This is a genomic window from Acinetobacter sp. SK-43, assembly GCF_015351505.1.
Classification (GTDB): Bacteria; Pseudomonadota; Gammaproteobacteria; order Pseudomonadales; family Moraxellaceae; genus Acinetobacter; species Acinetobacter junii.
On record NZ_JADKPY010000063.1, the window covers coordinates 1 to 47,845 of the forward strand.

The following is a 47,845-nucleotide window of genomic DNA, read 5'->3' on the forward strand; positions in this document are numbered from 1 at the left end:
CCTTGCGGCGCTTTTTTTAGATATACAAATTAGTTTGCATATACTGGGAATTTTGCACAAACAGCTTCTACTTTAGCTTTCACTTCAGCGATAACTTTTTCATCACCTTTACTGTCGATGATGTCAGCAATCCAACCTGCAAGTTCACGAACTTCAGATTCACCAAAACCACGAGTTGTAACAGCTGGAGTACCGATACGGATACCAGAAGTAACGAATGGAGAACGTGGATCATTTGGAACTGCATTTTTGTTTACAGTAATGTGTGCTGCACCTAACCATGCATCAGCATCTTTACCCGTTACGTCTTGTTTGATTAAAGACAATAAGAATAAATGATTTTCTGTACCACCTGAAACAACATCATAACCACGTGAAATTAATACTTCAGCCATAGCTTGAGCATTTTTCACGACTTGCTGTTGGTAAGTTTTGAACTCATCAGACATCGCTTCTTTGAAGCAAATTGCTTTAGCAGCAATTGCGTGCATCAAAGGACCACCTTGGTTACCAGGGAATACAGCAGATTGAAGTTTCTTTTCGATTTCTTCATTTGCTTTTGCAAGGATTAAACCAGAACGTGGACCGCGAAGCGTTTTATGAGTTGTAGTCGTTGTTACATCAGCAATTTGAACTGGGTTCGGGTAAACACCAGCAGCAACTAAACCTGCAACGTGAGCCATATCAACAAAAAGATAAGCACCAACTTTATCAGCGATTTCACGGAAACGCTGCCAATCAACAACTTGGCTATAAGCAGAGAAACCAGCAACGATCATACGCGGCTTGTGTTCCAAAGCTAAACGTTCAACTTCTTCATAATCGATCTCACCCGTTTCAGGGTTTAAACCGTATTGAACAGCGTTGTATGTTTTACCAGAAAAACTTACTTTAGCACCGTGAGTCAAGTGACCACCGTGAGCTAAGCTCATACCAAGTACTGTATCACCTGGGTTGAGAAGCGCTAAATACACAGCAGAGTTTGCTTGTGAACCTGCGTGTGGTTGAACGTTTGCATAATCAGCACCGAACAATGCTTTCGCACGGTCAATTGCAAGTTGTTCAATTACGTCAACATATTCACAACCGCCATAATAGCGTTTGCCAGGATAACCTTCTGCATATTTGTTCGTAAGTTTTGATCCTTGAGCTTCCATAACTGCTGGAGAGCAATAGTTTTCTGATGCAATTAACTCAATGTGAGCTTCTTGGCGTTCGCCTTCAGAAGCAATCGCTTGAGCTAATTCTGGATCAAATTGAGCAATAGAAATATTGGCAAACATTAGCGGGGGTCCTATAAATTAGGGCTTTTAAGCCGTGCTAAAGATTGGTGCGTATTGTAGCATGAAGTTTGCCTTTTCACAGATTGATATTTATTTAATTATTCGTGAATTTTATTCATTCTGAATGTTCCGATATCAATGAAAATGATGAAGAATCTAACAAGTTTTTAAATAACTAAAATTTGGTATAAAAAATGGACTTCGAAAATACTCTGAACAATCATGAATTCCAACTTCCAGAAAACTGGAATTACTATATGTGTCAAATTGATGAGATGCCTGCAAGCTATTTTGTTAATTTAGCCTTGGCTGAAATCGCACCTATATCACAAAGATTACAATTAGTTTGGCTAGAAATTAAAATGAATCAACCGCGAGAAGATGGCTTATCTTCAAGTGAAGAATTTGACCATTTAATGGTTTTTGAGGATGAAATCATACCTAGCCTAACAGATGGAAGTCAGAGCATATATGTAGGGAGATTGACACATAATAAAATCAGAGAATTCTATTTTTATTGTAAGGATGCGACTGTCTTAGAACATAAAATTCAACTTATCATGCAAAAATTCTCTCAATATTCCTATCAAACTGGTCACCGCGATGAACCAGATTGGTCTTCATATTTTAAATGCATGTACCCTACTCCAGAAATATTACAGACTATATCTAATCGAGCTGTTGTTGAGAATCTTCTTCATTATGGTGATCGTCTACAGATAGCTCGACCTGTATATCATTGGCTTTTCTTCCAAAATGAAACAGACTTAGCTGAATGTGTACACAAGACTCAAGCTTTAGGTTTTGAAGTTGTACAAATCGATCAACTTGATGATGAACATATGAAGTTTTCTCTACAAATTTCTCGGATAGATCACGTTGATCAATATTCAATAGATCGTTGTACTTTAGAATTATTCGAGTTATGCAAGCTTTACAATGCTGAATATGACGGTTGGGAAACGGAAGTAGTTATTGATTAACAACAAGCCCAGTATTTCATTTAGCTGAAATACTGGGCGAATAAACGCGATTTTTAAATTAATTGCTCGCAGGCATCAATGTTTTCACATCGTTAACAATATTTGAGATATTTAGCACATAAGCAGTGCCATGATCCCATTCTGCATTAGTAAAATATTGAATTTGCGATCCTTTACTTCGTGCTAACAAGACAAGACCATCCGTTGCTTCACGAGGAACTGTTGTATCTTTACCACCCTGATAAATCAGTGCAGGTTGGCTCAGTTTAACTTGTGCAGGCTGTGAATCATTCTCCAAGAAAGTCTTAACCAATGGAATTGCCATAAAATTAGTTTGAGTTCGTGGATAGTTAGCTAGGCTACCATTTGTGAATGCATACGTTTGCATTGCCGCACCGAACTTCTGACCAACCTGATCGTAACAATCTAATTCTGCTCGACTTGCAATCTCATCCGTTGGTGATTTAAAGACGTTAATATAATTAAAAGTAGGTTGCAGATTTCTTATCCCTGCTGTGATTAATGCAGTAAAAGTATCAAGTTGAGCATACATTTGGATTTGCTGAGCGATAGGTGCATTTTCAACAGATTGCTCACCTTTAACTAGAATTGCTCCTAAGTTCGATGCTGGAGCTACTGCAACCGTGCCTTTATATTCCAATTTAGCGCGACTCGCATATTGCGCTGCACCTAGTGCTGCCTGCCCACCTTGGGAATGCCCTACAGTCACCCATTGACGTGAAAGCACTTTCCCCTGACTCGCCAAATAAGATCTTGCTGCAACAACAGCATCTGTTATTGAGTATGCTTCACTCTTAACATTTAAAAATGGATGTAATTCTCTCCCACTTGGTTCACCTAAACCTTCGTAATCTGGAGCTACAACAACATAGCCAGCTGCAAGAAACTTATTAATCATGTCTTGTATATAGATATTCGTTGCATTTCGACTAGGCGCACATTGATCAGCAACTCCCGTTGTTCCATGTGCCCAAACGACAACTTTCCAACCACCTGATGGCATCGTTCCCTTTGGAACGAATATCAAACTAGTCGCTAATGTTTCTTTGCCATTTTGTCCCAACATTTTATATGTCATGACAGAGCTTTCAGAAGCAAATGCCGAGAAATCAGTTTTTGTGTAAGCAACGGGCATTCCAACTACTGGATTTTTAAAGTTGTTTTCAGGAATACTTGGTTTCGATGTATAGCTTGAATCGTCACTTCCACCACAAGCCGTTAGAACAAGGCTCGAACTCAGCATAACAACCGTTAATAATTTCATTTTCATATATAGTTTTTCCTTAACTATTTTATTTTTGATGCATCTTTAGATCTTTTCTAAAGCATTTCACTGTCAACAATTACGCTTATTCGAAATGCGTTTCAAGTCTTTTCATCAGCAAAATAAGATTTATTTTTAATCAAAAAATCGAATTACCAGAGGAATATAGCGATTGCGAATCGAACACATCTTGGTTGAGGCATAATTTCGAGTAAGATATCAAATCCACTCTACTTCACTTAGGTCATAACCCAATGCAAGCTATCATTTTAGATACTGAAACCCATACATTGAATGGCTTACCGATAGAAATTGCATATGCACCAATCGAGATAGAGAGTGGTAAATTAAGTTTAGATAAAACCAAAATTTTTGATCAACTCTATCAAGTCGGTCAACCGATCTCATACGCCGCTATGGCAGTTCATCATATTCTTGAATCGGATTTGATCGATCAACCTTTTTATAATGAATTCGAATTACCAGAACAAACTGCGTATATCATTGGTCACAATGTTGATTACGATATTTCAGCAATTGCGAAATGTGGTGTTGATGTTTCCAAATTAAAGCCTATTTGTACGCTAGCGCTTGCTCGTCGTGTATGGGAAAATGCAGAAGCGCATAATATTTCTGCATTAATTTATTTAATTTCGAAAGGAAGTGATAAAGCACGTGAAATGCTGAAAGGCGCACATAGAGCTGATGCAGATATTATTTTAACAGCCAATATTTTGATGCATATCATCCATCATTTAAATATCCAAACAATTGAACAACTCTATGTAGCTTCAGAAGAAGCACGCATTCCAAAATCAATTAGCTTCGGTAAACACAAAGGCACTTCGATCTCTGATTTACCAACAGATTATGTGCAATGGTTAATGCGACAAGATGATCTCGATCCGTACTTAAGAAAGGCACTAGAAAATTATATCGTCTAAAAAAGCACGTTAATTTTCAATAAGTTCAATTATTTTCTATTTACTTTATGCAAATAGATGATATTTAATAATTTGTTAACATTTCTGTCACTTTTCAACTATATCTTAATCTCCATCTAGATCTTGACTGGGGGAGATTAAGAGATGTCACATTTTTTTAAAACGGAACTTGGACAAAATGCATTGCAACAACGCAATATCGCTTTGACTGCAAAACAACGACGACTTCTATTACTTATTGATCATGAAGACTTTCAAGAACTAGACCATAACTACAAAGAAAAAATTGCACCATCTGAGCTTGTTCAACAACTGATTGACATGGGTTTACTTGCTCAACAGGCAGAGCCAACAAATATAAAAGAAACACCTTTGGAACAAACTGCTCCTATCATTCCATCAGCAATTACAGAACCGCTTGAAAATAATCATTCAACAACACCAAGCCCTGATGAAGAAACATTTGAAAATATTGAACTTGAAAAATTACCTTTTGTAGAGATTCAACAAGTGATGATCCAAACACTAACCACCTATTGCGGTTTGATGGCTCGTCCTTTAATCCAAAAGATTCAAACAATAAAAACCGTGCAACAATTAAAAGCATGTCAAATGCAGTGGATTACCTCCTTACAAGAAAGCCGCATTCCACCGACTCAACTGAATCAAACACTTAAGCTAATTAATTATTCAGTTCAACATTTATAAATTTGACCTTATAAATAAGATCATAATTTGAATAATTGCTCTTTTAATAAGCAAGAAATCACTTGGTGGTCATGTTTATATTTACCTATATGATTTTTTTGCCTATCATGTGGCTCGCATGCGCTCATAGCTCAACAGGATAGAGTACAGGTCTCCGAAGCCTGTGGCGTGGGTTCGAGTCCCGCTGAGCGCACCAAAAATAAGTTTCATGTAGTATCAAATAGCTCCTAAAACCTTACAAAATAAGACTTTTAAGCATTTCCCTTGTATCACGTTGTATCATTAAATATCTATTTGTACCGTAAAAATAGCGGTATATTTAACGGTACATTGAAATCATAAAATCTAATATACCGTTATTATGGCTAAAATCGTTACCCCACTTACTGATAGTAAGATAAGAACTGTTATTTCTAATCAAAAAAAAGAAGATCAAAAGAAAGCTTTTAAGTTAGCTGACGGCAAAGGCTTGTATCTATTGATAGATAAGCATGGCGGTACATACTGGCGATTCGACTATACACGCCCTATCGTTAAGACTCGTAATACTATTGCAATTGGTGTCTACCCAGAAATTACATTAGCTCAAGCACGGCAGTATCGAGAAAAATTCAGATCAGAGCTAGCTAACAACCAAGATCCAGCAACTGAAAAGAAACATGAAGAACATCGTCAGATATTTGCTTTAAAAAATACTTTTGAAGCGATAGCTAAAGACTTCATGGAAACCGAAGTACTAGCGGAATCTACATCTCAAAGAAATCAGTTTGTTTATAAATACCTTTTTCAAGCTATTGGTCATCGCCCTATCAACGAGATCACAGCAATTGAGTTATTAGACATTTGCAAGATTTATGAAAAACAAGGAAAAGTAGAAACTGCAAGACGTATGCGGTCAAAAGCTTCTCAAGTGTTTAAATATGCTATTGCGTTAGGCATTTGTGATCGAAATGTTGCTCATGATATTCAAGGAATCATTAAACCAAGAAAATCTGAACACAATGCTGCAATAACAGATCCAAAGTTACTTGGTAAATTAGTATATTTAGCTGAGCAATATAATGGTCGTGGATCTATATCCGTCGCATATGCAATAAAGATACTGCCTCATGTTTTTACGAGACCAGGAGACTTACGACAAGCAAAATGGGCCGACATAGATTTTGATAATAAACAGTGGAAATTCACACCCAAGAAAACAGCAAACTCACTTTCTATAGATCTTATTGTTCCCTTGTCTGATCAGGTTTTTCAGTATTTTAAAGAACTATATACAATAAATGGAAATCAGGAGTTTTGCTTTGCTAGTAACTCCACTGCTGGTGTTATAAGTGAATCAAGCATCAATAAAGCACTTAAGAATTTAGGTTTTATTAATGGTGAGACAACTGGACATGGCTTTCGTGCAACTGCAAGAACTCTCTTGGATGAAGTTTTGAGATTTCCAATTGAACGAATTGAACAGCAACTTGGCCATCAGGTTAGAGATGTGAATGGTCGTGCATACAATAGAACTAAGTATCTTGAAGAGCGTGTTGTGATGATGCAAGCTTGGTCAGACTACCTTGATTCATTAAAGAGCAAGTATGAGAAATCTAAACTACTGCATGAATAATTGAGAATAAAAATGAAAGACTGGATCTACTTCTACATTGAACACACTATCAAGTATGGCGAGCCTTTTTATAAAGAGGCTGGGTGGTCAATTGGTTTAAAGAATAGTTACGACATTATGACTAAATTACCAAGCTAGTCGCATAGGAATTTTTTTAAATTGAGATCTTGAAATGGAAAGTAATAAGAACATATTAATTAGAAACTTAGCTGAAAGTGTTCTTAGATGCCTCGAGAATGAATTAAGCGGATTTGTTAATAGTTGCTACGAACGATTCCCTCATGGCTGTTGCGATATTGCCTCTGGTCTATTATATAGAGCATTATGTAATGAAGGTTATGAGGATATTTTTATAATTAGAGGTGCAAATAAAGATAATTTATATCATGTTTGGGTTGAAGTTGATGAATTAGTTATCGATTTAACTTCACATCAATTCGAACTCTTCGAAAAACCAATGATATTAATTAGAAAAAATGAATTTCCTTTAAATAAAATACCATTTTATTCTGATACTGAATTAACTGATATAAATGATTGGGACTATTTTAATTGCCTAGCTATTGAGTTTTTTGAGATTTTTTACAGTCAATATTATACTCGGCAATAATTTAAAAATGTAAAACTGAGGTACTACATGTGTGCCAACTATCAACCGATTTCAAAAAGTCGCGCTCAATTTCTAAATTTGTTTGAGCCTACATTTGACTATAAAACTGACGTATACCCTAACTATGAAGGTCCAATCTTGTTCTCAAAACGCGGGAATATTGAATGGCGTTTAGCTCGATTTGGTCTAGTTGCACCATGGTTAGATGATATTAAGAAAGCAAAGAATACATATAACGCTAGAACAGAGACTGTGGCGACAAAACCAAGTTTCCGTAATGCATGGAAGAAAAACCAATTTTGTCTTATTCCTGTTGAAACTATTTTTGAACCGAAATATATCGATGGCAAGTCTCATTGGTATGGGATTTATCGCAGAGATGAAATGCCTTTTACTGTTGCTGGCATCTACGAATATGCGGTTATAAATGGCTTTGAATACAGATCCATGTCTATGTTAACGATCAACTCTGATTCACATCCCTTCATGAATCAATTCCATGCTCCTGAAGATGAAAAACGTTCAATAATTGTTATTCCTCAAGAGCGCAGAAATGATTGGTTGAATTGCTCACATGATCAAGCTCAAGATTTCTTCTTCGAGATGCCTGTAGATGAGTTCACAGCAGCACCAAAATCAGAAATGCATAAATTCCGACCAAATACGCATTAGTCCGCGACAAGCTATGACTTCTAGTTGTTTATCCACAGATAAATAAATTTGAATTTTAAAACTAAAAATCTTTAACATATAAAAACAGATTCACTTCAAACACGCCTCGTAGCGTAGGAGTATCAAAATGTCTAAGAAGTTGCCTATCTACTTCTCGGATGGTGCATGGTCGAGTTTACAAACTCTCATGGGACCAGAAGGGAAACCTAGTACTACCATCAATTCCTTGCTTGAACAGATCTCGATACAAACAGATCTGATCGATAAGCTTGGTCTCACACCGATCCTTCCAAAGTCTAAATCCTCTATACCTATGGCTTTAGAGCGTATCCCTGCAGGTCCAGCTTTTGCGACCAAAGATGATCTAGAAACTACGGTGGATCTGAATGAATATCTCATTCACAACCCTATATCATCGTTTATAGCACGTGTAGACAGTGAGTCGATGTTGGGCGCTGGTCTTGAGATTAATGATCCCATCATCATCGATCGAAGCATTGAAGCAGCTCATCAAGATATTGTAGTTGCTCTAATCGATAATAAAGACTCTACGATCAAGCGACTTATGATTACAGCCAAAATGTCTAAGTCGGAAATCAAAGAGATCTTTGGTGATGAGGACTACCCTTTACCTAAGGTTTGGCTAAAAGCTGAGAATCCTGCTTTTCAACACATCATTCCTAAAGACAATCAAACTGTTATTGTCTGGGGTGTTGTGACGTTCAACTTAAAGCGTATGTGTAATCGCTCATAATAAGAAGAATAGTCATGAAAAGTAATACCAGGATATTCGCGCTAGTGGATGTCAATAACATGTACGCTTCATGCGAACGTGTTTTTAATCCATCCCTTAATGATCGCCCAGTAATTGTGCTTAGCAATAATGATGGCTGTGCCGTGGCTAGAAGCCAAGAGGCTAAAGATCTCGGAATAAAAATGGGTGTTCCACTATTCCAGATTGAAGACATTGTTAAGAAGTACGATGTGCAAGTTCTCTCAAGTAACTACGCTCTTTATGCAGAAATGTCACGCAGATTCATGAATCTGCTTAGCCAATATGTTGCGCCAGGAGAGCAAGAGATTTATAGCATTGATGAGTGCTTTCTTGAATTAACAGCATTCGAGAAAAACTATGATCTAACTGAATACGCTCAGGAAATGAGATTGAAGGCTCAACAATGGCTAGGATTGCCCTGTTGCATTGGGATTGGCCGCAGTAAGACTGAGGCTAAAATCGCAAATCACATTGCAAAGAAAAATAAATATTTTGATGGGGTTTGTAATTTAGTAGAGATGGACCCGTGTTCATCTGAGCAATTACTCGCGCAGATAGATGTTGGCGAGGTTTGGGGCGTTGGTCGCCAAAACTGTAAGAAACTAAACTTAATGAATATTAAGTCCGTATTGGATCTGATTGAGTCAAATCCGAAAGAGATTAAGAAAAGCTTTTCGATTGTAATGGAAAAAACTGTACGCGAGTTGCAAGGCGTTTCATGCATCGATATTGAAAATGAAAACCCATCAAAGCAGCAAATCATAAGTAGCCGTTCGTATGGCCAACCCGTCTTAGAGAAAGATGATATTAAATCATCAGTGCGATTATTCGTAACGAGAGCGGTAGAACGTATGCGTCATGATGGATCTATTTGTAAAATGATTGGTGTATTTATTCAGACTGGCCGTTTTAACCAGAGTGAAAAATACTCCCCCTACATCATCGTACAGATGCCTGAACATACAGATGATTTATTAGAAATTACCAGGGCGGCAATGAAAGGGATCGATCAGATCTACAAGAAGGGATTCAAATATAAAAAGGCAGGAATTGTTTTACTAGAGTTAATTCCCAAGTCTAAATTTGTACCTGATTTATTCACTGACTACACGCACCGCAATCAGCGCGAAAAGCTTTCAAATGCAATGGAAGCTATCAAACAAAAATACGGCAAAGATCATGTTTCATTAGGACTTTGCAATGACACTAAGGCTATCTGGCAGATGAATCAAAACCGCCGATCGCCCTCTTATTTAACGAATTGGAATGAACTTTTTAGAATAGGATAATGACTATGCATTTATTTAAATTAACTGATGAACAACTTACTCAAATGCTTATACCTGAACGTTTTGTTCCACCTACTCCACCAGAGTATGAAGGCAAGAATATGGTTTATGTATTTGATAGCGAGGATTCGTTTAATCTTACTTACGATGAACTTGTAGAAATTATAAGAAAAGCAAGACAAGCAGGCCCAAGGATGGTGCCTGTGATTGGAACAGCAAGCTAATTAGTTAAGATCAATATTCAAATAGCTCTTACATCAGAGCTATTTGATACTCGAATTAATAATCTCATCAAAATTTGGATAAAATTTCTCTAAATTATTTATAAGCTGTATTTTAGAACTCTCATCATAGAGTTTGAATTTTAATGATTTTATATATTCTTCTACAAAAATTAATCGACTAAAGTCTGAGTCTTTAAGTGATTTCTCATTTAAAAACATATGATAAGTCAAAAGAAATCTATTCATCCTATGATTAGTTCTGTTCCTTTCTCGAACATTCAATGTTTTATCCATAATTTTTTCCTCCTAATCTAGGATTGGAAAATAAATATTTTGAGAATAAATTAAATAAATTGTCATATTTCATACTATAAAGTAATTCACATTTGTTACATTTTTATGACAGCAAATTTTTGATTTTTTTCTAATTTTCATATAGATAACACAGTTTAATTATATTATTCTTTCATAAATTCTTAAAAGTGATGCATCAAAACCATGAGCGATACAAGTCTTTTAAATGAATTGAACCTAATGATCGATCAATATGTTTCTAGAAATGGGCGACAACCTGATCGAATTATTTTAGGTTACAAAGCCTATGGGGATCTAATGAATGATTCTGTATTTTCAAAAGAAGTGACCAATTCAGCACTGAATCCTAATAAAAGAAAATACAAAAAATTAAAAATTAAGGTGACTAAAGATGATCATCAAATAGAACTGGAATAGATGAAAAGAAAAAGCCCTCGATTGAGGGCTTTTTCTTTTCGTCTTAATAGTGAGCATAATTTTGCGCCAACTTATAACTGTATATAGAATCTTGCGCATAAATTTTCTCAAAACTTACAGCACTTCTTAAAGTGCTCTAACATGAATACCAACATTAACGTGAGTATTGATTGTTTTAGCTGTGCAGCTTGGCAATATACACATAATAAAAACGCTCAAAATCAATGAAGATAGTGAGCGTTTGCAATTAATCCTGAGAATATCTGAATGCATAATTACAGATCCTCAATCGGTACCATATCTACTGTTTGCCCTGCTAACGCATGATGACAGTCTGAAAGAAATTGAATTTTTCCGTCAGTTAAAAATAGATGGCAACGACTTTCTGGATAGTGGTCATTTACGAGCAGTGATGGTGTAAATGTTGGTTTAATAACATCACCATTAAACCCCCACTTGCTACCATTAGGATGACTATTAACATGAAACGGATGTAAATATTTACAACCAGGGCATTTAAACATATAGATACCACTGCTCCAATATTCCAGATATGGAGTTAATTCAGTTACTGTTTCAGTCATTTAGATCACCACTCGACTTGAGATCCAACCGTAAAAAAACTGTTCTTGTGTTGGATTGCGTTCACAGATTTCGATATAGCGCTGACCTTGCATGATGTTCAGAACTCGCACTAAAACTTTTTCGCCTTCTCTGCCACGTTTGGACATATAGGTTTTGAGTGCATTCAATGTTGCAGATCCATACACCCCATCAATTACTAAATCGGGCCAACCGCCTTTGCCTTGGTTGTTGAGTAAATTAAGGGCACGTTGCAATAATGGCTTGGCGAAGCCAGTGCCGCAATTAACTCCTGTATCGAGTAGCTCTTCAGCCACAGCGGCACTAATCGTATTTACTTGTTCAAATCGCGGCGAGATCCAATACTGTTTTCGATAAATATCTTTGGCCACAACTAAAGGTAGATCTCGCATATGACCTTTAAAGCCACTCGCACGTGCTACAGCTTCAGTAATACCGTACTTTGTAGCACCGCCTCGATCTGCGGGATTGTTTACATAACCGCCTTCACGTTTAATCAATTCATCTAGGTATTGTTCGATGTTCATTTCACTTTCCTTTATACGTAAAAAAACCGCCTTTAAGCGGTATAGGAATCAAATCAGCTTTATTTAAAAATTGAGCCAAATGTTTCTTTGACTTCCACAATGATCTCAGCAAGTGACTTGCCTTTCATCAGCTGCACAGCTTGGTACAAGATACCAATACACAGCATTCCAAACACAGCAAACATCAACATCACGAAGCCCTGAGCCATGTGTGAGTAATGTTTTGATAATTCATAGTATTCAATAAAAGCGGAGCCACCGTATAAGCTAATAGCAACACTGAAGACAAATTTCATAATCACGCTAACGTTGATTTTAATTCGCCCTTCTTTGTCTATATCTCCACTTAATGTTAGTGCGAATATGGCCCCCACAACTGCTGCTAAAATCTTGATGAACCACGGCAAAGCTTTAATTGAAAGTTGTTCATGCATTTTTACTACTCCAGAAAATGAAAAACCGCCAAAAGGCGGTATAAATTTTTACTATCAGTCGTTGATCTTTACTCAGAAGTACTTTGTGTAATCTGATTTGAATAGTTCCACGCTGTATCTTGCCAAACATCACGAGCTGCAACACGAATGTAGTACGGCGTAGTACTTTGTAAACTTCCTATAGTCGTTGTTAAACCTGATCCAATCCATGTTGGCTGAACTGTTGATGGATCAAAGTTTGAAGTAGCACTTAACCAAACTGCATAGTCTTTTAGATCTGGTGCATCACTTGGAGTCCAACTAACAGTGATTGAATTAGAGGTTGCAGATGAATAGATGTTCGATAATGCCGTAGGTACAGGGTTACTAATATTCAGCTCAGCAAAAGTGCTCAATTTATTAGCATTTTTACTAGCCACCCTTACTGTATAAGCACGTTTGACTCCATCAATTAATGCCTCCTCAATTGAGTAGCTATAATCAGAGTTAGTCGTTTCTACTTCACGAAGCAAAATCCCACTTGAAAGTATTTGAACAACGTAACCCGTTGCACCAGAGACACTTTGCCACTGAACTTTAAATGAAGTTCCAACAAATGGGGATTGCAGCGATAGCCCTTTAACACCTGAAGGACGACCACCTGTTAATGTGTAGCTATACGCTGAAACTTCATCTAATGTTTGCTCATTTTGCTCCAAGCCATTAAAACTAGTAAATTTCAGAAAAATCTGATTTCCGATTAGATTCTGATTATATGCATGTTCAAAAATGGCTTTGTCTAAACGAACAAATGGCTCACCTGCATTATGAGTTTGCGCATCATCAAAGCGTCCACGTAAAACGTCACTTAATGTATATAGTGATGTACCATTTAAAGTGGCCACTTGATAATTTAAGTACTCATCACCTAATTTACAAAGTGTCTGATCAGCTTGAGCGTCTTCAAGAGTGCCGCTAAACATTTGACTGACGGTATTTAGCTCAATTTGGAAAGCGGTATCATCAACATCAATTGCCGATACAAGCTGGCCGTAACGTGCAGATCCGTAAATAGTCCCGATCATTTCATAAGTTGTATTATCAAGACTAGCCCAAACGTTACAGCCACCCCAATTAATACCTCCCGATACAGCAACCCAAACTTGATTTTTTCCATCAGTCAGATCCAAAGGCGGTTCAAATATAATTGGTGCATTCACATTACCTGGTTCTTCATTCCCACCCTGATACCCATTCGAAGACTGTAAATCGTATTCAATTGCAGATCTTGAGCCTAACGCTAGTTCTTCTGCAGTAACGGTTAGCTGACCATCTTCATCCTCTTCTATTCGTGTGATTCGAACTGGAAATTGATCAAGGCCTAATCCTGAATCTGTCAATGTGACAATATCCATTGGCTCCAATCTGCAGTACTTCCAACCAAGATTAAATTCATATTCATTACGAACATAAAGCAAACGTTGCAGTCTTAATTGAGCAGCGTGTCTCGCCATTTTGGGTTCACAAAAGTAATGATGCTCAACTGGATCTTCTGAACGTAAACCGAACATCTCAATATTGGCTTGATCTTTCGCTTCAGCCGTTTCAGTGTTGTACTGGTTATAACGATTGATGTATTCAACTTGAATATGATTGTATGCATCTGTGTCACGACTACGGCGTACACGAACTGGTTCATCGTCACCAATAAAATCATCATCAGTTAAATGATATTGTGGCGTTAAATCGGGGGTAAACGTCACACCATTACCTGTTATTGCAGAATCACCAAAAGAACGAATCTTTAAGCCGTCAGGACTTGGAACTACAGCACAATTTACAGCCTCAACAATCTCATTGATTGTTTCAAAAGCTGCTTTTTGCTCTGTGAATGCAGGGCTAATTAACAAGTTTGCAGCTCTACAATAAGTTCGGAACTCACTCAAATCTGCGATATTTAGATTGGGTGCAGCTCCATATCTTGGATTTGTTATAAAGTCTTCAATGACATCAGCAGGATTTGCATCATCAATTGTCTCTGACAACTTAATGGTGCTAATGACTTCAAAATTGTGGTTAGAAAGACTCGCACTGTTTCCTAATTCATAATTTGCACAAGCAACATATGCAAGGTATGGATAGTTAATAGCATCATCTGGATGTTTTGAAACTAAATAACCCCAAACAGGATTGTTGTTGCCATCAAACAATTCAAACTGCAATTGATCGATTGGATCTAGGGTTAATGAACCATTCTGTTTTGGTACATATTGCTCTTTATCCACCCATATCAATCCAATTTTTTGGATTTGGTTTTCACATAGCCCTAACATTAAAGAAGCACTGTAACTAAAAGTAGTGTTTCTAGTTTTAGCACCACCACCTTTACCACCTGACTTTTGTACAGTCGTATGAGGTGTAGCCTTGAAATCACCAAACCAAATCATATTCGCGGCCACACGCGTCTTTCCATAAATTAGTGGCTGACATAGACCATATGCTGATTGTTGAATACGCATTGAATTAATGCGTGTATCAGACGTACTGATCGTTGTACTTCCAAATATTCCGCCCATATTATTCTTTCAGCCTCTTCATACGAAAAAAGCCCGCAACACGGCGGGCTAAACTTCCTTTGGTACCATCTTGGAGAATCACTCCCTGATGGATATAGGAGTGAATAATCGTAGGCCATTCGACAACAATTGCACCATGACTGATACATTTGCCAAAGTGGTATAAAACAATGTCACCAGGTTGTGGTTCATCGACTTCAAAACAGACGCTTTTGACTTGCTCTAAATAACGTTGTCCCATCTGGTGCATATGCCAGTCAGGTGGATACGGACGCGGATCTAAGTGATCCATCAAGCCCACTTTTTCATAGACTTCACAAATCAATGTCCCACAATCTACACCTACACCCTTAACTCGGCCCTGGTGATGATAAGGAGTACCCAACCATGTAAGAGCCTCTTGTACTGCTTCAATATTTTTCATAGTTAATACATCATTCGTTGAATGATTTGATTACATATATGATTTGCTTGAAGCTGTTGTCCGGCTAGATTTGGATGCAAACCATCTGACAAATAGCGCCCATTTGCTTGCCAAATCTCATAATCTTTCACAATTCCTGATTCGTTCATGCAGTCAATGATGTTAAATCCATATCGCTTTGCCAATTTAACCATCAAGTCATTAGCCGTTGCTCGCTCCGTTGTTTCAATATCCGCACGCTGCAACTGAGTGCAGTAAAAGCAGACGGCGTTCGGGAAGTTCTCACGGATCTTATACAGCGCCCAACGCATTGCCTCTGCAGTATAGGTTCGATCAAGATCAATGATCGCCTTACTCATCGCCGTTTCATATGTACCGAGCTTGATGTTTGCGTCATTCGTACCACAAGCAAGAATAATCACGTCGGGATTTTCAGCATTATCAATTGCTGTCTGAACTTGGTGCGCAATCTTTTGAAATGGAGCTTGGGACACATTCTCAAGGAACGATGCCCCACTTCTTGCATAATTTCGATAAACCGACATTTTAAGCATATCTTTGGCAAACTTCGCCCAGTTGCTTCGGAATGCGGTTGAATCAAATACAGCGTTATCAACGTCAGAAGTTTGAGTGATCGAATCACCAAACATCAGATATTTAGCACCAATTGCACGCGATGGCGTAGTTGTAGATGATCCGCTACCAATTCTCGATACAATTGCCATGCCATTGATGGAGCTGATACCACGCACGAAATCGGCGTATGTCGTTGCAGTCGTTCCACTCTCAACTTGAACAATGTTCAGGTCGGGATTTGAGGTGGATCGTTGCTTGACACTAAACTGAAAGGTCACGGCGTTTGTTGGAACTGCAAATGTTGCTTGCACGGCAGTAGTTGCAATCTGAACAACTGACAATACTGCTCCTGCAGTGTTTTTGAATACGCAATAGCGAACCAACTCAGGGTTTTGCACCAGTCCTGAGATCGTAATGTTCGACATATTTGTTACGTCGATCATAGGAGACGTAATGCTTGAGGCTTGCGCTAAAATTCTTCCATCATTATAAACTTCATAACCTATCAAAACCGCGGACTTATCAAATAGGTTTTTTGATGAGCTCGTGCTGTTAAATTGAATTGGCGTATCTGCAAGAGCTACTTGGTTTAGATGCGTAATTGCACCTGCTGAGTAAGCAACATATGCCGTTTTAGTCTTACCAAATTCGATTTGAGCAGTTGAAATATCAAGAGGATTGGTATTCCCTTGTTTCAAACTAATTTGAAATGAATACGCATTTACAGGAACAGCAACTAAACCCTCTACTATATTGTTATTTAAATACCCACCACTTATAAATACACCGTTCTGGTCTAGGAATCTGTAGTAACGTGGCGCAGTATTCGCTTGCAAGCCTGAAACGTACAAATATTCCTTGTTATAACAATATATTAGTCCTGAAATTGCACCATTCGCACTTGCCAACAAAGTTCCGTCTGGGCGCACTTCCATAGCTAATGTAACTTGTGATTGATCAAGTAAATTTGCTGTAGATGACGTTTTTACTGGTTTTAAATAACTATTAAAATCTGCTTTAATAAGATTAACCATCTCATCATAAGAATAGAAATACAGCCATTCTTGCCAAACTAATAAATCATTTCGTAAGCGCATTGCAAATGACTTCGTGTTATTCCCCATGACTGCAATTTGAGTAATAATATTTGGAGTTGTTGGTAAAACTAAAATATGTGCATATTGCGCTGTTTTATTAGGTCTATTTGTACTGTTATCCCAGACTGTACTTGTTAGAAATGTGTGCCACCCAGCCGTAAGTATTGTATTGCAATCTACTGCTGAAGCATAAGTTTTCTGTTTAAACATCGCATTTGCATTAACAAGATCCAGACTAGCAGTGTTTTCCAGAAATTGTTGTAACGCAGACTTAAAGCCAGCCTCTGTAACACCTGAGCCAATTAGATCATTAATATTAGGTAAAGCCATTTTTTTGACCCTATAAAAAAACCCTGCTAAATGCAGGGCTATGGTTAATGATTAAGTTATTAAATTGAAGTTTCTGGCACAGGAACAAATGGTGCTCCTCTGAACCTATCTCGATTGTTAAATCGATTGGTACACGTATCTAAACGTTTGTCACAACCTGGATATACTCGAATCAAGTCACCCGACACAGGAACATCTGATAGTGGCAGGGTTAGAAGTAAGGCACCTGCTTCATGTAAACGTACAGTTCGTTTAATTCCTGAATTTGCCCCACTAAGAAACTCCACTACACCTTGAGTAAACCAACCTTGTGGCTGACTTAATGTACATAAGATACGATTATTCGTACTGTTGGGATCTACAGTTGTATTTACAGCGAAGTCGGCATGAATTAGACCACATGCACCATCAAATAATGTATTTAAACATCCTGGTTGATATAAGTTTCTAGGCATCTGAACATCTAAATCATCTACATCTGAAACAACACTTGCATTAATTTCATAACGATTAAGTTCTGGTTCTACGATTCGACCTTCGAATAAAACCAATGTTCCTGCACTCGTATCAGTTGGTGTATTCACATCCATAAACACGCGCTCTAGCTTGAATCGTGCACCATCCATTTGACCATTATGAAATGCCTGAACAATTGGGATTCCACCAATTGTGTGAGCATCCGTTGCATTGATTGTGATAGATAAATTATCTACCTCGATGCCAATAGAAAGGCTGATACCATCACGTTGAATAATTTCACCACTTGAATAATAAACTTGGCCAGCAACATTCAAATCGAAATCGTAGCTAGTGGCTCTAATCATTTCTCCTTGTACCGTAGTGATGGTATAGAGATCTGCCATTAAAAACTGATCTGCATCAAGTAGTGCAATCAATTGCGGTGAAGCTTGTCTCATATCTTTTTTCCCAATGATCCCACTAATTCAACTTTGCCCGCTTTCCAAAGCTTATGCATAAAGTTGACATACTGTTGTTCATCGTCTTTAAAACGACATCGGTAATAAAATGTGCCTTTAACATTCAGTTCAATACCATCCTCAACAGGTTCAGTAAGAACTAGCTTGCCATCTGTAGTTACCTGAGCACTTGCATTATTCCACATGGGCTTTGCGGTATTTGTAGCCCACATCGTTTTTGTTGTTGTTTGATTCCACATATTGGGATTTATTGAGCTTAGAACTTGTTCTTGTGTATTAGCCAATGGTAATTGGCTGTTATACATTTTTTTATAAAGTTGAAATGATGTTGTAACTCCATCACCAACATAAGAACAATCAAAAGCATTATCATCAGGCATCTTATACAAGAACGAATCAAAAGCACCTCGTCTCTCTAAAAAGAATCCTTCAAGCTGTTGCAACTCTTGTCTCCCTTTATCCTCTCGCAAAAATGCATATGACAATGAAATTTCATATTTAGGAACGGCCTGAAAACTTGCTCTTAATTCACGACCATTGATTGAAGTCATGATCTTTGTATTAAAAATGGGAGTCTTTGTAGACTCCCATTCCAATCCTGGTAATTCAGGAAATAATACGTTTGACACTTTTACCTCCTTACTTTCCAAAGTTTCTGTTATACCCTTTCAAACCGCTGGCTAGATCTCTTCCGTGCTTTTTCATAAAGCGCTTAACATCTTTAGAATCCCATGCCTGGATATTGATAGATTGCATTGCACCTATATCACCTGCATATGCTGGCTGTTGAGCCATGGATCCATCACTCATAACAGCTTTGCCCAAGGCACGAATGGTGTTTGCATGTTGTTTTGGTAAGACCATTTCTTCCTCATGCAACTGGGTCATGGGATTCACACCTGCAGGAATGTCATAACCTCCGCGAGCAGAAGCAACTTTTCCAGCTAATGCAGCAACACCAGCAAATGCGATACCACCTAAAGCAATATTCCACGGTGGTGGTACTGATGCTAAAGCTTGAGCCATTGCTTGCCATGCACTGATCATGATGGATTTGATTGCCTCAAAAGAACGAATGGCTAGTCGTGCTAACACTCCTGATCCAGTTGCACTAGTCCTAGCAGCTTCACCAGTAATCGTAGCCCCTGTCTGAGCTGCTTGACCCATTGACTCTGCTACAGTCTCAGTTTTGATAAAACCTAGCTTTATAGCCAATCTTTGAGCCATTCCAGCCATATAAAGCTTTAAGGGTTCTGTAACCATCTTTTGGATAAAGAAGCCTGCCATATCGGTTAATACAGCGTTTGTAGCATTCCGCCATGTTAGAGTGCCATTCATCATGGCTTGAATACCCTGATCCCAAAGATTAGACATTCGAGAAATTAAACCGCCAAATTTGTCTTCAAAATCTTTCAATTCAGCTTCTTTAATAAGACCAATTGATTTTGTATCCAAAACCTTTTGATCAGTATCAATCTCAGAAATGCTATTTAGAATCTGATTTTGATTACCTTGCTTACCAGACTTCTCACTCATCTGATTTTCAAGCTCTAACCTTTCAAGTAATGCACGGCGTTTCAATTCACTTAATTGCTTTTCGAGATCGTGCTCAAGTTGGAGCTTCTGCACATTGGAAATTTTTTTAGCGTCAAATGCTGCTTGAATTTCGGCTTGATTAATTTCAAACAATCTTTGTGCAGATTGAAGCTCATTATCAATTCGCTCTTCTTGAAGTTTTTTAAACTCCTCAAACTCTTTAACCCGTAATGCTTTGGTTTTATCACTGGCATCTTTTTCTGCTACAACTCGAAACTTTGCCTTTTCTGCATCAGTAACTTTTGATTTCTCAATTTCACCTAATGCTTTTTTAAGATCCAAAGCTATTTTTTCTTCTTCAGATGCATACTTGTACCGAATATCAGCAAGAGCCTTAGCTGCCTGTTCAGCTTGACGCACAGCATCGGATTTGCCCTGCTTTGCCTTATCCGACTTACCTCCATCTGGATTGAGTGCCTTATTTTGTCCGATACCAGAAGTAACCCCTTTGCTGCCACCCCTACTACCAAGTTGAGCATTTTGGATATCTATTTTGGCTTGAGATAAACGATCAAATGAGGGTGTTCCACTAAAGATATTAGAAGCTGAATTAATTGCGGCTTTGGTGGTACCAGCAATATCAACCACAGTATCTTTGGTTTCAGTCCAGATTGCCTTAACGCCACCAGCCAGAGCCTTACCTTTAGCCAGGATCCCATCCGCATTTACAAAGTTTACGGCAGTACTTCCAATAGTCCTTAGATTACTCATCACACCAGACATTAAACGCACAAGATTTTGTAATCCAGCTCCAAGCCCTACAATAACAACTGCAACACCCTTAGCAACTGAGCCTAATGTCTGAATAACTCCGGTAAATGCTCCACCTTTTGTAGTGCCATTCATGAAATGACTAATTACACCGCTTAAAGCTGGCATTACTGCTTGAGCCAATTGATTTTTTAAGCCGGTGTACTGCATTTGAAGTACTTCAGTTTGAGCCTTTAATTCAATGGATTTTTGAATTGCCTCTTCACCAGTAATAATCCCTGCTTCTTCCATAGCAGACTGGTATTCTTTCCAAAGCTTACCGCCATCTTGCAAAATCGGGATTAATCCAGTGAGATCTGAGCCCATACTCTCAAGATAGAAAGACATTTGCTGCTGGTTGACTCCAGCTTCTTCCAGCTTATCGACATAAGTCTGTAAGGCTTCCACACCATCCATCTTGGACATTTCTTCAGCAAGCTTTTTCGCCCCAGCGGCACCACCTTCAGTTTTAACGGCGATTTGCTCAAAAAAGTCCATTGCCCCACCAGATCCTACAGAGGCAAACTCACCAATCTTTTCATTGAAGTCTTTCATCATGTCTGAAAGTTTTTCTTGAGAAAAACCTAAAGTTTGTGCGGCACCAGATAATCCTTGAAATGATTGTAATGAGGTATTTGCTAGGGCTGAGAATTTAGCGAGTTCAACATTATTATTGGCTACTTCAATTGCCAGTGTTGCCATTCCTGCTGCAGCAACTGCAGCTCCTCCAACTGCTAAACCTGCAACTGCCCCTGCAGCAACAAGCGCACCACCACGCAGAGCTCCTAATTTGGAGGTAATACCATCGAATGCCGAACCTATTTTTGACCCGCCAATTGCCTGACTAATTTGGTTGCTAAATCCTTCAGAAATAGACTTTGAAACATAATCAAATTGTTTCTTGATACTTGAAAGATCAAACTTAAATTTCACCCCTTTGGTGGAATTTTCAATTTGCTTGGCAGAATCAGAAACTATTTTTCCAGCATCATCCATACCCTTTTTAAGTTCGGATGTTTTTGCACCCACATGGACTTCAACGCGGTTATTATTTGCCATACGAACCTCTTAGGCATAAAAAAACCACCCGTAGGTGGTTCTGGTGGAATTGAAAAAAACTGGACAGTGCTTTATATCTTAAGAATATGGAAATACTGCATTCTTAAATAGACTTATGCTTTTTTCTTTTTTATTTATAGCTATTTTTTGAAGGATCACCCCCATATTTTCGTCATTATTTCTTTTATGAAAAATTTCAATCTTCTCTGCTTTATTAAAATCTTCATATGCTGGGTAAACAGTATTATTAAAAAAGTAAGGTTTCAATTCTTTATTATCAACTTTATAAGCAATAACGGCATTTTTTAATTCATTGACTCGGTAATCATCAGTGTAACTCTTAGCTTCCTTAAGAGCAAAATTCCTCTCTACTAACCACAAATTTTCTAAATTAATTTGATAACCGCTACTGACATAATCTACTCTAATATTTGGATATTTATAATTTCCAGATGTATATAATGGAATAGCACTTTTATTCTCATAAACTTCCTTGAATGGGCCACTGTCAAATTTTGTATAGGCTTCATCTTTAAATAACTTAAATATTCTATTTAGATTATCTGCCTTAACAAATAACTCATTACCATTATATGTGACTTCATAGTCTGGGCACTTAAATTTATATTTCTTTTGATTAGATGTAATAAAATCACCCAAAACAACTTCACGTGAAGAGTTTGGAAATTCTGCAATAGTTTTATATTTGGCAAAAATATAAACTTTGTCATTCACACCAGATACTTCAATTTTTACATTGTCGCAATTCACCCCTGCAATTGTAGGTAAACCTTCCCCATAAACAAAACTGTTATATAGTCCCAATATCCCAACTAATAATATCTTTTTCATGCTTTCACCGATTTTATAGGTTAAGCGTAATTTAACAAACCGATCACACTTTGTCATACGTACATATATCAGGGCGGCCTTAACCACCCTGTGGAAAATTCGATAAAACTTCCAGCATATCCTCCTCATCATCATCTGAAACGGTTATTGCTGGGTCTGTCTCTTCGATACCCGCGAAAGCTTCCAAGATACGGCAAAGCCTTTGCACTCCGATATTGGTGGGAGGGTTCCTTTGCTGATACGCACTTAATGCTCTAAATCTAGGCAGATCCATTTCATTACGTACATAGTCGTAATCTTTACCTATGGTCAACACTAAATGCGTGTAAAGCTCCTCCCAGTTTATTCCCCCGAGCTTTCACCTGCCGGTTTACCTGTGCCGGTATATTCCAAGCCTGAGGTTTTAGTTACTAGTGATAAGACCTCTTCCATGTTAGCCATATCTAAGAGCTCATCCGAAACATATTCACGGGTAATTTCTGGATAATTCCGCTTTAAACAAATATGGGCCATGTCTACAATTACGGACACAGGGACATCATTTGAGCTTAACTGTTCTTGGAAACGCTCAAGTGTGCCCAATGGAGCCGGAGCAAAAATCCATGTCTGACCAGCAATTTCTTTACTATTACCACGAGGGTTTTCAACTTGTGAGAATTGCATCTGTTATTACTCCGATAAATCAAATTTGAATACACGCCCCAGATCATCAGCCATCGGCTGAAACTCAAATTCAGGAATATCATAATCATCCTGCTTTGAACTGAACCCTAGTTTGTTACTGGTACAACGGTAGAATTCCATACCCATGAATTTACCCTTGTAATCTCGTTGAAGATCAACCGTAAACTCTGGTGTGTAACCCATATCTAGGTTTGAAACCACTATAGATTTAGACCCAGCAACTGTTGCGGAATATTTAAAACTGATAAACACAACTTTACCTGCATCAGCTGCAGCAAAAGTATATGCTCCAGTTGATTGATCTACGCTGTACTGTCCTGCTGTTGGTGCACTGGCCACACGTTTTAGAGGAATAGCCTTAGAATCAGTTACACCCAGATCTTTCACATACGTACCACTATTGGGAACAACGGGTGTAAGACTTCCACCAACTGGAATGGTTTCACCATTAATCGTCTGAGCTACAGTTTCAATACCCCCTTCAGCAACAATACCACCGAAAAATATTGAATTAAGCAAAGCGCCATTTATACGGCCAAATGAAGCCTTACACTTAATAGTGCCTTTACCACGCGCTGCATCAACTGCAAACTGACCACGTCCAAAAAGCTCTTTTAAGTCGTAGCTAATATCAACTGAAACCGATTGCATTACCCCAACTTCAACAGGAGTAGGATTGGTAATCGATTGGCCATAAACATCTCGCACAGGTGTTGCAAAGATCTTACCTGCACCGAATAAATACTGAGCCATTATTTAGACCTCTCTAAAATGACAAAACCGCCCTAAAGGCGGTCAAAAATTGAATAATTGTTTAACTGGTTGTAAGGATCCGAATCGGAACAATGGCAATCCCTTGGTCATCAAGCATGTTTTCCACTGCTTCAAAAACCTCGATCGTGCCCTCGATCCAGCAATGCTCGACCAATCCCCCTAAGGTTTGGTATTCGCAGATGTCAGGATGATCAGGTGCAAGCTTGGCACGCACTTGATCAATCATCTGATTCAACTGGACCGACGGAGGTATCGTTGGATCTGATTCATGAATGTAAACGTACACTTCCGCTTCGAGTTCAACCTTGGCATCCAAGCCTTTCACTGGTGCTTCAGTTTGATTGCCTTGCGTCACGAATAAAGCTGGACGCTCTTCAGGTGCAACATGATTGAAATGCTTTAAACGCCGACTGGTGGTTTTAATCCCCTCGATGCCTGACAAGCGATTAAACAATGCCTGGTAAATGGCTTCACTATTCACTGCTCAATCCCCTTTCAAATGCAGCATCAATATTCTTCGGTACTATCTTCGCCACTTCATCCAATGAATCACGCATAAAACGGCGCTCTTTCATGTCGACTTTACGTGAATGGGCTTTAATCATGATTTGACGTGGTGTAATCGGCTGACCAAAGACTTTCTTGATCATCCGAAGATGCGCCTTAATCGCCATCGCACCTTTAAGCCCAAATTCATGAGCAAAGGCATACGGCACCAAAGCACCACCTGCACCGACTGTACCCTCGATCCAGTCTTTATCCTCTTCCACCTTGGATGAAACGGATCCTCTTAAACGTCCAGATTGCACATTCAAGCGCTGACCTGTCAGCATGTCTTCCTGAATGGTGCGCTGAAGTTTAAGTGTGAGTGCATTTACCGTGCGCCGTATTTCATTACGTACACGTTCATTGACCTCGTTAAAATCAACATCAGCATCAACACGGTAATCACTCATACATCACCTACTTTGCAGCAGCAGTTTCCTTTTTAGGTTCTGCTTTGGTTTCAGGTACCGCACGTTTAAAACCATGCGGTGCCAAGATGTGTGCAATGTCGGTATCCGACTCGATCACACCCTTTTCAACCTTGTATGTGGTACCTGCAATTTCAAGCGAGGTCGCTTTAAAATCAACAGGAGCTTGATACTTAAATGACATGCCTTGCTCCTAAACAACAAAAGCACCAACGCCCAAACGATTGGGATTGGTACCATCATTGCCGATTGGAATTGAATTTTTTAATGCCAAGTAACGCTGGCCATAAATGCTTTGGTTATAGAACGCATCAGCGCCGGAACGTGAAAAGCTCACACTCTGACCTGCAATGGTCATACTCGAAGCATCTGAAAAGCTGTTACCTGACTTTGATTTGAGTGCAACCTTGAGAATATGTGCTGCATATAGACCCACAGCACGTTCTTTCAGATCACCAAATTCAAGTGACTTCACAACGAGATCCGCTTCCTCTAATGCGTCTGCAATTTCTGCATCAGGAAGATTCATCAGCGCTGTGTCGTACTTGAACTTCAATTTAAAAGCTTGTGTGTCCATAGATCACCTTATTCAGTGGCTTGAGTAAGTTTGGCTTGCAGCTGCTCAAGGGTTTCATCTTCAGCAAAGGTGATTTCAAGATCAGTCAGCGCTTTACGCACTTCATCAATCGTCAGATCAGTGCCTTTAGATTCATCACCCTTGCCTTTACCATCATCGGTTTTACCTGATTGAGCACCTTTACCACGACCACCTGAAGCAGGTTTTGAATCACCGACTTCTGCAATTTCTTCGAAGTTCAGTTCACCAGCATCAATCAGATGCTTGGCAAATTTATTCTTTTGCAAAGCTTTGTGCTGAGTTGCTTCAATCACTACGGCGATGCCTTTCGGCAAAGTTGCAAGACCAGCAAAAACAAAAGCGGCATTAGAGCCGCTGTATGTGTATGAATATTTAGCCATGAGATTTTAATCCTTATGCATGGTCAAGGTAACGAAGTGAATCAACACGCTTCAGCCAAACACCTTGGTATTTGTAGTGGCCTGGCACAAGTACATCCAGTCCTTTCGGTTGCGCCGTCAGGAACTCAACGCTGTTGCCTTTGAATTGAATACATGATGGATCACGGCGATAGATGATCGAACGGTCAGCACCAGCGGTACCTTTACCATTGCCACGACCAGAACCACGAATAGTTAATGTTTTGCCTTGAGTGGTGAAGATATTGTTTTCTTCAATGTACTTCAGGAATGTTTTACCACCTGAGTTTGGCACCACACGTGTTGAAAGGTGTGTATATTGCGCGGACGCCATCAGGTAGGTATCAGGTTCAATGGATGCATCACCGTCAAACAAGTCTGTCGAGCTTGCCAACGAGTTATTGAAGTCAGATAAAACTTCTTCAATGGTCGCCGTAGACCAATCATGCTGACCTGTCACAATAGTGACACCTGTTTGGTTTAAGAAGCCATTCACCTGTTCAAGTTGACCACTCGCATTGGCTTTGGTGTAACCATACCAAGCCACATTCGACATGTGCTTTTCAGCTGCCAAATTTGCAGCCTGAACTTTATCCGCTTCAAGCGTGAGGTTCATTTGCTGTGCGGTCGCCAATTCAACCACTGAATATTGGTAGCCAATCACACCAACTTTCACTGGTAGGCTTACAGTATCGTATTCAACTTCTGCAAGCGGAATATCATCACCTGTACCAGCATAGTCTTCGCCGATACCCACGCCTTTTTTACGAGATAGGATTTCACCACCACCATAAACCGCATTTACATTGGTCACTGGGATGAACTTGGCGTAGTCAAGGACCTGTGCAAGCTGTGGTGTAATTTCGTTTTGTTCTTCGATCTTTACGAAGAGCTGTGCTAATGCATCCATGTTGAAAGCATCGCCAACTTGTGCCTGAATGGCATGTGAAATCGGCGTTAAACGCGCTTTCATTTTTGCTAATTTGCTCATGTGTTATTAAGCTCCACGAAGATTAAGAAGGGCTAAACCATCGGCACCTGTCACGGTTTCCCATGCTGCACCTGGTAATACTGTTCCGTCAGTTGCTGAGCTCGACAAAGAACCCAACGGCGCTGCTGTGGTACCGTTTGCAGTTTTTACGTAAACCGCAGTAGTAATGTCAGTGATTGGCGCTGTAGGCTTGACCCAAATTGCACCTTCAAACATCACAGGCAACATATCAGCCGCTTTATAGGCTTCTTTACCAGCCGCCGTTTTGCCTGTCTTACCAACGCCGTGGCGTACCACCACACCAAAACGTGTAGGTGTAGCACCTGACACAGCCGTTACTGATTTGCCATCAGTCGTGCGGACAACCACATCACCATCATTGACTAAAGTAAGACCTGAAAGCGGTAATGACAGTACAACTTCTTTGGCAGTTAAACGGCCACGCTGACCGACTACCGCATTTAATTGCTGAACCATGATTCAAGTTCCCCTTAAATTGTTTTGTATGCAGCAGACTTGTCATAACCCTTATTTTCTTTAGGGTCCTGATTATTGTTTTGCTGTTGTTGCTGTTGATGTAATGCATCACCGACTGCATTACCCGGTGTGGTCGACTTCACTGCTGACAGTGCACGGAATACCGTGTCGATCTGCTCAGGTTTAGCATCCCCGACGGCAACACCACCAAGTACAGCGGTCACCAATGTGTCACCTGCTTTTGCTGCAATCACATCACGTTTGATTTGTTCACATGAACAGCCTTCAGTTTTGATACCTGGTACCAATGCAACGGCGTCCGCAATGACAGAGGCACGTTCTGCAACGACCTGATCCAGTTTTTCAGGTGTCATTTGGTTTTGTTCAAGATCACCGACTTTCTGCTTCAGCTGTGCATTTTCAGTCTGTAAGGTGTCCACCAATGCTTGAACCGCTGGTAATTCATCACCAATCGCAAATTGCTTGTCACCGACTTTCAGTTTTGCTGCTTTCAAGTTTTCAATCTGGTCTTGCTGGATTTTTAAGGCATCCGCTAAGGGCTTGTTATCGCCGATATCGAAACGAATACCGTTTACAACTACTTCCATTGTTTTTCCCTCTGTTGGGTTTGGGTTTTGGTCACCGACGCGACAATCACCGCCACAGCGACCGTATTTCACCAGCGCCACGTGATTGCCTTTAAAATTGATAAATTTGGCTTGATACGGCGTACCATCAGGTGCCACGCCTTGTTCAAGGACAAGATCAGCCGCATAGCCCAATGAGATCTCGACGCGCTCATTGTTCTGAATAGCATTGATACTGTTCTGATCTTTTATGATCAGATCACCGACCAAGAAATCACCTTCTTGACGTACGTTGAAGCATTCGCCAATGTGGTATTCCTTCCAGTTGGAAGCATTGATTTCATTCTTAGGTGGGTGATAGTCCGTTGTGTCTACGCCGTCGAATCCTTTAATGACTTCAGGCTTGAATAGGTCCTCAGCTGCCACATAGACATTGATGACCTGATCCGCTGAATAGCCTTCCAGATTTGGAAATTCAAATGCGTAGTACTGACGAACTTGAGGTGCTTTGGCCAAGCGCACGTTGACGCATTTCAGATACCCTTCTTGAGTAAATGAGCGTGTACTTTCGCTTGGTGCAAAGTCACCAATTTTCAGTTGGTAAATGAGTTTCATAAATTGAGCTCAATAAAAAACCACTCTACGGTGGTCTGCTATGGTTTCTTTGGTGGAGAAATGACTATTGCTGGCGTTTTTACATCTGGTGGAATTGGTCTTGGTTTAGGTTGATAGCCCGAACTTTTTATACAAGAGCAGGCACAGCAGCTTTTACAGCACATACATCACCTTTCTGTGGGCAATAAAAAACCCACCGACTGGTGGGTTGTAGAAATAGTAAAAATTAGGTAGCAGGCAAAGGAGCACTTCCAGGATTATCATTAGTGTCTTGAATTAAAGCATTGACTTGTTGCTGTGTAATTGGAACACCGACACGAGTATCAGCCGCTAGTTTTTGGAATGCTTCAATATCACGCACTTCATATTGTTGCTGAGTAGGACTCTGCTTTGTCATCTGAAGCGCTTGCACTTCTGCATCAACACCACCTTTAGTCATATTCTCTACACGCTTGATTGTCCTGCCTGCGCGAGTCGAAGCAGATGAAATGCTATCATCGAACTCCGACAATTTTTCTTTAATTGTTTTTGCCATTTTTTTTGACGCCTTTTTTACCTAGGTTCAACTAACCTATCATTGAAGGAATCAACATGAAATATCCTAAATTGTTACTAAATCTACTCAATCAGAATATCCTCATAATTCGGCAACGCCGTGCATCGGCATCGCACTGGTTGACCTGGATGACCTCCGCTTGGTGGACCATCCCATCGGAATGTTTCACCATGTTTTTTCTCATGATCTGGTCGCACACGCTCATCTTTTGCTGACTGCCATACATAAGTTTCAACACCCATTGATTCCTGACGCTTCTTATTGATAGCACCGTTGATCTTGCCCATCTGATCAGAAGCAATTAAGCGTGCACGAAAGTCCGTACTATGACCGAGCTTTTTAATTTCCTGTGCCAGTTCTTCGTTGGTCTGCCCTGTTTGCAAGGCATTCATCACCAAGGCTTCTAGCTTATCGGTGTACTGACTTGGAATAGACTTAATCAGCGAAACGTTTGCAGCAATCTGAGTATCAATCTCATCTTGAATATCAGCACCACGGAAAAACGGCGTAAGGTCCACACCAAGAATGGTCTTGGTATGACTGGCAATTTGCTTGTCCACTTCCTTACTGGTATCCATCACCACCTTAGTGGCCAAAGATACCGACACTTCCATGGTGTACTTAACCATCTTTTCACTTAACGCCGTGAATAGATCCGTCACCCAGCTATCACCAATGTTCTGCCCCACGGTAGGTAAAACAAAATCCTTGGTTTGTTCCTGGCAATACTTGGATATTTCCAAAAGCTGACGTGTATAGAACAGCTCAACACGGCGATTGACTTTGACTGCCTTAGGCTTTGCCTTGCGTCCTTTCTTGCGTTTTTTGATCTGCTGAAGCTGTGGTTTAAGGATCTGTATCATCGTCGTCATTTGGCTTCACCATCGTTTCCAATTCTTTGATGTGATTTTCATCAATGACTGAGTAAACGCCGTCGATAACTAACTGACGTGCAATCTGAGGCTCAGTAATGATGGCCATGTTTAAGTATTTCTCGTCGCGTTCTGCATTCGCTTTTTCCACTTCCGCACGGACTTTCGCATCCAATTGCCAAAGTGGATTGAACACCACATTCAGTTCAGGAATCTGGCGTCCAAACGTAGACTGGCAGATCACGGTAAGAAACTTCATTAAGATCGGCTTGAGGTCCCATTCCTGCTTAGTGGCAATCGAGTCGTAATAATTACGAGTGTCATGCTCACCAGTAGCATTCATCCCTGCAGGTGATTGGCCAAACAGAATCGTATAAGGGATATCTGCCGCACCCGCCGTCTGTACCGAGAATTCACGCATCATGTCAGGCAAGCCTGCGAAGTTATACGTTTTCGAGCTGTACTCTTCCTCCGCATCAAGGACCAGCATGCCGTTCAGACTTTTCATTAAGCCTACGGACATGAATCTTTCCATCACGCCTTTCATGTCCTCTTTGATCTTATCGACCAGGTTAGGCGTTTGAATCACATCAATCTTCGATTCATGAATCAGGCTGGCAGATCCGCGCTTCACACTGGCATGGTCAAGCAGATCCTCATAGACTTCCTGCAGAATGCTTTGCGGTTCCTCATTCACTACATCAGCATGGGCAATACGAATCAAGCGTGAATGATGAATGCGCTTCTTAGCCTCATTCCCCATTTTCATGTCGTAAAATTCAGGCTGTTTCAGCAGTCCACAACATGCCGATGGTGGTAAATAACTGTTTTTATCCGCCGTGATGTATTTCTTTTTCACGACCGTGAAGAATTCCAAACGACCTTGGCCAAGTTTAGAAATATCTAAAGGCTGATCTAAGGCAGCACCGTCAGCCGTTCCAAGCAGAATATACACAACGCCGTAGAGACGAGACAGGATTAAGCCTGATAAAAGCACATGCTCTAAGTGAAATGCCTTACACGCTTCCTCAAGCCGTTTTAGATCATCACCCTGAATGCCTTCATAGAACCATCCAGCACGGAGCATATCCGATGCAGGGCGATTCACAATACGGCGTGCCAACCAATTTTGATACACAGCTTCAAGTTGATCGTCATCGATGTCTTTACGTACAAATTTGCCGTGCGATGCTTTATCTCGCTCAGTACCAATATTCGATACCAAGTTGGTATATGCACCAGCATCACCAATGGCATTCATTGCCTGTTTTACTGCATCTGCCACAAGCGTTTTAATTTTACCGCCTGTATCAGACTTTTTATCTTTAGCCATAAATACCTCTAATCAAATACAGTCGGCTTTTTCGCAAGTGAATCGTTAATCGCATCGATGGTCGGATCCCATTGGTCATCATGGTCATGTGTCCAATCAGCCGTGAGTCCTTCAATTTCTTCAATGTAGTTCAAAAGCCAAGGCGCTTTGGCTGGTAGAGAGACACGGCGATCTTCAACATAGAGAATCACATCCATTGTCCGCGAAAGCTTATCCTCATCACGCTGGATTGCTCTGATAGGTAACGTCGTTTCTTTCACGATTGTCTGGATTAATCCAGTACCACTGGCTTTATCCTCTACCGCCATATATCGAAGCTTGCCTATTTTGGTATTGCTTTCCTTATGTTTATTAATAAAGGACTTAGCCTCTTTTAATAATTGTGGTGCTTCCCATTTGCCACGCTTCACGTCAATGATGTAAAGGTTATTGTCATACCCAAGTCCAGCACATAAGAACACCGAGAAGTCATTATGTTTTTTGATCTTTTGTGCTGTATCAGCCCAGATCGCACGCCATTTAAGAATTGGTAATTCCACATAGCGTGGGAACCATTCAGCCTTAACAAGATCACCGCCAAGCTTTTTAGGGTTCTGCATGTACTGGCTTGCAAATGTATATCGAGAAACTGTTGCACCATCTTTATCTTCACCGCCTTTCTCAAGCTGCAGTAAAGATTCTAGTGATTCTTTAAGTGGCCAATAACTTTGACGACCATATTGATCACGCTCTGCATCTCGTGGAACTTTACAACGTATATGCTCAGGCAATTGATCTATATAATCATCATCGATCAAGGCAGGAATGCTGATCTGTTCCCATTCCCCAGGTACGTTTCCAGTCATCACAAAATTAGTTGGATCCTCAACGTGTAAGCGCTGCATGATCAAAATAATTGGTGTGTCTGACTTCGCCTTACGAGAGTTGACCGTATTCAGGATCTTACGATTGGCTTTCTTACGTGCCGACTTACTAAATGCATCCTCAGGCTTTAATGGGTCATCAAGAATAATGGCACCTGTAAAGCCCTCATTTGCTAATGTACCTGCACGGCGACCAGTGACTTGCCCACCCATCGAAGCTGAATAAACATGCCCAGCATCGTAACCATCAACGGTAGTTTTCCAACTCGACTTTGCATCTGTACTGGTTGATATTTTGACTGGCCATAAACTTTGGAAATCTACAGATTTGACAATGTTTCGCGCCGTGGCAGATACGTCCTCAACCAATGACTGTGAAAACGACAAATACAAAAACCGTGATCGTGCATTTCTCGCTAAACCACGGGCAATTAAGTTAGTCAGTAATTCTGTTTTGCCTGAACCAGGTGGGACGTTAATGACTAGGTTTTTAACTTTTCCTGATATGACCTGATCAATCTTGTCTGCAATATATTCATGATGCCAATTGACCGAGAACTTAAAGCCCATTCGGGGTAAGAAAAAACGGCGTGTAAAGAATAAGTGTTCTCTCTCACAGCGTTCTCGCTCTAATTGCATTTCAAGCAGACTAGTATTTACTTTCGAGTTCATCTAATGCCTGCCTTACCTGTTCAGGCGTAGCTACAACATGAGTAACATGCTCAGGGTTAAGAGGCTGACCATCTGCGCCAGTTAATTGCGTTTTACTTGTATTGGTATAAAGCCCGCCCATTTCTTTGGCTGCCTGTTCAGCCCACTTCGGAATCAAAACTGGATTGTCAGGATATTTATCAACTAAACCTTGAAGTAGCTGAAGTCGATAGCGCATGTTCGCAATAGGAATAGCTTCAAGTTCTTGGTTTGCTATACGGCGATACTCAAAGAATTTATCTCTTAAATCCTGACTTAGATCTTGTCCTGTTCTTTTAGTTGGGTCGTAGGCTTCACATTGCTGTGGGGTGACATCAACATTAAAAATATCTCTAACTGTTTTGGATGTTTGGGTTGGTGTTTCAAACTCAGCAAGCATCCTAACGATGAACAGTTTCACCTTTTTGGTAATACGTGCCATTTCCACCATTCCATCCAAGTACATCCAAGAAGAATGGCAAAAAAAATTTAAACCACTCTTAGAAAGCAAGTTCCACAGGCATGATAGATATCAGCTTTTGCCACAGTTGGACGTTGATTTGCCGCATTCACCATTTCTTGTACTTCCTTATTTGCCCCATAACGGCGAACAACGCCAGTGAACTCTTCTACATCATGCCCTTGTATTGTCAACTTAGGCTTACCCGTTTCACGGTTATACGATGGGATTCCCCATTCATCTTTCTTATGTGCTATGTGGTATAGCTCATGTTCGATCAACGCACAGAAATCAACATCGTTTGCTTGTTGGGCATAAGTTGCATCGATCGTAATTAAGTAATCAGGCAAATCATTGAACCATTGATAAAACTGCTCTTCCTGGCGTTCTTTCTTCCAACCACCTGCATTTATCATGATCTTTTCAGTTTGACCAACTACAAACCGACCTTGTTTCTGAAATCCACCTTTAGCCCACATCACAGCGATCTGCGGATAGTAGAACGAGCCAAGATGTGAGTGATCAGGATTAAAAAGCTTATGTTCGGGATTAAGAAAGATAGACTTTATCCATCGCCACAATTCTGGTGCAGGTGCAAAGTTGGGTGTTTCTAAGGCAAAAATCCATTCTGGTGGATATGGGCGTTGCTGAATTACAAATCCGACTTCATTCATAGATTTTTCCCAATAAAAAACCTCCCGAAGGAGGTTCTATTATCTTGCATCGTACTCTCTGTGCTTCCAAGAGTGATTCCGCGAATATGAAAAATTCATGTTATTGGTTTCAAAGGTCCGCTCTTGGTGATTAAGCTTCTCAATCATTTCCAAAAGAGCACCACCACCGTGGGCTTGCTCTTTATATAGGGCTCTCAATACAAGCTCGGCAGGTTTTCCAATTTCCACACGGTCACTCTCCCAGTTACGGACTGTTGACTCGTTAACACTTAAAATTCCTGCTAGATTTTTCTGCGAAAGATTTAATTCTTTACGCAAGAAGCGAATTTCTTCACCATTAAGCTTTGGTTTTTCATTAATCAAATACAGGCCAATTGTTTTATGAAGTTCATTTACTGAGGCAATAGATACTAAGTCGCCATATTCTTCATCGGTTTCAATTTCAAAACCATCAACTAGCCAAACATTGCTTAAACCACACTCTTCATAGTGATACATAACTGTGCCTATTCTTTAAATGTAGTAACAACAATAGAAAAGTCCCCGCTCTCGCGGACCTTAATCACAACTACAGCTGTGACATACTCACCAGCCGTTCGAACTGATACATTCATCTGGCAATCTCCGCGAGTAGTTTGGTATGGACCCTCCGTAATATCTCCGTGCTCAAAACAACAGATAATCTGTTTGAGCGAGATACCGCGCTCCTTCATCCTCTCCCTAACATGCGTTGTTAGTTTGATCTTTCTAGTGTCCTTAGCAATCTCTCTAAGCTTATGCTTAGCTTCAATTTCGGTTAAACACATATACAGACACTTTTATTAATTAGGTTGAATGATTGGCGCTGAACCGCTAATTATTAGCGGTATGTGCGAATATTATGCTAATTAGCATATTCGGTCAATGTTTTTGCGTTACCACATGTAATTATAAATGGCTACCTGTTTCGCCAACAAGTGCGTTAAATGTTGTCCGCAGACCCATTAAGTATACAAAGCTCGCCTTAAATTCTTAATCCGCTCTTTCAACTTAATCATGATGCCATCGATCGCCTGCAACTCATTAAGAGTCAAACCTGATCGACTTAAGTTTTGGTACTTAGACAGCTCAGTGCTGCAAAATTCTAAGTCTTGTCTAGCCTGCACTTTATCTGTCATACACACCCCGAAGAAGAAAAAACCCTTCAACACCTAGTATGCGAAGGGCTTATGTGCCGTAATTCGTTCGGCAAAAGAAAATATTCTAAGAGGATTAGCAATTTGTTGGCTGTGCTACCGCCCGAACTAAAGCCATAATTCCTGTTTGAATATCAGTTTTACCAATTGCTGCCCAGCGCAAAGGCTCAGCTTCTTCAAAGCGTCGGTATTCATGACATTCATCGGTGTTGCCGTTATAAACATTGTAAGGCCGACCTTCATACTCATGCCCTTTAATTGATTGACGTGCATTTGCCAATTTAACTTCTACATCTGTGTCCAAGCGACCAGCAAGCTCAGCCTGAAGTGCAAGTAATTCAGCGCCCTTCTCTTTGATGCGATTCATTAAATCAACTTCTTCTTGAGTCAATTCACGATAACCTTTGATTTTACGATGTTGGTTTTCCATTTTAATTCTCACTTTTCTCTAGGCAACAAAAAAGCTCGCAAATGCGAGCTTTCAAATTCTTTTAGGGCGACCAATTCATAAAACGCCCATTGTAGAAATACTTATACTGAACCGTTCTGTTTATGTCAAGCTAGTAAAATTGCTTCAGGATCAAAATGAAAAGATCGTGCTAAACAATTTCTAATGCTATTTTCCCAATTCTCAATACAGCCTTCTGCCACTAACTCATATGATTCATACCGTTCAGAGTAACCAGACTTAGAAACCTTTAAATTTGCGATTGTGATCTTTTCATGCAATGTATAAGGACGTTTTCCAGTTCCTTTACACTTTTCACAAAATTTAGAATTATTTGGATGACCTTTTTCGTTATAAAGCTCAAGCTTACCTATACCTTGGCAATGACTACACATCGCTTTAGTAAATATACGTCCACGTAAAACCACCTCTGCAATTCCTTTGGCAATATTGGTTAAATCACCTTGAGAATTGTTTGGCTTAAAGTTCTTCTTGATCATTTCTTTATGGATCTTACCTGCTAAAACATTTCGAACTCGGAAAAAATCTGCAGAATTAATTTCACCTTTTTTAAATTCAACTTTACCTGGTATATCTTCAATTCGTTTTTTTACTTCCTTCCCGTTAATAATATTTGTTTCATAGATTTTCTTTGCATCAGTGACAACTGCGATCCTTTCGAAATCAACACGCTCTAAAAGCAACTCAGCCCATTTCTTAGCTTGAACTGGCATCAAAGCTATTTCACCCAACACCACATCTTTTGTTATTTTCCCTTTACCGTTACTCTGAGCTATAGCGAGTCGCAACAATTCTAAAAAATCAAACTTTTCAATTAACATATCTATCTTCCTATACTTCTGTGATGCTGATCCCATGAACTGTGCTCATAAGATGTTTTTTATTGCGATAGCTCGCTAATTTTCTTGTTGCTGCTGACTTCACATCTTCGACAATGTATTCACCTCGGGTGTTGTAGTAAGTGAAATCTGCAAAATAACGTAATGCAGGTTTTGCCCTTTTCTCTCCCTCAATTTTGGTTTTTGGTGCAAGCTCAAATTTAGTGTGATGTTCTAAACCAAAGATTTCGCCTCGTTGCTGGATTGCTTTTAGCTCTATATACCGCTTGTGTTCTTTTTTGCTGTCGAATGTCATTCCATCTAGTTCAATTTTCTGGGCATTAAACTTGTTGCGTTTAGCTACCTTGGCTTTATCACCTTGCTTAAGAATTTCACGGCGGTACTGATCGATGCTCATTGAGGTCATGGGTTCACCCGAGCGTCAGTCCAGTTGCACTCAACTACGGTCAAACCACCATCTTGAAATCGAGACCATAGTCGATCACCTAGGTCATTTTTCAACTCAGCTAAGGACATATTTGAAATCAACATCGTTGGCTTCATAGCGTCATAACGTGCGTATAGAACTTTGTGCACCATTTCAAGTAAGCGTGGTCGTTTTTCATGTCGATCATGCAAACCGTATTCATCTAAAATTAATAAATCAGTATCGACATAACGAAAGATTGAATTACGCTCATTGTCATCAGTACGCGCATATGCTTCAGCAATATCATTCGCCATGTATTCACTGGTGACATATCGTGCGTACATACCCTTGCTGAGTAAGTTGTTTGCTACAGCACAACCCAAATGCGTTTTACCCGTGCCTGTATTGCCCACCATAACTAAATTTGTTATTTGGCCAGCAAGTATGGTCTTTGCAAAACCATGAGTCTTTTGCTTCGCTATTTTTTGGGTCTCAATGTTTGTTAAGTAATTTTTAAATCCACTCAGTACATGCCGTTGTGGAATTCTTGCACCTGAAAAGTGCTTGTCATGTATAGACTTTCTCAGCTCTTTGCTGTGTTCAGCGTTTGTTTTTTCATAACAACAATCAGGACACATTGGATGACCAGTACCCAATGAAATAACCATCTTGCGATTGTGCTTTTGACAAAACTGCTGTGCTTGAGCAATCTGTGTTTGAGTAAATTCTTGCTTATTCATCACATCCATTCCTCCACATCTTGCTCAGTCAATTCAGGTAACTGTGCTTCGTTGTACACAACAGGTTCCTGTGGTTTATTCCATGCCTCGTTGACATTCAGGCCAGTTTGCTTTGGTTTTTCAGGTTTGGTTTTTGTTTGCGGTGGTTTTTTAAATTCCTGAATTAACCATGCTGCAAACTTGTATGTTCGCTGGTTATCGGTGAGATCGGTTTTGTTTTCCCAATGGGCATTGAAATTACCTAAGTGAAATTCGTATTCAGCCATAGCGATAACCTGTTCAGCTTGAACACCTACACTTTGTCGAATTACGTTCAACAAAATTTCAGTTTCAGGTTTCCAAGAATCGCTCTGATCAAAATTTTCGTTTTCGCTTAGTGTGTGTGTATTAATATTTGGTTTATGGTTATCGGTTAACGGTTTACGGTTAAGGTTTTTTTGGGTTTCACTTTCAGAACCTAAAATATCCGACTGGGTTTCTTTTGGGTTTTCTTGATTAACCAATTCGCTTTCAATTGGATTTTCTTTAGGTTTATTTTTAGGTGGACGACCACCTTTTTTACCATTTTCACGATTTTTATTAGCGTTCAGATGGTATTCAGCAATTTCAGCATCACAGCGTTTATTGTGGAAACCATCTTCTAATTCAAAAAAGAAATCTTGAAGCACATTTAAAACCGCATCTCTTTCTTCTTGGGTTATTGCGCGTAACCGACGAAAAACCGACTGGGTTTCTTTGGGTAATGGCTTTTCATTTAAATAATAAAAGTCGATTGCACGGCGATAGAAACACTCTTCCAGAGGTGAAAGGTGTGCTGTATCGACCATAAAATCACTTATATGGTGTAGGTATTTATACATCTACTTCACCGCCTTTAGTTTCACCAGACCACGCTTTTCCAACTGACGAATAATTCTTGGTGGAATGAATTCGTTTTGGATCTTGTAGCGGGTACGGGATTTCTCTATTACCTGAATAAGTTCATGTCCTTCTTCCATGAGACGGCGAACTGATATTGCTTGTTCTCCCATATGGGTAGATTCTTCAAGCACGTAAAATTTCTCTTGAGCTTCTATCGCTGCATTCATTTGAGACAGAGGCATAGCAGCTAACTCTTTAGCTGTGTAAATTTTGACTGGTTTCTCAAGCGGTATGATGTTTTCAATAGGCGCTTTAGAAACAGTTATGTCTTGTTTTCTTTTAGCTGCATATCTCACACATCACCACCCTTAGGCTTAACATAGCCACCAAATGATTGAACCCGATCGGCCTTTATAAGACTTGTTAAAACTTGCTGTGCTAACCATTGAGTAATTCGAAATTGACGTGCCATTAATTCTGAAAACTCAACCTTGGTAACTGCAGCATTGTTCTCGTCATACCCTTTCGAACGTAGATTACGTTTCTTGTTTTCATACAACTGATCAAGCAATCGCAATGCAGGCTCATAAAAAGATTGAACTTGTTGATCTTGTTTAAACTCAGGTTGCTTTTGAAATTTAGAGTTCATGAGATCTCCTTTTGTGCAGCCAAAGCATTGCTCAAATGGATATGCTCATCATTTGAGATGTTTCTACAATTGGGTGATATGTGATTCTCAATGTATTGATCATCACCTATGATTAGGCATGTTTTGCATTGCTCTTCTTTAAATTCACTGCACTTGTTAGCGCATGGATGTTTTGATATATTCATCTTGTTCAATCTCGCTATAGATTTGGATGCCTAAGCCTGATCTAATCCATCAGGCTTTTTCTTTGCCTTCAACACAGGCGTGTACCTTGGCATCCAGTTCAGCCAATATCTTGTGCAGTTTGTTTATGACTCGTGACATATCCACCGCTTCACCACGAGTTATACGGCCATCCAACATCATTTCTTTGAATACAGATTGAATGTCACCGCCACTGATCCCCATGTTTAGCACTAGTTCAGTCAATGCTGTGTCGCGGCATTCAGGAATTTTAGGTATATCAATTGCAACCTTGCCGTGATCTGCATTAAGTGCATGCAAAATGCGGTAATCGTTTGTGATTCCCATTAATTTTGAAGCTTCAGCAAGCGTAATGTGGTGTGTATCCGTGTTCGGATTCACTTTGCTATTCAGCACGGCTGGGCTTTTAATGCCGAGTCTTGGCGCTAGAGCATTTGCCCCACCTGGGTAGTCATGCACCGTGTGATATGCCGCATCGATGATGTTCATTTATGCTTCCTTTGAACGTGTTTAAATAAAATCAATTGGTTGATAATTGATTTATGCAGTTAATGCGGGAGCTATAGATGAAACTGACTTATCACGGCGTATTTCAAAATGAATACTGGGAATCAAAGCCATAATTTTTCCAACGGATGGGTCTGGAACATACTCCCCCCACTGGTTTACAGCTTGTGGAGTAACCCCTATCTCATCTGCTAAGTGGGATGCATTTTTGAAGAATTTCATAGCATCACTTGTCTTAATCAGTACTTTCACTTTTATTCCTCAAAGTACGCTTTATTTTTAAAGCATACTTTAATATATATTTGCAAGCAAGCTTTATTATTCATGTTGTAAGCTAGCTTTAAATTTAAAGTGGGTTTTATTTATGAACACTCTTCAGGATAGGATTAACCTTGCTATTAGCCATTTCTTGAAAACCAGAAACGAAAAGAAATTAAAAAGAAGTGAAATGGCAAAGTTTTGTGGTGTGTCAGTTGCCGCCATAGGTCAATGGATTAACGGACAAACCAACTCACTTGATAGTTTAAAAAACGCAAAGGCTGCACAGTACTTGGGTGTAAACCCACACTGGCTAGCTGGCGATTCAAAATTTAAAATGCTGGACGATGTTGATTCAACTATTAAGTCTGATCCACTTGTTGCTGTAGATACCGTGGTTGCAACCGAAGACCACAAAGATGATTTTGTTTGGATCGATGTTGTTGAGGCTGTCTTTTCATGTGGCGCTGGCGAATCAATTGAATTTCACTTTGATACCATTAATGGAAAAATCCCATTTTCACCTTCATTTATGAAAGACAAAGGTGTTACTGAAAAAACCATGAAAATCATTAAAGCCAAAGGTGAAAGCATGGCGGATTTCATTAAGGATGGTGACCTAGTTGGTATCAACTTAGCGCAAACAGACATTATTGATGGTGAAATTTACGCTGTGTATTTAGCTGGCGAAGGCATGTTGAAGCAAATATTTAAAGAAGCTGACGGCTCTTTGGTGCTTCATAGCTTGAATGAAAAGTTTCCAGACAGAATTGTAAGTGAAGAAAATGGAAGGAATTTTAAAGTAATAGGTCGCCAGTTTTGGCGGGCGGGGTAAATTTAAAAATAGAGAATACTTATGCATCCACAACAAATTATGAATCAAATCATTGAGCGTATTAACAAGGCTTCAGCTGCTTATCGCCTGCTGATAAGCAGAAATTGCATGGTGTGCTTCAAGAGCTGCCTTCCGAGTCCATAAAACACCTGACCATGAAATTATTGGATGAAGGTTTAGAGAAACTGCCGAATGCGATTTTATTAATTGGAACGTATCTTGGCATGTCCTAGAAAACTCAAGATATAGATTTCCTACATCAACAAAGAAAGTATCGTGATTTGTTTTTAAATCAACATAAACACTCTTTCTTGGTGGATTTATAACAATAGAATTAATCATTTATAAATACCTTTAACTGTGAACCCGACACAGTCATGACAACAGATCGGGTGGAGAGAAAATGAAAGTATTATTTGTTGCGAACGGTAAAATATTTACTGATGAGGAAATGAATTACCTAAATAAAAAACAATTAAATGGGGTTAAGAGAATGGCTAGTAGCTCTTTTATGTTTGATGTTTCAGAGTCAGCGTCTGTCTTAGCTGACTTGCAAAACTACTGTCATGGCCAATATATCAGCTATAACCTGTATTACTTCAACGAAGAGCCAGTAATGTTTTCATCACCATAAGCCAGCCGCGCCATGAACTGAACTAACTCATCTACAGTTGCAAACTGATGTTGATAAATAAGTTTAAGGGCGCCCTTGGCATTAGACCTCTTTTCTTCGACTAATTCAGCTAAATTATTGATAACTGTATTTGCTGAGGCCTCAATACGATTTCGACCTGAATCTGCTATATGGTTTGATTGATGTTCATTATTACCTAGTACGCGTGAACCCATAGTTGGGTTCTCGTTAGCACTACTCTTGTAATTAAGAATACCAAATCCGCTCACTTTAATTTGGTTGTTTTCAAATACGAAAGTCTCAGCAGCCTTGATGTACCCTTGTATAACGGCATGATCTTGAATACCTAAACCGATATACGTTTGATATAGTTTTGCTCGAAATTCTTTTTTATTCATCCCAATAAACTCCATCTAACCCACCCCAGCGGTGGGTTTTCTTTTGTCTATTAAAGCACAAATTAAAGCAAAGTTTAAAATAATTATTAAAGTGTGCTTTACACAACCAATTCATTAAAGTATGCTTTAATTATCGAAACAAAAAAAGCCCTGCCGACTCTCACATCAAACAGGGCTTCTCACTACACATGAGGTAGATTATGGAACAAAACACAATTCAAAGCAATTCAGCTTTGCCTTTCGGTAAGGTTGTATTAGGGACATGGGCAGCTTCAAGCTTATTGATATTCGGAATAGCATCGGCTGTTTCATCTTGTGACTATCAAACAGCACATTCAAGCCAACCTTCAATAGTAAACGTCAATCCGAGTTATTACGGCGTTATGACGCTCAAGTTAACTTCAGATATCACAGGTGAAGCTGTTATCAATCTTGACGGCTTTCGTGTACCAGTTAAGTTTGTTTTTGATACCCATCCTGATAGTTATGGTGTACCTGGTTCGGAATTCACTGCAGTTGAAATAATCAATCTTGAAATTGGTCAAATCACTGATGCTAACGGCAACAACTATAAAGACTTCACGATCTACGACGATCACAGAAACATCAATGCTCAACTAGCTGCATACATTGAAAAGAATAAATTGGCGGAGGTGATCTAATGGAAAAGAAGCACTTCACCACCCCATTCCGCGAGTTCATTACCCGTGATGAAAAAGGTCGCTATCACGTCCGCCTTGGGCCACAAACATTTTCTACAAATTATCGCCTTACTGATATTCGTCTTGAAACCGAAAAAGGCGGTACACCTGCAGATCCTGATTTGTTGAAAGCTAAGCCTTGGATACTTCGCAACTTACAACAAGAAGTAGAGTTCCGACGCAAAAAAGAACGTGCAGAAATGTTTTCTAAAGAATGCTTTCAACGCACTCCGTACAGTGCAAACCAACGCATGTCTTATAACAACGCTAAATCTAATAAGGGGTTGTAATCATGGCTCTTAATATTATTACTTCTGATCAGCCTCTACAGGTTAATGCAATCATTACCTATATATATGCTGATCCTGGTCTTGGTAAAACCTCAATGGGATTTACTGCAGATAAAGCAGTTTCATTCGACTTTGACAAAGGTGCTCATCGTACTGGTGAGTTACGTCGTGGAGCAGTTATTCCAGTTCAAAAATGGACTGATATTGCAAATCTAACTCCACAGGATCTAGCACCTTTTAATACTGTAGTAATTGATACAGTGGGTGCAATGCTTGAGTGTATTAAGACTCACCTTCTCGGAATCTCTGAAAATCGCCAAAAAGATGGAACATTAAAGCTTAAAGCCCAAGGTTCAGCCAATAATATCTTTAAGAGTTATGTTCATATGCTTATTGCCATGGGTAAAGATGTTGTTTTCATAGCCCATGCAGTTGAAAGTGAAAATGGTGATCAGACTATACATCGCCCAGATCTAGGTGGGAAAAACCGAAATGAGCTTTATCGAATAGCTGATGTTATGGGTTATTTAACCACTGTTAGAACCCAAGAAGGTAAACCAGCTCGCGTAATAAGTTTCAATCCTACCGATACTCATCATGCAAAAAATGCTGGTGCATTAGGTGGTGAAACTGGTGAAGTTTGGGTTCCAGATTTAAAAACCAGTCCAACTTTCTTGGCTGAACTCATCTCACAAGCAAAAGCCCACATCAATACCCTTACACCATCTCAATTAGCAGCTGCTAAAGCTTTTGAGGAATTTGAGAACTGGAAACAAAGTTGCAATGAAGCTGAACACGCGGGTGATCTAAACCAGCTAACTGAGTCATTAGTTAAAGACCATATGTATTACCAGAACATGCGACAAGCTATGTTGCAACGCGCCAAAGCTCTTAATTGCACTTTTGATAAAGAACAAAATAAATGGATTAGCCCTCCTGAATTTTTAGGCATCAGTGATGCTCAAAGAGATGAACTCCAAGATTTTATTGCTGAGCGTGGCTTGGATATCAAAAGCGTATGTGAATACCTTGGCTTAGATGCATTAACTCAAATCGAAGTTTCAAAACTTGAAGCTGTAAAACAGGAAATCGACAACCTAGCTAAACAGGAATTACATGCATGAGCGCAATAATTTTAGACACTGAAACTCATGACATGAACGGCTATCCAATCGAGATAGCCCATGTTCCTGTCTACTTTGAAAACGGTGAATTGGTCGTTAATAAAGATGCTTGTTTTGATGAGTATTTTTCATGTCCTGAACCGATTAGTTACGGCGCTATGGCTGTGCATCACATTCTTGAATCAGACATTGCTGGAAAGCCAAGCTACGAAACTTTCCGTTTACCTGATGGTATTCAATTCATTATTGGCCACAATGTTGATTACGACATTCAAGCTATAAAACTAGCCGATAAGGCTATCAATGCTAAAGCGATTTGTACTTTAGCTTTGGCGCGTATGGTTTGGCCAGATGATGCACATAACTTATCAGCACTAATCTACAAATTTACTAATGGATCTGAAAAAGCACGACAAAGCATTCGAAATGCACATAACGCTAAACAGGATGTTTTGCTTACGGCAGTTCTATTAAAGAATATTTGCAAAGTACTTGGTGTTAAAGACATGCAATCCCTTTTCTTGTTTTCTGAACAAGCCCGCATCCCTACGCATCTGACCTTTGGCAAACACAAAGGCACGGCTATTAAAGACATTCCTGCCGATTATGTTACCTGGTTACTTAAACAAGATGACTTAGATCCATATTTACGCAAAGCATTAAAAGGATAAGAAGATGACTAATATTTTAAATGCACAAGAAGCTTTCGCTGCACTTCAAAAAGGTAAAACCGTTCTGTGCCGTTACGCTGGTAATGGCTCTCTTCATGCTGATAAAGATTTCAGCACACTTGATCAGATGCCAGCGAAAGTTTTTGCTTTGCCTAATTATGAATTTTGCATTCAAGTTGAAATGCTTGAGTTAGCAGGTATTACTTTTACTAAGCCTTTAACGATTGAAGAAATCGAACAAGGACAAGACGTGTTTTTAATTCAACCTCATGCTGTGATTCAGCAATATAAATTCAATGAAAACATCGATGAATTAGTCGATGGGATTCATGCTGGATTTGCTCAACGTGATTTTGAAAATGCTCAACTACAATACAAAGCATTTTGTGAGGCTGTTGGTGGCACGCCTATTCAGGTTAATTTAGAAATAGTGGAGCAATCGAAAAAAAAGCGAGCATCCAAAAAACAGAATGATTCTAGTAGTGTTGTGCAGCAATCTACTCATGCTGCTAACGATGAAGTTTCATTGGATGACATCATCGGTCCAGTTGGTGATCAAAAACCAACCTCAAATGATGTTGAAAAAAAGACATTGGATGAGATAGCAACACAATCTGAAATTCAGAATAATCCAACTTCATTTGATGCTGTTGCCGCAGCTGTTGTTAATAAAGCTAAAGAAATCGATGAAGTTACTTTAGAAAATAACTCTAAGAAGTTAGCTAATGATGAATCTGAATACCAGGAGAAACTGGCTACTTTAAAACAACGTGTTGATGAGTCAAAAACTCCAACTGAAGTTAATGCAGTTGTTAAGTACACCAATCTATGGACTGAGGAACAACGAGCACCTTTGCTGCAATATATGCACAAACGTCTTGAAGTACTTCAACAAAGTAAATCTACAGAACAACCCTCGCTAATGGTTCGTATTCAGAATGCACCTGACCTAACTGTTCTTGATGCACTTGAAATAGATGTCTCAAGTTTAGATCCAGTTATTCAACCTGAAATGATGCGTCATGTAAGAACACGTCGATTAGAGCTAGAAAAAGCTTTGTCAGTTTCAATAAATGACGAGGATCTGCCATGAAATTCAAATACTCAACCCTCACCCGAACACTAACTGTGTTCGGGAGCAAGATGACTCACATTTATGAAAATGTCAGCGCTGGTGAAATCGAAGATCTAATCGTGAATGCAAAATTTAAAGAGGCTAACTTTAAGAAGAAGGTGGCGTGATGATAAGTAATCAAATCAAACCCGACTACTCAGAAGAAGTAGCAAAATTTGTAGCAAATGGTGGTCAGATCCAGATGGCTGTGAATACTAATAAGACTGAGTTTAATTACTGCAATGCAGATACCGTTTTGCAAAGCACAGAACGCCCTAATAGTCATCAGAATCACATTTTGCGTACACGAGCTGAAAAGCAAAATTTAAAAAGCTATAAACCTGTTGCTCCATGCAAGTCATGCGGAACGTCAGAGCGATCTGTGAAGTCAAATATCTGTCTTGAGTGTGACCGACGTAGAGCAAGATTCAAAACAGGCTTGAGTCTTAAAAATTTGGAAGCAGTTGGACATTACTTGTTGGGTAAAGGCGAATCAATTGAGTTCACCAGTGGCGGTCAAAAGTACATTTTAAAAGTTGAGGTGGCGTGATGGATATTCAGAAAGAAAGAGAAGTGTTAATTGCTGAAATTGAGCGTTTTAAAGAAGAAGCAATGAAAAGCTATGTAGTAAGTTGCTGGGCTGAATCTTACACAAACACCGACCCATTTGGGTACGTCATACTTGAAAATGAAAACAATAAAGTTTGGTGGTTGAAAACCCAAGCTTATCAATTATGGGAAATGTGGCAAGCAGCCAAAGCCCACGAAGCGGAAAAGTTAAAAGGTTGCGTGGTGGTTCCTGTTGAGCCGACAGAGGAAATGCTTATAAAGGGAAATCGATTGGCTTTAGCTGACAAAGGCTATCGTTATGATGCAGCATCAATCTGGGAAACAATGCTAGAAGCAGCAAGGGGCGGAAATGAGTAATCAAAAAATCAAAACTTGCGAATATTGTGATGATGGTAATGGTGAGTGTATTTTTCCTTATTATGGTTTAGGACCGCATACACATAAAAAAGGAGTCTTGGGAGGCACTGAATTTACTGGTGAAATTCCTGATAACTTTAGTCCTGATGGTGATGGTTTAGGTATTTACACACATTGTCTCAACTGTGGTGGAGATGGAACCTATGAAGGGGTTGTATTAGAACCAAAAGCGGATGCGGAGGGGTGAAGATGACAGAAGTATTATTGACCGCAAGTGATGTGCAGCGTATCTTATGTATATCTCGCACCACTCTATATAGATATATAAATGATGGGTTACTGACTCGAATAAAGTTAGGTAAAGGGCGAAATAGCAGCATTAGATTCTCCCCTTCAGAGATAGAAAATTTGAAAGAACAAGGCGCTTAAAGCGCCTTTGCAATTTAGGGTAGTTTAAATCTTTACGGTATATTTTACGGTATATTTAAAATATAAAAATAAAATATTTTTTATTATCAATAGCTTGATCACAAAGTATTGTTTCCGCTGAGCGCACCACAATCTTTTCTCAAATCATTTCAAAACTATGAACCGTACCGGGTTTGTCGGAGACTCAATATTCTGAGAGACTAT

General features: G+C 39.5%; 66 protein-coding genes and 1 tRNA gene. 23 read left to right on the forward strand and 44 right to left on the reverse strand.

The window, feature by feature from the left end; genetic code table 11:
* Positions 1-29: 29 nt before the first annotated feature.
* On the reverse strand, positions 30-1,283 hold the full coding sequence (glyA, locus tag IRT38_RS11990) for a serine hydroxymethyltransferase (protein WP_004915215.1): 1,254 nt from the start codon (positions 1,281-1,283) through the stop codon (positions 30-32).
* Positions 1,284-1,477: 194 nt separating this feature from the next.
* Here glyA and IRT38_RS11995 point away from each other — a divergent pair, with 194 nt between their 5' ends.
* Positions 1,478-2,266: a DUF695 domain-containing protein gene (locus IRT38_RS11995; protein WP_194597817.1), complete on the forward strand. Its 789-nt coding sequence runs from the start codon at positions 1,478-1,480 to the stop codon at positions 2,264-2,266.
* A 58-nt stretch (positions 2,267-2,324) separates the two neighbouring features.
* Here IRT38_RS11995 and IRT38_RS12000 read toward each other — a convergent pair whose 3' ends face one another.
* Entirely contained in the window at positions 2,325-3,557 is a 1,233-nt protein-coding gene (locus IRT38_RS12000; protein WP_129262996.1) for an alpha/beta hydrolase, read from the reverse strand.
* Positions 3,558-3,805: 248 nt separating this feature from the next.
* On the opposite strand from IRT38_RS12000, the gene IRT38_RS12005 reads away from it, so the two are divergent.
* The 10 genes from IRT38_RS12005 (at position 3,806) to IRT38_RS12045 (ending at position 10,388) form a co-directional block, all read left to right on the forward strand.
* The gene (locus tag IRT38_RS12005) at positions 3,806-4,495 is read left to right on the forward strand and encodes a putative quorum-sensing-regulated virulence factor (RefSeq protein WP_194597818.1); all 690 of its coding nucleotides are present in this window, start codon (positions 3,806-3,808) and stop codon (positions 4,493-4,495) included.
* Positions 4,496-4,639: 144 nt separating this feature from the next.
* Positions 4,640-5,203 carry a hypothetical protein gene (locus IRT38_RS12010; RefSeq protein ID WP_099948533.1) on the forward strand — a complete coding sequence of 188 codons (564 nt, stop codon included), beginning with the start codon at positions 4,640-4,642 and terminating at the stop codon, positions 5,201-5,203.
* A 120-nt stretch (positions 5,204-5,323) separates the two neighbouring features.
* A tRNA-Arg gene (locus tag IRT38_RS12015) sits at positions 5,324-5,399 on the forward strand.
* Between the two features lie 165 nt (positions 5,400-5,564).
* A complete protein-coding gene (locus IRT38_RS12020; protein WP_194597819.1) occupies positions 5,565-6,818 on the forward strand; it encodes a tyrosine-type recombinase/integrase in 1,254 nt (417 codons plus the stop codon).
* 12 nt (positions 6,819-6,830) lie between these two features.
* On the forward strand, positions 6,831-6,956 hold the full coding sequence (locus tag IRT38_RS17630) for a hypothetical protein (RefSeq protein WP_260523783.1): 126 nt from the start codon (positions 6,831-6,833) through the stop codon (positions 6,954-6,956).
* Between the two features lie 34 nt (positions 6,957-6,990).
* Complete coding sequence (locus tag IRT38_RS12025; protein ID WP_194597820.1) at positions 6,991-7,428, forward strand: hypothetical protein; 438 nt, start codon at positions 6,991-6,993, stop codon at positions 7,426-7,428.
* A 27-nt stretch (positions 7,429-7,455) separates the two neighbouring features.
* Positions 7,456-8,100, forward strand: a complete 645-nt coding sequence (locus IRT38_RS12030; protein ID WP_194597821.1) for an SOS response-associated peptidase — start codon at positions 7,456-7,458, stop codon at positions 8,098-8,100.
* A 127-nt stretch (positions 8,101-8,227) separates the two neighbouring features.
* Positions 8,228-8,854 (forward strand): LexA family protein, encoded by a 627-nt coding sequence (locus IRT38_RS12035; RefSeq protein ID WP_194597822.1) that lies wholly within the window; start codon positions 8,228-8,230, stop codon positions 8,852-8,854.
* 14 nt (positions 8,855-8,868) lie between these two features.
* Complete coding sequence (locus IRT38_RS12040) at positions 8,869-10,164, forward strand: Y-family DNA polymerase (protein WP_194597823.1); 1,296 nt, start codon at positions 8,869-8,871, stop codon at positions 10,162-10,164.
* A gap of 5 nt (positions 10,165-10,169) precedes the next feature.
* Positions 10,170-10,388: a hypothetical protein gene (locus tag IRT38_RS12045; protein WP_194597864.1), complete on the forward strand. Its 219-nt coding sequence runs from the start codon at positions 10,170-10,172 to the stop codon at positions 10,386-10,388.
* A gap of 39 nt (positions 10,389-10,427) precedes the next feature.
* Here the strand turns inward: IRT38_RS12045 and IRT38_RS12050 are convergent, their stop codons facing one another.
* Complete coding sequence (locus IRT38_RS12050) at positions 10,428-10,682, reverse strand: hypothetical protein (RefSeq protein WP_125299819.1); 255 nt, start codon at positions 10,680-10,682, stop codon at positions 10,428-10,430.
* 204 nt (positions 10,683-10,886) lie between these two features.
* On the opposite strand from IRT38_RS12050, the gene IRT38_RS12055 reads away from it, so the two are divergent.
* Positions 10,887-11,120, forward strand: coding sequence for a hypothetical protein (locus IRT38_RS12055; protein ID WP_125299818.1), 234 nt, complete (start codon positions 10,887-10,889; stop codon positions 11,118-11,120).
* Between the two features lie 275 nt (positions 11,121-11,395).
* Here the strand turns inward: IRT38_RS12055 and IRT38_RS12060 are convergent, their stop codons facing one another.
* The 39 genes from IRT38_RS12060 to IRT38_RS12250 all read right to left on the reverse strand — a co-directional run bounded on the left by IRT38_RS12060 (position 11,396) and on the right by IRT38_RS12250 (position 40,512).
* A complete protein-coding gene (locus tag IRT38_RS12060) occupies positions 11,396-11,704 on the reverse strand; it encodes a DUF6527 family protein (protein WP_194597824.1) in 309 nt (102 codons plus the stop codon).
* On the reverse strand, positions 11,705-12,250 hold the full coding sequence (locus IRT38_RS12065) for a glycoside hydrolase family 108 protein (RefSeq protein WP_194597825.1): 546 nt from the start codon (positions 12,248-12,250) through the stop codon (positions 11,705-11,707). It lies immediately after the preceding gene.
* Between the two features lie 59 nt (positions 12,251-12,309).
* Entirely contained in the window at positions 12,310-12,684 is a 375-nt protein-coding gene (locus IRT38_RS12070) for a hypothetical protein (RefSeq protein ID WP_151769275.1), read from the reverse strand.
* A 68-nt stretch (positions 12,685-12,752) separates the two neighbouring features.
* A complete protein-coding gene (locus IRT38_RS12075) occupies positions 12,753-15,239 on the reverse strand; it encodes a phage tail protein (protein WP_194597826.1) in 2,487 nt (828 codons plus the stop codon).
* A 1-nt stretch (position 15,240) separates the two neighbouring features.
* The gene (locus tag IRT38_RS12080; protein WP_194597827.1) at positions 15,241-15,663 is read right to left on the reverse strand and encodes an NlpC/P60 family protein; all 423 of its coding nucleotides are present in this window, start codon (positions 15,661-15,663) and stop codon (positions 15,241-15,243) included.
* A gap of 2 nt (positions 15,664-15,665) precedes the next feature.
* On the reverse strand, positions 15,666-17,666 hold the full coding sequence (locus IRT38_RS12085) for a GDSL-type esterase/lipase family protein (RefSeq protein ID WP_194597828.1): 2,001 nt from the start codon (positions 17,664-17,666) through the stop codon (positions 15,666-15,668).
* A 59-nt stretch (positions 17,667-17,725) separates the two neighbouring features.
* Positions 17,726-18,583 carry a DUF2163 domain-containing protein gene (locus tag IRT38_RS12090; protein ID WP_194597829.1) on the reverse strand — a complete coding sequence of 286 codons (858 nt, stop codon included), beginning with the start codon at positions 18,581-18,583 and terminating at the stop codon, positions 17,726-17,728.
* Positions 18,580-19,233 (reverse strand): DUF2460 domain-containing protein, encoded by a 654-nt coding sequence (locus tag IRT38_RS12095; protein WP_194597830.1) that lies wholly within the window; start codon positions 19,231-19,233, stop codon positions 18,580-18,582. Before IRT38_RS12095 ends, IRT38_RS12090 begins: the two co-directional genes overlap by 4 nt.
* A gap of 10 nt (positions 19,234-19,243) precedes the next feature.
* Positions 19,244-22,009, reverse strand: a complete 2,766-nt coding sequence (locus IRT38_RS12100) for a phage tail protein (RefSeq protein ID WP_194597831.1) — start codon at positions 22,007-22,009, stop codon at positions 19,244-19,246.
* Positions 22,010-22,087: 78 nt separating this feature from the next.
* Positions 22,088-22,861 (reverse strand): hypothetical protein, encoded by a 774-nt coding sequence (locus IRT38_RS12105; protein WP_194597832.1) that lies wholly within the window; start codon positions 22,859-22,861, stop codon positions 22,088-22,090.
* Between the two features lie 79 nt (positions 22,862-22,940).
* Positions 22,941-23,168: a hypothetical protein gene (locus tag IRT38_RS12110; RefSeq protein WP_194597865.1), complete on the reverse strand. Its 228-nt coding sequence runs from the start codon at positions 23,166-23,168 to the stop codon at positions 22,941-22,943.
* A 35-nt stretch (positions 23,169-23,203) separates the two neighbouring features.
* The gene (locus tag IRT38_RS12115; protein ID WP_194597833.1) at positions 23,204-23,524 is read right to left on the reverse strand and encodes a hypothetical protein; all 321 of its coding nucleotides are present in this window, start codon (positions 23,522-23,524) and stop codon (positions 23,204-23,206) included.
* Positions 23,525-23,530: 6 nt separating this feature from the next.
* Positions 23,531-24,298: a hypothetical protein gene (locus IRT38_RS12120; RefSeq protein WP_194597834.1), complete on the reverse strand. Its 768-nt coding sequence runs from the start codon at positions 24,296-24,298 to the stop codon at positions 23,531-23,533.
* A 61-nt stretch (positions 24,299-24,359) separates the two neighbouring features.
* On the reverse strand, positions 24,360-24,800 hold the full coding sequence (locus tag IRT38_RS12125) for a hypothetical protein (protein WP_194597835.1): 441 nt from the start codon (positions 24,798-24,800) through the stop codon (positions 24,360-24,362).
* Positions 24,793-25,275 (reverse strand): hypothetical protein, encoded by a 483-nt coding sequence (locus IRT38_RS12130; RefSeq protein WP_194597836.1) that lies wholly within the window; start codon positions 25,273-25,275, stop codon positions 24,793-24,795. The genes IRT38_RS12125 and IRT38_RS12130 overlap by 8 nt, the downstream gene beginning before the upstream one ends.
* Before the next feature lie 7 nt (positions 25,276-25,282).
* Positions 25,283-25,477: a hypothetical protein gene (locus IRT38_RS12135; RefSeq protein ID WP_194597837.1), complete on the reverse strand. Its 195-nt coding sequence runs from the start codon at positions 25,475-25,477 to the stop codon at positions 25,283-25,285.
* Positions 25,478-25,486: 9 nt separating this feature from the next.
* Positions 25,487-25,870, reverse strand: coding sequence for a DUF4054 domain-containing protein (locus tag IRT38_RS12140; RefSeq protein ID WP_194597838.1), 384 nt, complete (start codon positions 25,868-25,870; stop codon positions 25,487-25,489).
* An 8-nt stretch (positions 25,871-25,878) separates the two neighbouring features.
* The gene (locus tag IRT38_RS12145) at positions 25,879-26,271 is read right to left on the reverse strand and encodes a hypothetical protein (RefSeq protein ID WP_194597839.1); all 393 of its coding nucleotides are present in this window, start codon (positions 26,269-26,271) and stop codon (positions 25,879-25,881) included.
* Between the two features lie 13 nt (positions 26,272-26,284).
* A complete protein-coding gene (locus IRT38_RS12150; protein WP_168396911.1) occupies positions 26,285-27,280 on the reverse strand; it encodes a DUF2184 domain-containing protein in 996 nt (331 codons plus the stop codon).
* A gap of 6 nt (positions 27,281-27,286) precedes the next feature.
* Positions 27,287-27,757, reverse strand: coding sequence for a hypothetical protein (locus tag IRT38_RS12155; RefSeq protein ID WP_194597840.1), 471 nt, complete (start codon positions 27,755-27,757; stop codon positions 27,287-27,289).
* Positions 27,758-27,771: 14 nt separating this feature from the next.
* A complete protein-coding gene (locus tag IRT38_RS12160) occupies positions 27,772-28,959 on the reverse strand; it encodes a DUF2213 domain-containing protein (protein ID WP_194597841.1) in 1,188 nt (395 codons plus the stop codon).
* A gap of 226 nt (positions 28,960-29,185) precedes the next feature.
* Positions 29,186-29,494: a hypothetical protein gene (locus IRT38_RS12165; protein WP_163166412.1), complete on the reverse strand. Its 309-nt coding sequence runs from the start codon at positions 29,492-29,494 to the stop codon at positions 29,186-29,188.
* Between the two features lie 83 nt (positions 29,495-29,577).
* Positions 29,578-30,387, reverse strand: a complete 810-nt coding sequence (locus tag IRT38_RS12170; RefSeq protein ID WP_194597842.1) for a phage minor head protein — start codon at positions 30,385-30,387, stop codon at positions 29,578-29,580.
* Entirely contained in the window at positions 30,362-31,648 is a 1,287-nt protein-coding gene (locus IRT38_RS12175) for a DUF1073 domain-containing protein (protein ID WP_194597866.1), read from the reverse strand. The genes IRT38_RS12170 and IRT38_RS12175 overlap by 26 nt, the downstream gene beginning before the upstream one ends.
* An 80-nt stretch (positions 31,649-31,728) precedes the next feature.
* Positions 31,729-33,255 (reverse strand): phage terminase large subunit, encoded by a 1,527-nt coding sequence (terL, locus tag IRT38_RS12180; RefSeq protein WP_194597843.1) that lies wholly within the window; start codon positions 33,253-33,255, stop codon positions 31,729-31,731.
* Positions 33,233-33,715 (reverse strand): DUF2280 domain-containing protein, encoded by a 483-nt coding sequence (locus IRT38_RS12185; protein WP_075316519.1) that lies wholly within the window; start codon positions 33,713-33,715, stop codon positions 33,233-33,235. Before IRT38_RS12185 ends, terL begins: the two co-directional genes overlap by 23 nt.
* Positions 33,716-33,762: 47 nt before the next feature.
* Positions 33,763-34,407, reverse strand: a complete 645-nt coding sequence (locus tag IRT38_RS12190) for a putative metallopeptidase (protein WP_194597844.1) — start codon at positions 34,405-34,407, stop codon at positions 33,763-33,765.
* Positions 34,408-34,446: 39 nt separating this feature from the next.
* Positions 34,447-34,905 carry a helix-turn-helix domain-containing protein gene (locus tag IRT38_RS12195; RefSeq protein WP_194597845.1) on the reverse strand — a complete coding sequence of 153 codons (459 nt, stop codon included), beginning with the start codon at positions 34,903-34,905 and terminating at the stop codon, positions 34,447-34,449.
* Between the two features lie 8 nt (positions 34,906-34,913).
* Positions 34,914-35,213: a DUF4258 domain-containing protein gene (locus IRT38_RS12200; protein ID WP_194597846.1), complete on the reverse strand. Its 300-nt coding sequence runs from the start codon at positions 35,211-35,213 to the stop codon at positions 34,914-34,916.
* 177 nt (positions 35,214-35,390) lie between these two features.
* Positions 35,391-35,564, reverse strand: a complete 174-nt coding sequence (locus IRT38_RS12205) for a hypothetical protein (protein WP_194597847.1) — start codon at positions 35,562-35,564, stop codon at positions 35,391-35,393.
* A 94-nt stretch (positions 35,565-35,658) separates the two neighbouring features.
* The gene (locus IRT38_RS12210; RefSeq protein WP_151769300.1) at positions 35,659-36,012 is read right to left on the reverse strand and encodes a hypothetical protein; all 354 of its coding nucleotides are present in this window, start codon (positions 36,010-36,012) and stop codon (positions 35,659-35,661) included.
* A gap of 125 nt (positions 36,013-36,137) precedes the next feature.
* Positions 36,138-36,872 (reverse strand): hypothetical protein, encoded by a 735-nt coding sequence (locus tag IRT38_RS12215; protein ID WP_194597848.1) that lies wholly within the window; start codon positions 36,870-36,872, stop codon positions 36,138-36,140.
* Positions 36,873-36,882: 10 nt separating this feature from the next.
* Entirely contained in the window at positions 36,883-37,296 is a 414-nt protein-coding gene (locus IRT38_RS12220; protein WP_194597849.1) for a DUF1064 domain-containing protein, read from the reverse strand.
* Entirely contained in the window at positions 37,293-38,048 is a 756-nt protein-coding gene (locus IRT38_RS12225; RefSeq protein ID WP_194597850.1) for an ATP-binding protein, read from the reverse strand. Before IRT38_RS12225 ends, IRT38_RS12220 begins: the two co-directional genes overlap by 4 nt.
* Positions 38,039-38,899 (reverse strand): YdaU family protein, encoded by an 861-nt coding sequence (locus IRT38_RS12230; RefSeq protein ID WP_194597851.1) that lies wholly within the window; start codon positions 38,897-38,899, stop codon positions 38,039-38,041. The genes IRT38_RS12225 and IRT38_RS12230 overlap by 10 nt, the downstream gene beginning before the upstream one ends.
* The gene (locus tag IRT38_RS12235) at positions 38,900-39,256 is read right to left on the reverse strand and encodes a hypothetical protein (RefSeq protein WP_125299778.1); all 357 of its coding nucleotides are present in this window, start codon (positions 39,254-39,256) and stop codon (positions 38,900-38,902) included.
* Positions 39,253-39,549 (reverse strand): hypothetical protein, encoded by a 297-nt coding sequence (locus IRT38_RS12240; protein WP_194597852.1) that lies wholly within the window; start codon positions 39,547-39,549, stop codon positions 39,253-39,255. The genes IRT38_RS12235 and IRT38_RS12240 overlap by 4 nt, the downstream gene beginning before the upstream one ends.
* 234 nt (positions 39,550-39,783) lie before the next feature.
* A complete protein-coding gene (locus IRT38_RS12245) occupies positions 39,784-40,242 on the reverse strand; it encodes a phage regulatory CII family protein (protein ID WP_151805482.1) in 459 nt (152 codons plus the stop codon).
* Between the two features lie 51 nt (positions 40,243-40,293).
* The gene (locus IRT38_RS12250; protein WP_151805483.1) at positions 40,294-40,512 is read right to left on the reverse strand and encodes a Cro/CI family transcriptional regulator; all 219 of its coding nucleotides are present in this window, start codon (positions 40,510-40,512) and stop codon (positions 40,294-40,296) included.
* 112 nt (positions 40,513-40,624) lie between these two features.
* Here IRT38_RS12250 and IRT38_RS12255 point away from each other — a divergent pair, with 112 nt between their 5' ends.
* A complete protein-coding gene (locus IRT38_RS12255; protein ID WP_151805484.1) occupies positions 40,625-41,353 on the forward strand; it encodes an XRE family transcriptional regulator in 729 nt (242 codons plus the stop codon).
* A gap of 72 nt (positions 41,354-41,425) precedes the next feature.
* On the opposite strand, the gene IRT38_RS12260 is transcribed toward IRT38_RS12255, so the two are convergent.
* A complete protein-coding gene (locus IRT38_RS12260) occupies positions 41,426-41,695 on the reverse strand; it encodes a hypothetical protein (protein ID WP_194597853.1) in 270 nt (89 codons plus the stop codon).
* 61 nt (positions 41,696-41,756) lie between these two features.
* Between IRT38_RS12260 and IRT38_RS12265 the strand changes: the two genes are divergently transcribed.
* Positions 41,757-41,987 (forward strand): hypothetical protein, encoded by a 231-nt coding sequence (locus tag IRT38_RS12265; RefSeq protein WP_194597854.1) that lies wholly within the window; start codon positions 41,757-41,759, stop codon positions 41,985-41,987.
* On the opposite strand, the gene IRT38_RS12270 is transcribed toward IRT38_RS12265, so the two are convergent.
* Entirely contained in the window at positions 41,948-42,400 is a 453-nt protein-coding gene (locus IRT38_RS12270; RefSeq protein ID WP_194597855.1) for a hypothetical protein, read from the reverse strand. The genes IRT38_RS12265 and IRT38_RS12270 overlap by 40 nt on opposite strands.
* Positions 42,401-42,585: 185 nt before the next feature.
* Here IRT38_RS12270 and IRT38_RS12275 point away from each other — a divergent pair, with 185 nt between their 5' ends.
* The 9 genes from IRT38_RS12275 to IRT38_RS17720 all read left to right on the forward strand — a co-directional run bounded on the left by IRT38_RS12275 (position 42,586) and on the right by IRT38_RS17720 (position 47,641).
* The gene (locus IRT38_RS12275; RefSeq protein WP_194597856.1) at positions 42,586-43,047 is read left to right on the forward strand and encodes a hypothetical protein; all 462 of its coding nucleotides are present in this window, start codon (positions 42,586-42,588) and stop codon (positions 43,045-43,047) included.
* A complete protein-coding gene (locus IRT38_RS12280) occupies positions 43,047-43,376 on the forward strand; it encodes a hypothetical protein (protein ID WP_194597857.1) in 330 nt (109 codons plus the stop codon). Before IRT38_RS12275 ends, IRT38_RS12280 begins: the two co-directional genes overlap by 1 nt.
* A 2-nt stretch (positions 43,377-43,378) precedes the next feature.
* Positions 43,379-44,500, forward strand: a complete 1,122-nt coding sequence (locus tag IRT38_RS12285; RefSeq protein ID WP_194597858.1) for an ATP-binding protein — start codon at positions 43,379-43,381, stop codon at positions 44,498-44,500.
* Positions 44,497-45,171, forward strand: a complete 675-nt coding sequence (locus IRT38_RS12290; protein WP_194597859.1) for a DUF3820 family protein — start codon at positions 44,497-44,499, stop codon at positions 45,169-45,171. Before IRT38_RS12285 ends, IRT38_RS12290 begins: the two co-directional genes overlap by 4 nt.
* Before the next feature lie 4 nt (positions 45,172-45,175).
* A complete protein-coding gene (locus IRT38_RS12295) occupies positions 45,176-46,264 on the forward strand; it encodes a hypothetical protein (protein WP_194597860.1) in 1,089 nt (362 codons plus the stop codon).
* Between the two features lie 148 nt (positions 46,265-46,412).
* Positions 46,413-46,835 (forward strand): hypothetical protein, encoded by a 423-nt coding sequence (locus tag IRT38_RS12300; RefSeq protein WP_194597861.1) that lies wholly within the window; start codon positions 46,413-46,415, stop codon positions 46,833-46,835.
* Positions 46,835-47,212, forward strand: coding sequence for a hypothetical protein (locus IRT38_RS12305; protein ID WP_194597862.1), 378 nt, complete (start codon positions 46,835-46,837; stop codon positions 47,210-47,212). The genes IRT38_RS12300 and IRT38_RS12305 overlap by 1 nt, the downstream gene beginning before the upstream one ends.
* Positions 47,205-47,459 (forward strand): hypothetical protein, encoded by a 255-nt coding sequence (locus IRT38_RS12310; protein ID WP_194597863.1) that lies wholly within the window; start codon positions 47,205-47,207, stop codon positions 47,457-47,459. The genes IRT38_RS12305 and IRT38_RS12310 overlap by 8 nt, the downstream gene beginning before the upstream one ends.
* Positions 47,460-47,461: 2 nt before the next feature.
* Entirely contained in the window at positions 47,462-47,641 is a 180-nt protein-coding gene (locus tag IRT38_RS17720) for a helix-turn-helix transcriptional regulator (protein ID WP_004953695.1), read from the forward strand.
* Positions 47,642-47,845 lie beyond the last annotated feature (204 nt).

Coding starts and splice junctions, on each gene's coding strand:
- IRT38_RS12260 (WP_194597853.1), bottom strand. CDS start 41,695: ATGATTAATTCTATTGTTATAAATCCACCAAGAAAGAGTGTTTATGTT.
- IRT38_RS12050 (WP_125299819.1), bottom strand. CDS start 10,682: ATGGATAAAACATTGAATGTTCGAGAAAGGAACAGAACTAATCATAGG.
- IRT38_RS12225 (WP_194597850.1), bottom strand. CDS start 38,048: ATGGATGTGATGAATAAGCAAGAATTTACTCAAACACAGATTGCTCAA.
- IRT38_RS12120 (WP_194597834.1), bottom strand. CDS start 24,298: ATGGCTCAGTATTTATTCGGTGCAGGTAAGATCTTTGCAACACCTGTG.
- IRT38_RS12045 (WP_194597864.1), top strand. CDS start 10,170: ATGCATTTATTTAAATTAACTGATGAACAACTTACTCAAATGCTTATA.
- IRT38_RS12075 (WP_194597826.1), bottom strand. CDS start 15,239: ATGGGCGGAATATTTGGAAGTACAACGATCAGTACGTCTGATACACGC.
- IRT38_RS12240 (WP_194597852.1), bottom strand. CDS start 39,549: ATGAACTCTAAATTTCAAAAGCAACCTGAGTTTAAACAAGATCAACAA.
- IRT38_RS12010 (WP_099948533.1), top strand. CDS start 4,640: ATGTCACATTTTTTTAAAACGGAACTTGGACAAAATGCATTGCAACAA.
- IRT38_RS12135 (WP_194597837.1), bottom strand. CDS start 25,477: ATGTCATTTAAGTATCAAGCTCCTGTTGATTTTAAAGCGACCTCGCTT.
- IRT38_RS12030 (WP_194597821.1), top strand. CDS start 7,456: ATGTGTGCCAACTATCAACCGATTTCAAAAAGTCGCGCTCAATTTCTA.
- IRT38_RS12105 (WP_194597832.1), bottom strand. CDS start 22,861: ATGAAAAAGATATTATTAGTTGGGATATTGGGACTATATAACAGTTTT.
- glyA (WP_004915215.1), bottom strand. CDS start 1,283: ATGTTTGCCAATATTTCTATTGCTCAATTTGATCCAGAATTAGCTCAA.
- IRT38_RS12060 (WP_194597824.1), bottom strand. CDS start 11,704: ATGACTGAAACAGTAACTGAATTAACTCCATATCTGGAATATTGGAGC.
- IRT38_RS12115 (WP_194597833.1), bottom strand. CDS start 23,524: ATGCAATTCTCACAAGTTGAAAACCCTCGTGGTAATAGTAAAGAAATT.
- IRT38_RS12305 (WP_194597862.1), top strand. CDS start 46,835: ATGGATATTCAGAAAGAAAGAGAAGTGTTAATTGCTGAAATTGAGCGT.
- IRT38_RS12165 (WP_163166412.1), bottom strand. CDS start 29,494: ATGGCAAAAACAATTAAAGAAAAATTGTCGGAGTTCGATGATAGCATT.
- IRT38_RS12265 (WP_194597854.1), top strand. CDS start 41,757: ATGAAAGTATTATTTGTTGCGAACGGTAAAATATTTACTGATGAGGAA.
- IRT38_RS12210 (WP_151769300.1), bottom strand. CDS start 36,012: ATGGAAAACCAACATCGTAAAATCAAAGGTTATCGTGAATTGACTCAA.
- IRT38_RS12275 (WP_194597856.1), top strand. CDS start 42,586: ATGGAACAAAACACAATTCAAAGCAATTCAGCTTTGCCTTTCGGTAAG.
- IRT38_RS12185 (WP_075316519.1), bottom strand. CDS start 33,715: ATGGCACGTATTACCAAAAAGGTGAAACTGTTCATCGTTAGGATGCTT.
- IRT38_RS12170 (WP_194597842.1), bottom strand. CDS start 30,387: ATGACGACGATGATACAGATCCTTAAACCACAGCTTCAGCAGATCAAA.
- IRT38_RS12200 (WP_194597846.1), bottom strand. CDS start 35,213: ATGTGTTTAACCGAAATTGAAGCTAAGCATAAGCTTAGAGAGATTGCT.
- IRT38_RS12215 (WP_194597848.1), bottom strand. CDS start 36,872: ATGTTAATTGAAAAGTTTGATTTTTTAGAATTGTTGCGACTCGCTATA.
- IRT38_RS12285 (WP_194597858.1), top strand. CDS start 43,379: ATGGCTCTTAATATTATTACTTCTGATCAGCCTCTACAGGTTAATGCA.
- IRT38_RS12255 (WP_151805484.1), top strand. CDS start 40,625: ATGAACACTCTTCAGGATAGGATTAACCTTGCTATTAGCCATTTCTTG.
- IRT38_RS12100 (WP_194597831.1), bottom strand. CDS start 22,009: ATGGCAAATAATAACCGCGTTGAAGTCCATGTGGGTGCAAAAACATCC.
- IRT38_RS12280 (WP_194597857.1), top strand. CDS start 43,047: ATGGAAAAGAAGCACTTCACCACCCCATTCCGCGAGTTCATTACCCGT.
- IRT38_RS12020 (WP_194597819.1), top strand. CDS start 5,565: ATGGCTAAAATCGTTACCCCACTTACTGATAGTAAGATAAGAACTGTT.
- IRT38_RS12005 (WP_194597818.1), top strand. CDS start 3,806: ATGCAAGCTATCATTTTAGATACTGAAACCCATACATTGAATGGCTTA.
- IRT38_RS12270 (WP_194597855.1), bottom strand. CDS start 42,400: ATGGAGTTTATTGGGATGAATAAAAAAGAATTTCGAGCAAAACTATAT.
- IRT38_RS12300 (WP_194597861.1), top strand. CDS start 46,413: ATGATAAGTAATCAAATCAAACCCGACTACTCAGAAGAAGTAGCAAAA.
- IRT38_RS12155 (WP_194597840.1), bottom strand. CDS start 27,757: ATGGTTCAGCAATTAAATGCGGTAGTCGGTCAGCGTGGCCGTTTAACT.
- IRT38_RS12310 (WP_194597863.1), top strand. CDS start 47,205: ATGAGTAATCAAAAAATCAAAACTTGCGAATATTGTGATGATGGTAAT.
- IRT38_RS12025 (WP_194597820.1), top strand. CDS start 6,991: ATGGAAAGTAATAAGAACATATTAATTAGAAACTTAGCTGAAAGTGTT.
- IRT38_RS11995 (WP_194597817.1), top strand. CDS start 1,478: ATGGACTTCGAAAATACTCTGAACAATCATGAATTCCAACTTCCAGAA.
- IRT38_RS12090 (WP_194597829.1), bottom strand. CDS start 18,583: ATGAGACAAGCTTCACCGCAATTGATTGCACTACTTGATGCAGATCAG.
- IRT38_RS12080 (WP_194597827.1), bottom strand. CDS start 15,663: ATGAAAAATATTGAAGCAGTACAAGAGGCTCTTACATGGTTGGGTACT.
- IRT38_RS12245 (WP_151805482.1), bottom strand. CDS start 40,242: ATGAACATCATCGATGCGGCATATCACACGGTGCATGACTACCCAGGT.
- IRT38_RS17630 (WP_260523783.1), top strand. CDS start 6,831: ATGAAAGACTGGATCTACTTCTACATTGAACACACTATCAAGTATGGC.
- IRT38_RS12085 (WP_194597828.1), bottom strand. CDS start 17,666: ATGGCTTTACCTAATATTAATGATCTAATTGGCTCAGGTGTTACAGAG.
- terL (WP_194597843.1), bottom strand. CDS start 33,255: ATGAACTCGAAAGTAAATACTAGTCTGCTTGAAATGCAATTAGAGCGA.
- IRT38_RS12160 (WP_194597841.1), bottom strand. CDS start 28,959: ATGAAACTCATTTACCAACTGAAAATTGGTGACTTTGCACCAAGCGAA.
- IRT38_RS12145 (WP_194597839.1), bottom strand. CDS start 26,271: ATGGCTAAATATTCATACACATACAGCGGCTCTAATGCCGCTTTTGTT.
- IRT38_RS12175 (WP_194597866.1), bottom strand. CDS start 31,648: ATGAATGCCATTGGTGATGCTGGTGCATATACCAACTTGGTATCGAAT.
- IRT38_RS12220 (WP_194597849.1), bottom strand. CDS start 37,296: ATGACCTCAATGAGCATCGATCAGTACCGCCGTGAAATTCTTAAGCAA.
- IRT38_RS12130 (WP_194597836.1), bottom strand. CDS start 25,275: ATGAGTGATTACCGTGTTGATGCTGATGTTGATTTTAACGAGGTCAAT.
- IRT38_RS12205 (WP_194597847.1), bottom strand. CDS start 35,564: ATGACAGATAAAGTGCAGGCTAGACAAGACTTAGAATTTTGCAGCACT.
- IRT38_RS12150 (WP_168396911.1), bottom strand. CDS start 27,280: ATGAGCAAATTAGCAAAAATGAAAGCGCGTTTAACGCCGATTTCACAT.
- IRT38_RS12230 (WP_194597851.1), bottom strand. CDS start 38,899: ATGTATAAATACCTACACCATATAAGTGATTTTATGGTCGATACAGCA.
- IRT38_RS12070 (WP_151769275.1), bottom strand. CDS start 12,684: ATGCATGAACAACTTTCAATTAAAGCTTTGCCGTGGTTCATCAAGATT.
- IRT38_RS12290 (WP_194597859.1), top strand. CDS start 44,497: ATGAGCGCAATAATTTTAGACACTGAAACTCATGACATGAACGGCTAT.
- IRT38_RS12195 (WP_194597845.1), bottom strand. CDS start 34,905: ATGTATCACTATGAAGAGTGTGGTTTAAGCAATGTTTGGCTAGTTGAT.
- IRT38_RS17720 (WP_004953695.1), top strand. CDS start 47,462: ATGACAGAAGTATTATTGACCGCAAGTGATGTGCAGCGTATCTTATGT.
- IRT38_RS12035 (WP_194597822.1), top strand. CDS start 8,228: ATGTCTAAGAAGTTGCCTATCTACTTCTCGGATGGTGCATGGTCGAGT.
- IRT38_RS12055 (WP_125299818.1), top strand. CDS start 10,887: ATGAGCGATACAAGTCTTTTAAATGAATTGAACCTAATGATCGATCAA.
- IRT38_RS12040 (WP_194597823.1), top strand. CDS start 8,869: ATGAAAAGTAATACCAGGATATTCGCGCTAGTGGATGTCAATAACATG.
- IRT38_RS12000 (WP_129262996.1), bottom strand. CDS start 3,557: ATGAAAATGAAATTATTAACGGTTGTTATGCTGAGTTCGAGCCTTGTT.
- IRT38_RS12295 (WP_194597860.1), top strand. CDS start 45,176: ATGACTAATATTTTAAATGCACAAGAAGCTTTCGCTGCACTTCAAAAA.
- IRT38_RS12190 (WP_194597844.1), bottom strand. CDS start 34,407: ATGAATGAAGTCGGATTTGTAATTCAGCAACGCCCATATCCACCAGAA.
- IRT38_RS12140 (WP_194597838.1), bottom strand. CDS start 25,870: ATGGACACACAAGCTTTTAAATTGAAGTTCAAGTACGACACAGCGCTG.
- IRT38_RS12065 (WP_194597825.1), bottom strand. CDS start 12,250: ATGAACATCGAACAATACCTAGATGAATTGATTAAACGTGAAGGCGGT.